Below are 56,889 nucleotides of genomic sequence, written 5' to 3' on the forward strand. Positions count from 1 at the left end.
TGTCAAACTGGGCCTTGGTAGCGCCGGCCTTGATCGCAACAGCTATGCCCTGGGTAATCTCGCCGGCATCCGGCCCTACCATATGCGCACCCAACACTCTGTCCGATTTGTCCTCCACCACCAGTTTCATCAGCGAGCGTTCGTCCCGACCGCTGAGAGTGTGCTTCATGGGTTTGAATTCGGAGCGGTAAATGCGCAGTTCATGGCCAGCTTCCCTTGCCTCGGCTTCGGTCAGCCCGACGGTGCCTATGTTGGGTTGGCAGAACACCGCGGTCGGGATACTGCTGTAATCCATCTCTCCCTTGCCATCCCCGAACAAACGTCTTGAGAGCACCATGCCCTGGGCCAATGCCACTGGTGTCAGTTGAGGTGTACCGATCACATCACCCAAAGCCGTGATAGATGGAACAGCAGTCTGGAAATGATCATCCACAACCACATGGCCAGAAGCGCTCAGTTGAACCCCAAGTTCCTCCAGGCCAAGCCCGTCCACCAGCGCCCGGCGGCCTGTCGCGGCCATGACCAACCCGGTATCCAGACGAGAGCCATCAGTCAGACTGACTGCGTAGTGGGCATTATCCGTTTCGATGGACTCAATATTGACGCCAAAACGCAGGTTGATGCCCTTCTTGCGCATTTCAGCTGCGGTAAATTCACGCACATCGTCATCGAACCCCCGCAGGAACAGGTCGCCCCTGTACAGCAACGTTGTTTCCACCCCGAGTCCCGCAAGAATGCCGGCAAATTCCACCGCAATGTAACCGCCACCCCAGACCACGGCCTGCTTTGGGAGTTGCGGAAGGTAAAACATCTCGTTTGAGGTAAGCACGCATTCCTTGCCGGGTACATCGGGCACAACGGGCCAGCTACCAGTCGCAATGGTAATGTGTTTGCTGGTAAAGGTCCGGTCGCCTACAACGACTGTATTGGCGTCTGCCAGGGAGGCAGTGCCGTCTATCACAGTCACACCGGCGTTCTCCAGCATGCGCCCGTAAATGCCGTTGAGCCGCTCTATCTCGGCATTCTTGTTAGCCACCAACCGGGTCCAGTCGAAAGTGACCTGGCCAGTTGGTACGTTCCAGCCGTAACCGGCGGCATCCTCGATGTCCTCGCCAGCGTGAGAGCCATAGACGAACAGTTTTTTGGGAACACAGCCCACATTCACGCAGGTCCCGCCGAGGTAACGCGACTCCACTACCGCTACGCGGGCGCCCCTGGCGGCTGACATCCGGGCCAGCCGAACCCCACCGGAACCGGCACCAATAATGATCAGATCAAAATCCTGTTTGTCAGACACAGCGTCTCCTGTAATACAAAAATGCGGTTCGCTTAGCCGGGGGCCATAGCGGCCTCTCCGGTGCGGACCTCGCGAAACAGTATGTGGTCTTCAAAATCACCCAGCCGTATGGTGCCAAGGCTGCGGAACCCTTCGGATTCGTAGAACGGCAGATAGCGGCTGTTACCGGTATCCAGCACAAGCCCACTGCCCCGGGGGTTTTCCGCGCACAGTTTTTCCACAGTAGACAGCAGCATCCGCCCATAGCCTTTGTTCTGGTATTTGGGATTGACCCCCATCAAAGGCAACTGATGGGCGAGTGGCTGAGGCAGCATTTCCTTGATTTTTTCGTGGTAATCGAGATAACGGCGAGTGCAGGCGAAGCCGGCGGTAAGCACCATGCGGATTCGCCAACTGATCTGCTCCGCCAGATTCAGCCGGAGTTCCGGTTCGCCAATAAACGCAACGGCTACCAGGGTATCGTTTGCCATCACGCCAATGGCGTCCTGATCCAGCTCGAAGTACAGGTCAATCAGTTCCCGCACGGTAGCCCTGACCCGCTGCTCGTACCCCGGGCGGCGGTGGTCAAACAGGTACTGAAACGTAGGTTCGTTCCGATAGGCGCTGACCAGTATCGAGATAGCCTCGTTACGGGCACTTACGTCGAGACGGACAATAGCCGGTTCCAAGCTGTTCTTGTTGTCTGTGCCGTCAGTCATCCTGTGTTCTCCAGCATTGGCCTCAGATTGTTAAAGTAAGACGTACGGATACCATGCCCGGATCATTCTGTCGATCCATCGAGGCCTGATCTATCTGCACACCATGCCCGGTATTCAGCTGCTCCAGCCAGCTTGCCACCTCGGTAAACGGCGCACCATCAAGCCAGACCCGTATCGCACTATCGCCGCTGGGCTCGAAGCGCTGCAGCGACAACCCCGCTTCGCCAGCACTGCGGGTAACCAGTGACATAAGCTCACGGCCGTCTTCCGGGGCATCCACAGGGGCGTTGCCCTGACCGGCACTGCCACCAGACAGTCTCTGAAGAGTATCGTTGTTGGCTTCCATCCATGCCATAAGCTCAGCCGACCGTTCACGCTCGCTGAGGGCCTCGTCGTGGAAACTCACCGCAGGTGTCCAGACCGCAAAATAGAGAATACCCAGTAACACCGCAACCGCGAGGACGCTCAAAGCCTGCTGGTCCCGTCGGGGTAGCTGGTCATACTGGGCAATCAGTTTGCCCACCGCTGGCTGTTCCCTGATTGAGTTCAACATGGCGCTATCCTCCTGAGACCGTCAATCGACCGCGGGCGCCGTCGGATTCGTTCACCACCGAGCCAATCTCGGCATTCAGCCCCTGATTGGTCAGGCCATTGCGCAAGGCACTCAGCTTGTTGTAGCTGTCGGCCCTGACATCCACCGCCAGTTCTCCCCGATTGCGGCTGTAATTGACAGAATTGAACACCACCGAACCTGAGTCCGGTATTTTTGAATACTGTTCGCCGGTATATTTCATAAGAGTGATAAACCCGGTAGCCGGGCCATTTGCCTGCATCTGGCGTAACTGCCCTTCAACCACCCTACGGACGTTTCGCGCATCCGTTCTTGCATCCGTCGGAAACGCGTCCCGATAAATAGCCATCGCCTGTTCCTGGAGCTGGTCGGCTTTTTGCTGGTGGTAAAAGCCCATGCCAACCTCGACACCGATCTGGATAACAAACCAGACACTGGCCACCGCGATCAGCGGCTTCCACGCCGTCAGCGCACTGGATTTGCGGGAACGGATGGCGTATTCACCCTGGCAGAGATTGATCGGCTGACAGAGATGGTGGTGATGAGCATGGGCCAGTAACTCCAGCGGCATCAGTTCCAGCCTTTTTTCCCTGACTGTCAGGCGCCCGGACGATTTGAGCTCGGCGAGGTCGGCCTGCTGATGCTCGAATTCCTGTTCGATCCCGTAAACCGTCACCGGCACTTCCGCGATGACTTCCTCGGAGGGCGGCAGTGCCAGAGTCTGGGCGAACATGGCAAGGTTACGTGCCTGAACACTGAGCCACTCTCCCCGATCACTCAGCAACATGGCCGTTTCACCATCCAGGCAAATTGACCAGCCCCCTTCAGTGACTGGAAGCAGGCCCGCATCCGGATAGAGCGCTTCAAGCTTCAGGCGTTCCCAGCTGCTGAACATTGCAACCCAGTCCGCCATGCGGCGGCGGTCGATCGCTGCTACCCGGAATCCGTTTTCGGTGCGGTTCCCGAGGGCGAGATGAACGCTCTCAATATCCTGGGCAATCTGTTCTTCCACTGCATAAGGCAGTGCCTGGTAGATAAAGCGGGTCTGCTTGGCAGGAATATCCGCCACGCAGAAGAGTGCCTCTTCACCGGGGAGCAGGCCCACCATCAACACGTTTTCAAGGTTGTTCTGAGCCAGCGTCTGTTCGATATCCTCTTTCGCGTCGGCGGTGCCGCGAGCCTGTGCATCCCCGCTGGCATCGAGCAGAACCCAATTGTATAACTGAGCTCCCGCCGAGACGTCGAGATTGGCGTCAGGGGCCGCAAAGGGTGGCAGGGGCCTGACATAAAGGCGGTATGACATTCTGAGCAATTTCCTTTTCAACCCTTCCGGGCGTTCATTGTTGGTACTGATGGTGTTCCAGGACTCAAACTATTCACCAGAGACGCTGAATGGCTCTTTAGTTATCCGGTTTTTCTGGCCGGTATTCCGGTGCACCGTCTGCATTTCGCCCTCCGGACTGCGGTAAACCGTGCTGACCAGGTTGGCAACCCGGTCATCGTAGGTAATCCGGGAGACCACTTCAAAAAAACGGGTTTGCACCCCAAGCCCTGTGGATTTCAGGCCCAGGCCAGCAAATTCCGGCAGTGCCAGGAAATCCTGAACGTTCTCGAAGCGCTCTTCCTGACGCTTCTCAAGAATAGCGTCTGCCTGCGCCTGTGTCAGTTCTTCATGCAGGGACCGCAAAACGGCCGCAGATGCGGTATTGACGTTAATACCCAGACCCGCAACTGGCAAGGCTGTTACATGGGGCCGCAAGGCCTGGTATGCCTCCTCGGTCATTCCATCGATCAGCCGCAGCTCCGACACCGTGATAAATGGCTGGTTCCCCGCCCGGTAGGCCGGCTCCTGCATCAGATACTGGCCGTCTTCGGCACCGTAGGCACTGACTGTCTGGTCGTCCGGGTCGATCCAGTCGATCAGGGCGTCGACATTCAGTCCGGTGATCTCCAGTACCTGAAACAGCCGCGTTACCCGGTCCCGCACCAGCGGATTAACCTGACCGTTACCACTCACCAGGTCATTGAGGTTGATCTTTCCGCCCTGCCCATCAATCTGCACTTCCGCCACACCATTATCATCCAGCGGCAGTATTGCAGCGTTCTGGGCCCAGAACTCGTCGTTGCTATCCACCATGGCGTTGTTATTCTTGTCCTCTTCAAAATCCCGGACAAGGATCTGCCGCGCAAAGGCTTCCGCCCCCAGGGCAACGCTATGGCCCTGCTGTTGAGCAAGGTAGTGGCTGGCACGAAATACCCGTACGCTTTGCTGTTGAGTCATGCCGCTGGCCAGCATGACCACCAACGCCATTGCCAGCAGGACCATGATCAGCGCTACCCCGCTCTGGCGACTGGCGGGTGAGCGAAGCGTAAGGGAATCACTCGCACGCATCACTGCCCCCCGGTCTGGGAACTATTCGGCAGTGCATCGTCGTCCTGCTGCTGGGTGTCAGTGTCGTCTTCGTCAGATTGCGCTTCATTCGCCGCGTTAACAACGCCCTGGGCCTGGCTGCTGTCGAAGTCAGGCAGGGCGAAGGTCCGCACCAGCTCACCAAAGCGCTCATGTTCCAGGGTAATTTCGATACCCAGCGGCAAGGGGATATTCGGGCGGGTTCCGGGATTCAGGTTGGCCATACTGGCTTCATCCGGCCAGCTGTCACGCCAGTTACGCTGGTCGTCCAGGAAGCGAACCTCGAAATCGGTCACATCCGCCAGCAGCAACATGTCCTGGCTGTTGTCCTCCTGGCCCTGATCGACGGAAATCCAGTATCGACGCCGCAGTTCATCACCGGTGTATTCCCAGGCAACCCGTTGCATTGTGCTACGGCGTGTACCCAGCGGATTACGCCACCCCTGGCGGGTAAGCACCACGGCGAAATCATCCTCGCGACTGGTCAGTGCCGGCCGGAAGTCGCCATAGATGTCGCGGCCCGGACGATTGACAATCTGGGTGATATCCCGTTCCAACAGCAGCATGGTGCGTTGAACCGAGTCAAACTGGTCAGCGACCTCGTTCACCCGGTCTCTGGACGCCACCACATTGCCCAGCACCTGCCAGACGCCAAGCCCAATGACCGCGGTAATGGTGACTGCAATCAGCATCTCCATCAGCGTGAAGCCGTTGCGTGCAACGGGCGGCCCAATCGGAAATGCCTTAAGCACGGAGACCGACATCAATTGTCACCCATAAAGGCAGACAGTGTGTGTATCGGTGGTGGGTCGGACTCATTACCGCGAAAGCGCCCCACGGTCACCTCTACCCGCAATATGGATGGGTCTTCTGTAGCGAGTACGGCGGTGGTGACTTGCCAGCGGTAGGGGCCGTAATCCAGATCGTCGGTATTCTCGGAAATTTCGGGAAGATTTTCCTGCAACCGGAGTTGATTAATCCGGTTGTCCGCAATCCAGCCCGCAAGGGTTTTATCCCGTATGCGCTCGTAGCTGGAAATATACTGGCTACCCACTTCCGCGGCAGCGGTTGCGATCAGGCCAAACACCAGCAGCGCCACCAGAACCTCGATCAGCGTAAAGCCGCGCTGGGTATTCATGCGTCGTCACTCGCTTCGCTTCCCGGGTGCCGCCACTCCATCGGTGAAAATCCGTCCGACGCGATAGTGTGCATTCTGGAATCGTCCCTGCCGAGAGTGAATTCCAGTTCAAACGGCGTTGTCTCACCACTGGAAAAAAACACGACGTCCGGGCGCAGGCGATCTTCTTCGGAAGCGAGCCTGGGTGTATCGTTCTCGATGTATTCGGTGACCGCTATCCATTCCGGAAACCCCCGTAGCCGGAACATCGGCTCCCCGGGTTCCTTCCACTCCCCGCTGCGTTCCTCCCAGGCAACAAAGCGATAGCCTTCATCATCGAGTATCAGGCCCAGTTCGGTGTTGTTGAGCACCGCCTGCTCTGACGCGGTCTGCATCAGAAGATACAGTTCCCGTACCTCGTTTTCCATCTCTCGATCCCGGGAACTGCCCCCCATGGTCATAACTGCCAGGGACGCCAGCAGACCTACCACAACCAGGACAACAAGAATCTCGATCAGTGTGAAGCCGGAATGTCGCGCCCTGGTATGCACAATCAGTCCCTGACTTTCCACACGCTGATGTCGGCGTCGTCGCCCTCGCCGCCTTCGCGGCCATCCGCACCATACGAAAAAAGGTCGTACGGCCCTTCGGTCCCGGGGCTGATGTATTGATACTCGTTGCCCCAGGGGTCTTCGGGAACACTGTTGAGGTAGCCCTCGGGGTTCCAGTTCCGTGGCTCTGGGCTGCCACTGGGTTTGGAAACCAGTGCTTCAAGGCCCTGCTGGGTGGAGGGATAGTGGCTGTTGTCGAGGCGGTAGAGGTCAAGGGCGTTGGCAATATTGCTCATTTGCGTCTCGGCAACCGTTACTCTGGCCTGGTCGCTTCGCCCCATGATGTTTGGCGCCACGATGGCGACCAGCAGGCCCAGGATAACCATCACCACCATGATCTCGATCAGGGTAAAACCCCTTTGTTCAGTCTGGTATTTCATTGTCTTGCTCTTCATCGTTCCATGTCTCTGGGTTTCGAAATGGTCCGGATCCAGTAGCCGCGATACGGGCTACCCAACCAGGTTACTCATGTTGAGAATCGGGAGCATGATGGCCAATACGATTATCAGCACCACCACACCCATTATCAGCAACATCATGGGCTCAAACAGCCCGACAATGGCCGCGATTTTTGATTGCAGGGTGTTTTCCTGCATGGACGCGGTCCGCTCCAGCATGTTGTCCAGTTCGCCGCTGGCCTCACCGCTGGCAATCATATGCAGCATCATCGGCGGAAAGTACCCGGTCTGGTCCAGCGACCGGTGCAGCGAACCACCCTCGCTCACTTTCCTTGCCGCATCCCTCAGCTCCTGGCGCAAATAATCGTTTGATAACACCTCGCCGGCAATTCGCATGGCATCCACCAGTGGAACACCACTGGTGGTCAGGATGCTGAGAGTGCTGGCATAACGGGCGGTGTTGACCCCCCGAACCATGCCGGAAAATAACGGCATATTCAGCAGGCTTTTGTGGAACCGCAGCCGGAACGCGGGCTTTCGCAAAGACAGGCGGAACGCCACGATACCGGCAATAATGAGGATCGCCAGATAGATACCGTAGCTCCCCAGAAAATCCGATACCGCCAGCATGGCCGATGTCAGTGCCGGTAGCTCCTGCCCCTGTTTCACAAATACTTCGATGATATCCGGAACCACATAGGTCAGCAGAAAAACCACGATGGCTATGGCAACCACGCTGAGAATAATCGGGTAAATCGCCGCAAGCTGGATTTTCTGGCGTGACTCCTGCCGGGCCTCGGTGTAGTCCGCCAGACGGTTGAGCACCAGATCCAGGTGCCCTGCGTGTTCACCGGCCGCGACGGTAGAGCGGTACAAACGCGGGAATGCCCGGGGAAACTCCCCAAGGCTGTCCGCCAGGCTGTAGCCTTCCATGACTTTCGCGCGGATGGCAATCAGCATACTGCGAATCCGCGGACTGGATGACTGCTGGGCTGCCGCAGACAGCGCCTGCTCGATGGGAATGCCGGACTGTATCAGGGTTGCCAGTTGCCGGGTAACCAGGGCAAGGTCGGCGGTTGCAAGGCCACCCCGGCTGCTCAGTGGATTGCTGCGGGTCTGCTTTTCGGTGGCCGGCTCAACCGCTAAAGGCGTCAGCCCCTTCTCGCGCAGTTGCTGACGTACCGCCCTGGGCGCATCTGCTTCAACCACTCCCTGTTTCTGTTTGCCACGGCTATCAAGAGCTTTGTATTCGAACGCTGGCATGTATCTATCTGCTCCGGTGGGTCACACGAAGGACCTCTTCAACCGTGGTCACGCCATCCAGGATCTTCTGCACGCCATCGGCATGGATACTCGGGCCATGGAGACGGGCTTCGTGCTCGAGATCCAGTTCCCCTGCCCGCTTGTGGATCAGTGAGCTGATCTCTTCGTTCACTTCAACCACTTCATAGATACCTATACGGCCGCGGTAGCCCAACTGGTTGCAGTGCTCGCATCCTTTGGCCCGATAGATTGTGGGTGGGCTGGAAGGATCCTGCTGCAGAAATTCGCAATGTTCCTCACTGGGCTCGTAGGGTTCGCGGCAGTCCTTGCAGAGCACGCGCACCAGCCTCTGGGCAACGATGCCCACCAGGCTGGACGAAATCAGGAACGGTTCGATGCCCATATCCATAAGACGAGTGATGGCGCCGACGGCCGTGTTGGTGTGCAGAGTGGACAGTACAAGGTGGCCCGTCAGGCTGGCCTGAACCGCAATTTCAGCGGTTTCAAGATCCCGGATCTCACCTATCATGACCACGTCAGGATCCTGGCGCAGAATCGCTCTAAGGCCCCGGGCAAAGGTCATGTCCACCTTGGTATTCACCTGGGTCTGGCCGATGCCGGGCAGGTTGTACTCAATGGGATCCTCAACCGTCAGGATGTTACGACTGCGGTCGTTTATTTCCTGCAGCGATGCGTAAAGGGTTGTCGACTTACCTGAGCCCGTCGGACCGGTTACCAGCAGGATACCGTAAGGACGGTAGATCAGCTTGCGCAGTATCTTCAGATCGTTGCCGGCCATGCCCAGGGATTCCAGGCGGATACTGCCGGCCTGCTTGTCCAGAAGACGCAGTACCACCCGCTCGCCACTGGAGGACGGCATGGTAGATACCCGGATATCCACTTCCCGGCCGGCGACACGAAGGGCGATACGGCCATCCTGTGGAACGCGCTTTTCCGCAATATCCAGTTTGGCCATAACCTTGATACGGGATACCAGCAAAGGTGCCAGAGCCCGTTTCGGCTGAACCACTTCCCGCAGCACACCATCTACCCGGAAGCGGACGACCAGGCGGGTTTCGTAGGTTTCAATATGCACATCCGAGGCACTGGTCTTGACTGCCTCTGTCAGGATGGCGTTGATCAGCCGGATAATCGGGGCGTCGTCTTCCTGCTCCAGCAGATCCTCAGTTTCCGGCACCGAATCTGCCAGCGAGGCCAGATCCATGTCGTCGCCAATACCTTCCACCATCTGCATGGCTTCGGCGGAATCGTTCTGATAGGCCGCGTTCAGGGCCGCATCAAACCTCGCCGGCTCAATGGTGGAGAATCTGGCCCGGCCGCCACTGATGCGGTTGGCTTCCGCCAATGCAGAATGGCCGGCACCGGGACGCACCAGGATAACGGGCTCGCCGTGATCGTCACGGGTCAGAATCACGCCGTTGCGCTTGGCGAACGTGAAGGGAAGACGGCCGAGCGGAGCATCCTGCGGCTGAAGTTCTGTTTCTGTGTCCACGATCGTCCTCGTTCTGTTACCGGGGCCGGAAGGCGAGAGTTCCAGAATCCCTTTTTATTCAATTAATTCAGAAAGGCTACCATAGGATATGGAACCGCTGAATAACTCTATACACTATACTGCCAATAAAACTTTTCAGTCTGATAACCTGTGAGCCTTTTGCCGGCTCTCACCAGCGCTTTTCGGGACAATCAATGCTTTTAACCAGCTCGAGGTTACCACTGTTACTCGCCACCGTCGCAGGCATTGCCATGATCACTGTGACAGCCTGGCAGGGATATCGTTTCTGGCAGAACGAAACCGATACCACCACGACCACCCCGGCCATGCCTACGCAGACCACGGGCAATGTCCCGCAGGAGCCGAACATCAATCTGGCCTCTCTTGACCTGTTTGGCAAACCCGGCGAGGTAGCGACTGAGGCCGAAGCAGACACCGAGAATCTGCCGGAAACCAATCTGCGGCTATTCCTCCGGGGTGTATTGGCCGCTTCCGGTGATTTTCCGGGCAGCGCGCTGATTGAGGACGACAACAGTAAAACCGAAGCCTACCTTGTTGGTGACGAGTTGCCCGGCAATGCCACGCTTCGTTCCGTGCGGGCCAACCGAGTCATTATTGAAAGGGGTGGGAAACTCGAGAACCTGTATTTTCCGGAAGATGAAGACAGGTCTGGCGTGTCCCTGGCATCCACTCAAACCTCGGGTGGCCAACAGGACCCTCAGGCGCCAACCCGCCCTGCCAGTACAGGCCAGTCTGCCTCCGACGCCGGTGATAACAGTGAACAACGCCGGGAAGAAATCCGCCGGCGACTGGAGCAACTTCGTGAACGCCTGAGAAACAACAACTAAGGACACCCATGGAGACGGCCACACTTACCCCCCGACGCCGTTGCTCCCTGATCTCCCTGATCTCGATCTTCATGATGGTAACCACACTGACGGTGGCCGCTTTTGAACTGGGCGAGAAGCTGATGGACTATGTCCGCTCCGAATTCGGTGATGAGGCCCACGGCCGCCTCAGAACCTGGCAGAATCTCCACAACATGGCGTCAAACGCTCCTGTTGGCCGGCAGCTCAGGCTGGTCAATTCCTTCTTCAACCGCGCCCGTTTCATGACGGATATGGAACACTGGGGCGAGGAAGACTACTGGGCAACACCGGTAGAATTGCTGACCACCAACGGGGGCGACTGTGAGGATTTCTCCATCGCCAAGTACCTGACCCTGAAATCCATGGGTGTGCCGGATGAACAGCTGCGCATCGTCTATGTCAAAGCCCTGGAGCTCAATCAGGCCCATATGGTGCTGGCGTGGTACCCGGAGCCCGATGCGGACCCACTGATACTTGACAACCTGATCAACGCCATAAAACCTGCGTCCCAGCGCCCTGACCTTGAGCCGGTCTACAGCTTCAATGGCGATGGCCTGTGGCTGAATCGCTCCGGTGGCGATAACCAGCGTATTGGTGAAGCGGAGAAACTCTCCCACTGGCAGGACCTTAATGCACGGCTGATTGACAGCCTCCGTTGACGCCATAAGACACAACACCTGTCGCCAAGTGACATAGCCACAGCATCAAATGCCGGTACAATCCAGACATATTCAAACCACTGTGGAAGGATAACCCTTATGCGACGTTGGAACGGCTGGGGCGACGATCAATTCAACCTCGAATTACCGGATGGCGGACGCCAGTTCCTTGAAGATCGCATCGGTACTGCCACCCCGCTCACCGACACTTCCCTTGAGGCTGCATGCGCACAGGTGCCGGCCAGCCGTTTGCCGGCGCATCCGGATGTGGTCACAACGCCGGAGGACCGGGTACGCCACGCCCGTGGCCAGAGCCTGGCTGACTGGCTGGCCATGCGCAGTGGTGGCTTCGGTGTTTTCCCGGATGGTGTGGCTTACCCGGAATCATCCCGGGCTGTGGCTGAACTGCTTCGCTACGCGGGAGAGCATGACCTTTCAGTCATCCCCTACGGCGGCGGGACCAGCGTTGTCGGGCATATCAACCCGGTAAAAGGCGAGAAACCGGTATTAACCGTGGATATGGGCCGCATGAACCGGCTGATCGACCTGGACCGCGAAAGCCAGGTTGCCACTTTTGGAGCCGGCACGCCCGGCCCGCTGGTGGAATCCCAGTTGCGGGCGCAAGGCTACACACTTGGTCACTTCCCCCAGTCGTTCGAGCTGTCCACCATCGGAGGTTGGGTGGCAAGTCGCTCAAGCGGCCAACAGTCGCTGCGCTATGGGCGTATCGAGCAGTTGTTCGCCGGAGGACGCATCGAGACGCTCAAGGGTACACTGGAGATCCCCACGTTCCCGGCCTCCAGTGCTGGCCCGGATATCCGCGAGTTGATTCTGGGTTCCGAAGGCCGAGTTGGCCTGATCACGGAGGTAAAGGTCAGGGTCACGCCCCTGCCCGCCCATGAGAGCTTTCATGTGGTGTTTTTCCCGTCCTGGGACAAGGCCCGAACGGCCTGCCGTAAGCTGGTTCAGAACCGCACCCAGCTTTCCATGCTACGCCTGAGTAACGCCACGGAAACCGAAACCCAACTGGCCCTCGCGGGGCATCCCGGGCTGATTACCATGCTCGAATCCTATCTTTCACTGCGTGGCGCAAAAGACGGCAAATGCATGATGACCTTCGGGATCACCGGCAGCAAACGACAGTGCAGCAATGCCCTGAAGGAGACCCGCGCAATCTGCGGTGACCACGACGGCATCTACACCGGCAGGAAACTGGGCGACAAATGGGCCGCCAAACGTTTCACCATGCCCTACCTGAGAGAGGCACTGTGGGAATTGGGCTATGCCGTCGACACCCTGGAAACCGCGACCGACTGGGACAACGTTGATCATCTCTTAAGACGGATTGAAGAAAACCTTCGTAACCAGCTGAATAAAAACAAAGAGTCAGTTCACGTCTTCACGCATCTTTCACATTTTTACCCCCAGGGCTGCAGCATCTATACAACCTATGTGTTCCGGGTTGCCGATAGCTATGACAAGACCCTTGCCCGCTGGAAGGTCCTTAAAGACAGCACGTCCGGCGTTATCGTCAACAATCGCGGAACCATCAGCCACCAGCACGGGGTCGGTAAAGACCATGCCCCCTTCCTTCCGGTGGAGAAAGGCGAGCTGGGCATGCTGGCGATTGGCACGCTGTGCCGGACCTTCGACCCGGCTGGCCTGCTGAATCCCGAAACACTGGTTGAATAACAATGCCAAAGACTCGCGCACAAAAACTGGAGCAGCTGCGGACCGGCCACCCGGAGTTCGACATCGTCGTGATCGGTGGCGGTATCACCGGGGCCGGTATTGCCCGGGAAGCGGCAGGCAGTGGCCTGCGAACATTGCTGGTGGAGCAGAGAGACTTCTCCTGGGGCACCTCCAGCCGCTCCTCCAAAATGGTTCACGGTGGCCTCCGCTATCTGGGCAGCGGCCAGTTCAACCTGACACGAGATGCTGTGCGGGAGCGGGAGCGCCTGATGGAAGAAGCTCCGGGGCTGATCGACCCCCTGCGCTTCATCATGCCCCATTATCGCAAGCAGTTTCCCGGACCCGGTCTGTTCCAGATCCTGTTGCGCGTTTACGACCGCATAGCCCGTAACCCGTCAAGGCAGCGACTGTCGCCCGCTGAAACCCTGCAATGGGTGCCCGGGCTGGCAACCGACAACCTGGTAGCAGCCAGTGGGTTTACCGACGCCGTCACTGACGATTCGCGACTGGTGCAGCGGGTGATTGAAGAAGCTGAGGCCGATGGTGCCATGTGCCTGAATTACCTTCAGGCCGATTCCATTCTTCGTGACGAAGACACCTCCGCTGCCACCGGCGTCCAGCTTCGGGACAACGTCGCCGGAGGGCCGGCATTCACCGTCAATACCCGCCTGGTGGCCAATGCCACCGGAGCATGGGCACAGTCCCTTCAAAAAACGGATAACGACAGTAGCCGCATTCGGCCACTTCGTGGCAGCCACCTGGTTTTGCCATTCAGCAGGCTCCCGGTTTCCTGTTCGGTTTCGCTGTTCCACCCACAGGACGGCCGCCCGGTCTTCGCTTTTCCCTGGCAAGGCACCACCGTGCTGGGCACCACAGACCTGGACCATGACGAAGAACTTTCCCGGGAACCGGCGGTTACCCGGGAAGAGATGAATTACCTTCTGCAAATCTCGGAAACCCTGTTTCCCGCCAGCGGCATCTCCGAAAACGACATCATCGCCACCTGGGCCGGTGTGCGGCCGGTAGTCACCGAACAGAGCTCAAGCGGAAAACCTGTAAAACCCTCAAAGGAAAACCGCGAGCACGTGATCTGGTACGAAAGCGGGCTGGCGAGTATTGCCGGTGGCAAGCTCACAACCTTCCGGTTGATAGCCCGGGAAGTGCTTGAAAAAGCGCAAGACCTGATGCCGGACTTCTCACTCAGGGATAACGCCGCCCGCGTATTTTCCCCGATTGCAGAACTGGATAGGCCTGAGAGCATCAGCCATCACAACTGGAAACGCCTTCAGGGCTTCTATGGGCCCGCGCTGGCCAGTGTCCTGAACGCTGGCGCCCATGACACTGTGCCCCATTCGGAAACCCTTTGGGCGGAACTCGCCTGGGCCGCTGCCAACACGGGCGTTGTTCACCTGGATGACCTGTTGCTACGCCGGACCCGGTTGGGGCTGACCCTGCCCTCCGGGGCGAGTGAGGTTTTGCCGGACATCCGCAAGGTATGCCAACCCATCCTTGGCTGGAATGACGACACCTGGGAGCGTGAGCAGAACCGCTACCTTGGCATATGGCAATCCAGCTATTCCCTGCCGTCTGTTGGCGGGGATGCTACATGAGTTCCAACGGCTCGCTGATCCTGGCCATCGACAACGGCACCCAGAGTGTTCGCACCCTGCTTTTTGATACCCGGGGAAATCTGGTGGGCAAGGGTAAACAGGACATAGAACCCTACTTCTCCGAGCAACCCGGCTGGGCCGAACAGCACCCGGAGTACTTCTGGGGAGCTCTCGGCAAAGCGTCTGAACGGCTGTGGCAGAACACGGCAGCTCATCCAGATCAGGTTGCAGGTGTGACGGTCACTACCCAGCGCGGAACGGTCATCAACCTCGATCAACATGGCGCGCCCCTGCGACCGGCCATCATCTGGCTCGATCAGCGCCATGCCAAGGTGGAAGGCCCGGTATCCGGCCCCTGGGGCTGGCTGTTCAAACTGCTGCGCCTGGAACCCACGGTTGACCGTTTCCGGGAGAAAACCCAGGCCAACTGGATTGCCCAGAACCAACCGGAGATCTGGGCTGAAACGCGGCATTTCCTGCTCCTTTCCGGTTACCTGAATTATCGCCTCACCGGCCAGTTCCGGGATTCGGTGGGCAGCCAGGTGGGCTACATTCCCTTTGACTACAAGCGCCATCGTTGGGCCGGCAAACGGGATTTCAAATGGCAGACCATGCCGGTCAAACCGGAGATGCTGCCGGAGCTGATCAAGCCAGGCGACCGCATAGGCGAACTGACGGCCGATGCCGCTAACCACCTTGGTCTCAAATCACCCCTGCCCGTTATTGCAGCAGCCTCGGACAAAGCCTGCGAAATTCTCGGTTCCGGTGGCCTCAGCCCGGATATCGGCTGCATGAGCTACGGCACCACGGCCACCATCAACACCACCAGTAAGCGCTACATTGAACCGGTGCGGATGATGCCACCCTATCCGTCCGCCCTGCCCGGCCACTTTTCCACCGAAGTGATGATCTATCGGGGCTTCTGGATGGTGAGCTGGTTCAAACGGGAATTCGGCCTGCGGGAACAGAAACTGGCGGAACGCGAAGGCATCGAGCCGGAAGCACTGTTTGACGAGCTGGTACGTGCCGTGCCACCAGGCTCCATGGGCCTGATGCTGCAACCCTATTGGTCGCCCGGCGTTCGGCAGCCTGGGCCGGAGGCGAAAGGGTCCATCATCGGCTTCGGTGATGTTCACACCCGCTCCCATATCTATCGTGCCATTCTGGAAGGGCTGGCGTACGCGTTACGGGAAGGCAAGGAGCGCATCGAGAAACGCAGCGGTGTTCCCATCCGCAAATTAAGGGTGGCGGGCGGTGGCTCACAGAGCGACGCAGCCATGCAACTGACCGCTGACGTTTTCGGATTACCCGCCGAACGCCCCCATACCTACGAGACGTCTGGCCTGGGTGCTGCTATCGATGCGGCCGTGGGCCTGGGCCTGCATCCGGACTTTGAAACCGCAGTAGAGGCCATGACCCGGGTGGGAGATGTTTTCCATCCCCGGGAAGAGGCTCGCCACTTGTACGAACGCCTCTACCGTGAGGTGTATCTAAAGATGTACCCTCAACTACAGCCGCTGTACCGGAAAATAAGAGATATTACCGACTACCCCCAATAGCACCCGTCTCCCAACAATCGCTTGAATTTAACCGTCAGTCCGGTAAAACTCTGAACCTGCCACAACAATAATTCCCTGGTTCCGCCACAGCGCATTAAGGCACACCCGATGTCCGTCGCAGACTACCTGATACCTTATGATTTCTCGCCCGTGACGATAGCGGGCTTTATGCTCGTGCTGGGGTTCTATGGCTATGGGCTGCTGAAAATGCCGGACGAAGAACGCCCGGGCAGTGGCCGCATACTGGTTTTCATGGTGGGTGTGATGATGTGTTATGCCGTCATGCAAACCCGCTTTGACTACTACTCCCAGTACATGTTCTTCGTTCACCGGGGCCAGCACCTGATTCTTCACCACCTGGGCCCTTTCCTGATTGCCTTGTCCAACCCCCTGCCGGTGATGCGTTTTCTCTATAGCCGCATTAAACCAGGTGTCAGGAGGGCACTGGTGCCGGTGGGATGGATATACCGGTTCCTGCAACACCCTGCCATCGCCTCGTTCCTGTTCGTGGGGCTGATCTATTTCTGGCTGTGGCCGCCCATTCATTTTGACGCCATGCTCAGCCGTGACCTTTACTGGATCATGAACTGGAGCATGTTGCTGGACGGCCTGTTGTTCTGGTGGCTGATTTTTGATCCCCGCTCACCGGTGAACAGCGATGCCCTGGGCTATGGCAAACGCATCCTGCTGCTGGCTCTGGTAGCCATACCCCAGATGGTGCTTGGCGCCACCATCGTTTTCTCGCGAGGCATGGTTTACGACGTTTACGAGGTGTGCGGTCGTGCCTGGCCAATGGCACCGGAAACCGATCAGCTCCTGGGTGGCCTGCTCACCTGGATTCCGCCGGCAATGATGAGCATTCTCGGCATATTGATCATCCTCCGCCGCGCGATGCGGGAAGACGGTAAAATAACCCCCTATTCCGACAAGCTGAAGGCAACCCATTCATGAGCAACAGATTCAGGCTCCCCCTGCCCAAATTATTGCCCGTTACCGCCCTGATCACTGTGGCAGTGCTAATGACTGGCTGCTTCAGCGATGACCAGCCATGGCGCAGCAAGGACATCAGTGGGCTGATGCCGGAACTGGCGTTTGAGCTGACAGACACCTCGGGCGAGACGATCACCGCCGATGAAACCGATGGCGAAATCCGGATGGTGTTCTTCGGCTTTACCCACTGCCCGGATGTGTGCCCCACGACGCTGCAGAAGCTGTCCCGTGCCGTTAAAGACATGCCCGCAGAATTACAGGAAGACACCCGGATCGTCTTCATCAGCGTGGACCCCGGCAGGGATACACCTGACCGGATCAGGAGCTACGTGGATTTCTTCAGTGAGAGGGCCATCGGCCTCACCGGTGAAGAGAAAGCGCTGCGGGAACTGAGCAAACGCTACCGCACCACCTTTGGCTACGACGATCCCGACGAGGAAGGCAACTACAATGTCTCCCACAGCGGAGCCGTGTACGTGTTCGACCGCGAGGGCGACGCTCGCCTGCTGTTCAGGCCGGAACTGAGTGTTGAAGACATCCGGGCTGATCTTGTCACCCTTGCCGAGGAAAGCAGAACCTGACATACAAGTCCTGCAATCCGCGCTAACTCCTTTTTACAGCTGTCCCTCCAGCAGAGGTAACTGAACTATCCAGCAGGAATTGCGTTAATTCTGGCGAGCACGCTCAAGAATTCTGTTTTTATCCCCACTGGCATCCTGCCTCTGCAGTGTTTCGGCGAGCGGTTCTACAAGGTCGGCATGGCGTCGGTGCAGGTAATGGTGAAGTGTGAACCGCGCAACTGGCTCGGAGAGAATATTGAAGGTGCTCCAATCCTCTTCATTCAGAGGCGAATACCCTTCAATCTCAGACACCAAAGCCATGTCAACGCGACCCCGTTCCAACAAAGAGTGCATCTGGGCATAACTATTGGCGACTACCGGCGTCATGCCGAGTTGCTTGGCAGTTTTCTCGGCAATAACAACTCCTCTGCGTACTGCCACCCGCCGGGGGCTGCCTTCCTGTTCAGTTATTTGACCGGAGCCCCGAGCCACTGCCAACAACCGGCCTTCCATCAGCGGATAAGGAACCTTGATAAGATTGGGGGCCCTGCTCCCCGGATCTTCAATCCGGAACAGGTCGCCATCCACCTTGCCATTGTTCGCTATTAACAGGGCACGGCGGGAAGGAACCACAACAGCGGTTACCTCTATACCAAGCTGGCCATAAGCCGCATCGAGAAGCTGGATGGCCAGATCCGTGCTGGGCACGTCACCAATAGCGGCAAGTCTGAGCACCTCACGCTCGGGGTCTGCGGCGAGATTGAACGGTGCAACAGTAATAAATAACAGAACAGACAGCATCGACCTCAGTTGCACGGTGCCTTCCCTCACAGTGAGCAAAAATCATAGACACAATGCTAGTCCAACTATCGGAAATTATCGCGACGACACAGCGCCCACCTTTTCTGAACCTTGCACCTGATTAAGCTTTCTTAATGGGCTCCCCGCTTTTCCTTCTCAAAAGCTACGGAAACTAACGCGCCGGCTGGTAAGCAGTCTCTATAACCCTGTCTGAATGTTAATCCCGCCCAAAGCACGGTGAATTCTCCAATAGCTATATTAACCTATGAGGTTCTCGAACGGTTGTGGGTCAGCGTATGGTTCTGTAAGAAGGGAGGAAGCCTCAATGGAACGGATCGCAGCCGCGCAGCAGACGAACCATCTTATTCGTCACCCGACTCTGACGCCGGCCAAACCCCAGCGCAATGACGGGGCTATTCCGCTTACCTCATTGGGTCCCATTCTCATTGCCTCGCCCCACCCAGATGATGAAACCCTAGGCTGCGGCGGGTTGATTGCACGCTGCGCCAAGCTGGCCTGTTCAATTACCGTGCTTGCAATGACCAACGGCGAAGCCTCCCATCCGGGCGACCGAGTCTGGCAGGAAAAACTCGGCAACATACGGAAGAACGAGCAATACAGCGCATTGAAGATGCTTGGCATCGCGGAGCCTGATGTTGTCTCGTTGGGGCTTCCGGACGGCGGGCTGGAATTGCTTGGCGAGGAACAGTGTGAGCTGATTGAGGCCCGGATTTTGGAGCTGATGCAGGCACGGGAGATCCGCACGGTTTTTGTACCCGCGGTCGACGACTGCCATTCCGACCACCGAGTGACAGCACGACTGCTGGCTGCGGTAGCCCTAAGTCACCCCGTCGAATATTTTTTCAGTTACCAGATCTGGCCTCCCGAAGAACGCTCCCCCTGGGTTGTGGCCAGTGAGTACGAATATCTCCTGGACATTACGGACCTGATCAGTCTTAAGCGTGAGGCGGTGTATCAGCATCGCTCGCAGTTGAATGCCATTGATCCGGTGCACAACGAGGGTTTCAGGATGCCCGAGGCATTGCTTGAAGCCAAGCTGAAGAACCAGGAATCGTTTGCGTGGATCCGGGATATCAGCGCATGGAGTCAGTAAATTCTCAGTACCAATAATACGAACCAATAAAGGGCAATCAGCCCCTCTCGAAGAAAGGAGTCTGACGAATGGGAATGCCCCAGAACGGCGTGATCATGCACATTGCGCTTCAGGGTTGCCTGAAGGCCGGCCCCATTTCCTACGGCCTGACCGCCGATACCGGGGGCCATATCCGGTATCTTCTGGAGCTCGTGGAAGCGCTCGCCCGGCGCCCTGAAGTCTCCCATCAAATTATTGTTACCCGCGCGTTCGACGCGCCCCACCTGGGAGACGAATACTGGCGCCTCGAAGAGCAGCTCAGCCCAGAGGTCACCCTTTGGCGGTGCCGGGGAGAATCATCGGATTATTTACCGAAGGAAGCCCTGTGGCGAGAGGTCCCGCAGATGGTGGATTCGCTGATGGAGCGAATGAAACAGCAATGCGTACGGCCCGCCCTCATACACGCCCATTATGCCGATGCCGGCGTCATGGCGATGCGTTTAAAGAGCGCTCTCGGAATCCCTTACGTCTTTACGGCACACTCTCTTGGAGCCACCAAAGCACAGCACATGCAAAACCTGGGGGGCGCCAACAAAGAGCTGAGACGCAGGCGGCGCCTGGAGGAGGTCGCACTGGAAGGGGCTGATAGCGTCATTGCCAGTTCGGAACACGAAGCCAGAATACAGTACGGCCTGTACCTCCACCATGACCTTGGTAAGACCCGGGTTAACCCACCAGGATGCGACCTGGACGCTTTCAGCACACCCGCTCCGGCAGAGGCCCGCAGGCAGGTCGATACCGAACTGCAACGCTTTCTGCGTCGTCCCCACCTGCCCTGCCTCCTCGCCATTGCGCGGCCGGTGGAAAAGAAAAACTTATGTGCGCTGGTCAAAGCGTATGGCGAAAACCCCAGGCTCCGCGAACAGGCCAACCTGGTGATCTATGCCGGCACCCGTAAAGACATCGACAGCGGGGAAACTGAAGCACGCCAGGTCTGGAACCAACTGCTCCGGTTGATTGATGAGTACGACCTGTATGGGGACGTCGCCTATCCCAAACACCATGACTTGTCGCAAGTTCCGGCAATATACCAGTGGGCCACCCAGCGCCACGGGGTCTTTGTGAATCCGGCCCTCAATGAGCCCTTTGGCCTGACCCTGCTGGAAGCGGCAGCAGCAGGGCTACCGGTGGTTGCAACCCGGGAGGGCGGGCCGGTCGACATCATTCGCCGGTGTCAGCACGGGCTGCTGGTGCCACCCACCGATACTCAGGCCATAGCCGATGCCTGCCACCACCTGCTTGAGGACGACCTGGCATGGAAGCGTCATAGTGCCCGTGGCCGCACAAACGTCAACTTCTACAGCTGGACGCGCCACGCCCGCCAGTACGTGGAGGATACCGGATTTTCTCCCCCCCGGGCTGCGTCAAACGTTCGGAGAACGACAAGTTTCAGCCAATTGCTTGCTACCGATATGGACGGCACTTTACTGGGCCACCATCACGGGCTGGCGCAGTTGAAACGCTGGCTCAACCGCAATCGCCAGTGCCTGTTCGTTATCGCCACAGGCCGGTCGGTACACGATGCGCTCTGTGAACTGGACAGCTGGGGCGCCCCGCGGCCCGATGTCCTCATCGCGGATGTGGGGTCCTCGGTGTACGAGTTTGACCGTCATGGCGCGCCCAGGCCGGTGGAAGACTGGCACCTGATCCTTCAGGAAAGCTGGCAAAGGGCACAATGCCAGCGGTTGCTTGGCGCGCACTGGGCGCTGGTACCCCAAGGATGCCTGGCCCAGTCAACGTACAAGCTGAGTTACTTCATCAGCGAACGCCTCCTAGCAAAATCAGGGCTGGATACCCGGTCTCTGGTCACAGAACTTGAGCAGGCCCTCGCAGCGGCGGGCCTTTCAGCTCGGTTGGTTTGCTCCCACGGCAACCTGCTTGATGTGCTTCCCGTTAAAGGGGGTAAAGCCCGGGCAGTGAACTTCGTTCGCAGGAAGTACGGCATCAAACCTTCCCGTGTCGTTAGCGCAGGAGACTCAGGTAACGATCTTGACCTCTTGCGCAATGCCGCCTTCGGCATTGCCGTTGCAAACCACACGACGGAACTGGCCACCCTGCATGATCACAGCAATATTTACTGGGCCAGGGCTGAGAGCGCTGCGGGCATCCTGGAAGGCCTGCATTACCGTAACCGTATTCTCGAGTCCCAGTCCGAAGCGGCGCCGGCGGAATCCGTCCGGGGCCAGCCTCTTCATGTTCACACCCCATATCCTCCGTCCGGCGCTTCGTTGAAGGACGGGCCAACAGAAATAGAAGCAGGAGCCTGACATGTCTTCACTGCAAACTCTGGCGAACGACACCGAGCTCTCAAGGCGACCGGTCGGATACTTCGTGCATCACCACGGACATGGCCATGCCAAACGCTGTCTGGCAATTGCACAGGAGATGCACCCTCGCCCGGTTACCATTTTCTGCGCCAAACCGGAAATATTCCCCGAGCTCCCTGATAACGCCGAGGTGGTGCAGATACCGGACTTCCATGGCAAGCAGGCGCGGTCTGAACAGCTGCATAAGGAGCCGGCCTGCCTGGCCCTGGATTGCGCGCCGGTGGGGGTATCGGCAATCCGTGGCAGCGGCGGCATCATCGCTTCCTGGCTGGCGCGAGAAGACCCGGTGCTTTTCATCGTCGATGTGTCGGCAGAGCTGGCGTTGCTCGGCCGTATCTGCAGCGTACCTGTGGTGAAGGTCCGTATGCATGGGGATCGTGAAGACGCTGCCCATCAGGCTGCCTACTCCGCCTGCGCAGCCATGTTGGCGCCGTATAGCGAGGTACTGGAACAACAGGACTGGCCAGAACACTTCCGCAAGCGCACCTTCTATACCGGTGGTCTGATCGATACGCGCAAACCGGTCCCTGATAAGGCCGCCGCCCGAAAGCAACTGGGGCTGCCGGAGGATCAGCAGATTTTCGTAGCGGTAGCCGGCAACGGAGGCGTTGGCGTTCCCATAGCCCCCGTTACCCTCGCCGCTCGAGCTTATCCGGATGCGCTCTGGCTGACGGTGGGTAAAACGGTTCGGTACGGCCACGAAACAGACTTTGCAAATCTGGTCGACATTGGTTGGATCACTAACGTCACTGACTACCTCGCCGCTGCGGATGTGGTTATTGCCACACCCGGCGATACGCTGACCCATGAAATTGCCCGGGTTGGGCGCCCCCTCGTCTGCATCCCCGAATGGTGTTATTACGACGAACAGGCGTGCAAGGCCGAGGCACTAGCCGCTCATAATCTGGCCGTCTACTCCCCCAGGTGGCCGGCCAGCTTCGCTCAATGGCGCGCCCTGGTGGACAAGGCCTATCAGTGCGATGTCGTAGCCCAGCGCGAGTTGGTCGATAACCAGGCCGCCAAACGCGCGGCCGGGTGCCTCGAGGGGCTGATCCAGGACCTGTGGCAGAAAAGTGCGCCGGACGAACTGATCGGGGAACGGTACACCGGAAAATATCAGGCCGTACCCGCCTCAGTGGCGATTCCTGATGCTGACTGACCGCTCTCCCAAAGGCCGGGACCATTCAGAGCCCACCGCAAGCGTACTGACCCTGGTGCGTGGTCGCCAGGCACATCTTGATGCTCTTGTGGAAGGACTGACCCACCAGACCCGACGGGACTTCGAACTGGTCGTCGCCAGCATGCAACCGGAGCCACCTCGGGTTTCGGAGCGTGTGCCTTTTTCAGTGAGCGTGGTAGAGGTGCCCGGGGCCCGACTGCCGCTGGCCGCCGCACGAAATGCCGCTGCCGCAAACGCCCGGACAGAGCGACTTATTTTTCTCGATGTGGACTGCATCCCGTCGCCTACCCTTGTGGAAAATTTTGTCGAGCAACTGGACGCCTCCGGGCGCTGCCTCCTCGGCGAAGTACGGTACCTGCCCGGCACTCTCCCGCAAGGCTACATAGCCAGTGCCACGTTCAGCGAGTTGGCGATGCATGCCAGACAGCACCCTGCGCGCCCGAATGTGCCGGGAGAAGGCTGGATAGATGAGCCAGAGCCCCGTGCCCTGTGGGGATTGTCATTTGCTCTGACGCGCCGGCAATACCAGACCGCCGGCGGCATGGATGAAACCTACCTTGGCTATGGCGGCGAAGAAACCGATTTCGCCGAACAGCTTGCAGCCGCAGGCATCCGTCTGGGGTGGTGCGGAAATGCCCTCGCCCTTCACCAGCACCATACCGTGCACACGCCACCGCTGGACAAATTCGATGACATTCTCGGCAATGCCATTCGCTTTTACCGTAAATGGGGGAGCTGGTGTATGGAGTACTGGCTGGAGTATTTCGTCGCCCATGGCCTGATTAAATGGTCCCCGACCACAACCGATATCCAGATACTTCGCCGGCCCACGAACGACGAGATACAGGCCTGTCGTCAGCCTCCGGAGGTGGCTTTTGCATGAGCTCCGATAAGCGTCAACACCACCCCGACACCTCGCCAGCGTTTTTTGAACGTCTCTATCAGAGTTCTGAAGACCCCTGGAACTTCCGTCACTCAACCTACGAACGGCAACGTTACGCTGCTATCTGTAATAGCCTCGCCGACAGGGAATACCGGTCCGCATTCGAGCCCGGATGCGCCATTGGTGAGCTTACCGCGATGCTGGCCCCGCTTTGTCGTTCTCTGGAGGCTATCGATTTCTCCGCCACAGCCGTGGAAACGGCGAGGCATCGATGCCGGGGCTACCCCAACGTCAGTATCCACAAGGGGGCGCTGCCAGAAGACCTACCAGAAGGCCCTGTCGACCTCATTGTCTTCTCAGAAATTGGCTATTATTTCACGCCAGAAGCGCTCGAATCCCTGCTAATCCAACTCTGGTCCATACTGGAACCAGGCGGGCGCCTGATCGCCTGCCACTGGCTCGGGCACTCTGACGACCACCAGCTTCATGGTACGGAGGTTCATAACATTCTGGGCCGTGTTCTCGGCGCCCCTGAGGGCCCGACAACCGTTAACGATGGGTACACCCTGCAACGCTGGAGCAAGTGAGAACCATGAGCATGGACAACCAAACGCTCGCGGAATGCCTGACTGACCTGCCGGAAAGCCCTACAGCTAGCGATTACCGGGATGCTGCCAGGGCCCTCCTGCCGTACATGGAGACTAACGTGCCACCCATGGGCGAAGGCCAAAGCCTTGACCGGCTGCGCCTTCTGAGCGGCGTAGCGCACCGTGATCTGGGGCTGGCCCGCCTCATCGAGGGCCACCTGGATGCCACGCAGATTCTGAGGGAAGCCGGGTGCACGGCCGAAAGCGACAAGCTGTACGGCATCTGGGCCTCCGGCGGGCCCGCTGACACAACCGATATAACGGGGTGCGCAGGCGGCGATCAGGGAAGCGCCCGCCTGACGGGCGCTAAACCCTTCTGCAGTGGCTCCGATATCGTCGACCGGGCGTTACTCTACGTTTACCCGGCCGAACAACTGCTTGATGTGGATATGCGGGGAGCCGGTTCGCGGGAGTGCCTGAGTTTCGAGGCCGGCCAATGGCGATCAGCCGCGTTTGTGGAAACCCATACCTGGTCCGTCAGGTTCGAGGACTTCCCGCTGACAGAGGAAAACCGTGTAGGAGGCCCTCAATGGTATTTCCATCGCCCCGGTTTTTGCCTCGGGGCGCTCGCGCCCGCAGCGTGCTGGGCAGGCGGCGCCACGGGGCTGGTGGACTCCCTACGTCAGCGAAAGCTGAACGACGGCCATGCCCGGGCACACCTCGGCGCTATGGTCTCCTCGGTATGCAGTATGAACGCGATGCTACGATGGGGAGCGGACCAGATGGATGCGGACCCCAATAATACGTCAGGAACCCTGTTTCCCTCGGCGCTGCTGGTCCGCCACCATATAGAACGTGCCTGCACGGAGGTTCTGGATCGTTTCGGCCGCACACTTGGACCGCGCCCCTTCGCGTTTGAAGAGAGCAATGCCCGGCGCATCGCCGAACTCACGCTGTATATCCGCCAATGCCATGCCGAGCGCGACCTGGAGGAATTGGGGGGGTATCTGGAGAAACATCCGCAATTCTGCTCGAGTTCTCTGATGCTCAGTTTCCCATTTTACCGGGCAGATACGTGACGATTTCGGGGAAAATGGTGATCAGGAACACTCCGGCCAGCAATAGCAGGAAATAAGGCAACGCGGCCAGCGCAATCCGGATAATGTTGTCACCGGTAAGCCCCTGGATCACAAACAGGTTGAACCCCACCGGAGGCGTTATCTGGCTCATTTCCACCACGATCACCAGATAGATTCCAAACCACATCAGGTCAATCCCGGCGGCTTGTACCATCGGCAGGATCACCGAAGTCGTCAGCACCACAACGGAAATACCATCGAGAAAGCAACCCAGAAGAATGAAAAAGGCCGTCAGTGCCAGGAGCAGCATGTAGGGCGACAGGGCCAGCGTATTGATCCAGGTTGCCAGTTCCCGTGGAATGCCGGTAAAACCCATGGATACGGTCAGAAAGTGGGCGCCCACAAGAATGAAAGCGATCATGGTGGAGGTTTTCACCGTGCCCATCAGGGCTTCCATACAGGTCGCCCTGCTCAGGGAACCGCCACGCCAGGACAGCAGGTGCGCCAGGGCAACACCCACCGCGGCCGATTCCGTTGGTGATGCCAGTCCGGCATAGATAGAGCCGATGATACCGACAATCAGCAACACCACCGGGATCAGCGGCTTGCTGCGGCGAAACTTCTCTGCCAGCGGCAAGGATTCTTCTTCATCAGCGGGCACGCCGGAGGGATTCACCCCTGACCAGATACCGACATAGCCCGCGAACATCACCATGAGTAGCAACCCCGGCAGGATGCCCGCCACAAATAGCCTGGCAATGGATTGCTCAGTGGCAACGCCGTACACGATGAGAATTATCGACGGGGGAATCAGCAGGCCGAGGGTGGCTGACCCGGCAAGCGTTCCCAGGACCTGCTTGCGATCATAGCCTCGCCCGGTGAGCTCCGGTATCGACATTTTTCCGATGGTTGCCGCGGTCGCCGCCGACGAACCGGAAATTGCAGCGAAGATTCCACAGCCAATAATGTTGGTATGAAGTAGTCGGCCCGGAATACGACCCACCCAGGGGGCGATACCGTTGAACATTTCCTCCGACAGCCGCGAACGGAAAAGCACCTCCCCCATCCAGATGAACATGGGTAGCGCAGCCAGCTCCCAGGAAGCGCTGGCCCCGTAAAACGAAGTCGACAAGCTCTGACCTACCGGAATATTGCTGAGGAAATGCAGTGCGGCCAGGCCGGTTGCCGTCAGAGCAAAAGCTACCCAAAGTCCCGCGCCGAGCAGAATCAGTAGCCCGATCAGAAGCGCCAGGCTCATCCAGATCATGTCCATGGCGTTACTCCATCGGGGCCTGGTCTTTGATATGGGCAATGCGGCCAGTGATCAGCCCGACCAACACATCGAGCAAGGCAACCAGTAGCCAGAGGAGCCCGACCACCATCACTGCTTGCGGAATCCAGAGTGGAACCGGAACCATGCCAATGGAAAGATCCCCAAAGTCATAGCTGTCATAGGCCAGCAGGATGCTGTACCTGATGGCGAACCCGGTGATCGCCAAAGCGCTGACTGTCACCAGAACGTCCAGGGCTTTCTGAATACTCGCCGGAAGCACCCTGTGCAGAAGGTCAACCCGGATATGCCCGCCAACCATCAGCGTGTAGGCCAGCCCGGTGAAGGTGGCGCCAAGTAACAGAAAACCCGCAAGTTCCGCCAGGCCCGGTATCTGCAGGCCCAGAGATTTCATTCCCAGGGCCTGCAGGCCTTCGTCGAGAACCCGCCCGGAAACCTGGAGCACCACCATAGCCATGATAGCTGCCAGCTGAAGTGCCGAGAGGTACCCACCAAATCGATACAGAGAGTCCAGAAACCTGCGCATGGATATGCTCCGGGTTGTTTTTTCTGACTATCCGACGACTAGCGGGCGCGATAGGCTTTCAGCAGCTCCTTACCGTCGTCACCGGCACGCTCCAGCCATTCCTGCTCCATTGTCTCACCAACTTCCTTCAGGCGCTCAACCAGTGCATCGCTGGGCTCGGTCACGACAATGCCGTTTTCTTCCATGATTTTGATCTTGGCATCTGTTTCGGCTTTGCTGGCTTCCCATCCCCGCTTCTCGGCTTCATTAGCGGCCGTTTCAATTGCTTCTTGAGCGGATTCAGGAAGCGCGTCGAAGCTCTTGGCATTAACGATAACCATGTTTTTCGGCAACCACAGCTGAGCATGGTTGAAGTGGCTCAGATAATCCCAGGCCCGTGTATTGGCGCCGGTAGACGGGGATGTGATCATGGCGTCGACGCGACCGGTGCCAAACGCCACCGGAATATCCGGCACTTCCACCTGAGTCGGGACGGCACCGAAGAGCTCGGCCAGGCGTTCGCTCGATTTGTTGTAGGCGCGCATCTTCACACCCTCGAGCTCATCGCCGGTTTCCACCAGGAACTCCGTATAAATGCCCTGTGGCGGCCAGGGCACGGCAAACAAAAGTTTCAGACGCTGGCGTTCAAGGCGCTCTGCCAGCATATCCCGGGATGCCTGCCAGAGCTCCCAGGCTTCGTCGTAGTCGCTGGCCAGATAGGGAACTGAATCCGCCTCGAACAACGGATCCTCATTGGCCAGCCGCGACATGATCAACTCGCCGATGGGTACAAGGCCACGGCGAACAGAGTTCTTGATTTCAGCATGCTTGATCAGGGAACCACTGCTGTGAACCGTTATATTGAGCTCACCATTGGTTGCCTCTTTCACATCTTCAGCAAATTCGCGGATGTTGACGGTGTGGAAGTTGGAGTCACCGTAAGGTGTTGGCATATCCCAATTCGTCTCGGCCTGGGCGTTTCCGATCACCACACAGAGAATAAATGCAGCCAGGTGCTTCGTGTTCATCTTCATGTCGCCTCCTTGTGGCGCCGGAAAATACCGATCCGGGCCGCTCGTTCATGGTTGTTGTTGTAGACATACCGAGCAACGTCAGCTGTACAATATTAGGCTTAGCCGCTGTGCGTTAAATGATCAACCTAGTGGCCAGAAAATCGGGTGTCAAAGTTCAGAAGGGATTTGCCATGAAACTGAAAGATTCCGTCGCCATAGTCACCGGCTCCTCCTCCGGTATCGGCGCCGCTATAGCCCGCCTGTTTGCCGAACACGGCTGCCACGTGGCGATCAACTACAGTAACAATGAGGAAGGCGCCCGGGCGGTAGCCGCCGACTGCGAGAAACACGGTGTGAAAACGCTGGTAATGCGCGCCGACGTAGCGGAAGACGCCGACTGCCGCGCACTGGTAGACGCAACCCTGGAGCAGTTGGGCCGCGTTGATATCCTGGTAAACAACGCCGGTACCACCAAATTCTGTGATCAAGCCAACCTCGAAGGCCTCGACAAACAGGACTTCCTCGACCTGTACGCCGTCAATACCGTGGGCCCCTACCAGATGACCCGTGCCGCCGAGAAAGCCCTGCGGGCCAACGGTTCCGGGCACATCATCAACATGGCTTCCATTGCCGGCCTCGCTGGCATTGGCAGCTCCATTGCCTATGCCGCCTCAAAGGGCGCCCTGATAACCATGACCCGCTCCCTGGCCCGGATCATGGGTCCGGAAGTCCGGGTCAATGCCGTCTGCCCCGGTTTCGTACAGGGTGAATGGCTGAAAAAGGGCCTGGGCGAAGACAAGTACGAGGCGTTACTGGCGAAGACCAAGGGTGCCTCACCCCTGCATGATACCGCCTCACCGGAAACCGTAGCCGACGTTTGCCTCGGATTGATCATCGGAGGCGACCTGACCACCGGGGAAACGATCCTCATCGACGGCGGTGCTCACCTGGGTATGGCGCCGGTCCGCCGCTAGCAGAGGTAACCTGGTGAATTTCGATTGAGGATGCAGAATTGGAGGTTAATCCGATGACCAAACTCGCCCTGGTCACCGGTGCCAGTGCCGGCATTGGCCATGAAACTTGCGCCCTTTTTGCCCGGAAAGGCTACAGGGTGATCTCCCTGTCCCGACAGCCAACCGGCGTCGACTCCGTAGCTCTGGAGCTAGCGCTAGATCTTGAATCCTTTGAGCAGATTGAAGGGCTTGCGGGCGCTCTGGACACGGAAATTGCGGCCGCCAACCGAGTTATTTTGGTTAATAACTCGGGTTACGGGCAATTCGGTGCACTTCGTGACCTGTCCGAATCCATGTGGCAAAAGCAATTCAGCACCCACGTATTCGGCCCCATCAAGCTGGCCGCTGTCTGCCTGAGGCTCTGCGAACAATACGGTATACCCTTGCGGGTCATCGCGGTTAGCTCTGTTCTCTCCATCGCGCCCCAGAAAATGAAAGGCGCTTACTGTGCCGCCAAAGCCGCGATGAACACTGCCCATGAAAGCTTCTGGTTTGATGAACAGGGCAGCAAAAGCCTGGAAAGTGTCTCGCTTGTGCTCCCTGGCCCCGTGGTGACCCGGTTCAGAGAACATGCCCTGGCCGCTTTGCAGCCTGTGCTTGGCCGGGCAAGCGCCGTGCACCGGGAAAAGTACAAAGCAATGGAAGCAGCGCTCTCGCCAGGCGCCAGAATCAAGCCCTTTACAGCCAGTGCGTCGGACGTCGCGAAAAAGATTGTCAGGGCTGCAGAAGCGGGGCGTCCCAAGCCTCGATATCTGGTTACACCCCAGACCTACGCTGCCGAATTTGTCACCCGGTTTATTCCCCGGTCGATCCAGCGCATGCTCTTCAGCTAGTGTTACCACATACTCAAAGCCAATCCTGTTCAAGGAGACCCACCATGGAAGATCGCAAAGTACGCTGGGGTATCATTGGTACCGCCGAAATTGCCACCAAGGTGGTGGCGGGAATGCACGACGCGAAAAATGCTGAGATTGTCGCCGTCGCGAGCCGCTCTCTCGACCGGGCCCAAGCCTGGGCAGACGAGCACCATGTACCGCAGGCTTTCGGCTCCTACGATGAGCTTCTGGCGGATGACAATATCGACGCCGTTTACATCCCGGTCCCCACTGCCCTTCGCAACGAATGGATCAAGAAGGCCGCCCGCGCAGGGAAGCACGTATACGCCGAGAAACCGCTTGCCGACGGCATTGAAGAGGCCATCGACGTCTGCAAAGAAAACGGCGTCCAGTTCATGGATGGAACCATGTGGCTGCACAGCACACGAACCCAAGACATTGAGAAGCGAATTGCCAACGGTGATATTGGCGATGTGCGGCGAGTGACCAGTGCCTTCACCTTCAAAGCCCCTTCCGGGGAATGGTACGAAGGCGGCAATGGCCGAACCGACAAGTCTCGCGAACCCATAGGCTGCTTTGGTGACCAGGGTTGGTATCCGATCAGTGCTATTCTGTGGAGCTTTGGGTACGAGCTGCCCGAAAGAGTCCAGATGAACTTCGTCTCAAAAAACTCGATCGATACCATCGTCGCCTGTGGTGGCACTCTGTGGTTCGCCAACGGTCGGATGGCAACCTTTGATGCGGGCTGCGAACTGGCGCACCGATCGCAATTAGAAACAGTTGGCGACGCCGGCCTCATCCGGATTGACGATCTGGTCGGCGGACAAGGCAGAAGCGGCAATTTCGCAGCCTATGGAGAGCGATTCACGGGTAGCTCGAGGTACATCCTGGGTGATGTCGATGGCAGAGACATCGAGCAACAAGTGGAGCCGTGTGACCACGTTGTGAAGCTCGTCGAGAAGTTCTCGGATATTATTCTGACAGGTGAGCTAGAGGACGAGTGGCCGAAGCGTAGCCTGACCTGTTACAGAGTGATGTCGGCGCTTTTTGAGTCGGCGGAGTCAAACGGTTCCATTGTCTCATTGTGAAAATTTCTCAGGGCCCAGCGCTCTGGCGAAGGGGGCTAAGAGTTTTACTTCCGTACAAGAGCAATGCGCTCAATCATGGGGCGTTAATCCCTCGAATTAAGTCTGAAAATCACGCTCATTGGACTGCTTCCTTCATGGCTCTGATACTCAACGGGACCAAAATAAGTGAAGGGTGCCGCTTTACCATTACGCAGCTTATTCTCGCGGACAAATAAGTGTACTGAAAGTCCAAGCTTTTTGTGTTCGATCAGTTCCCGACCGCGCTTGCTCTGAGGCGTAGCTGAGTTCTGGCTCTGCCAATGAAATGTTTGCTCATCAATCCAATGATCAACGTAGCGGTGCTGGACGCCTTTACCCTGCTTGTTTAACGTCACTAACAAAATATGCGCATTGGCATCTTTCAGAAAGACGTGACCACTTTGCCAATTGCCAGGATTAAAAGTCGCCCCGAATAACTCCGGAATCGCCTCCCTCGGGATTTCCTGTCCGACAGCCATTTCCAATGGATCTATAATCTCGCAAAAGCGGGCGAATGTTCGAAACTGTTCGAGAAGCTCTGGAGTGACAATAATGTCCTCATACTCTGGATTAGCAGCTTCGAGGCGGTATTCACCTACGGGGGATTTACGAACCGTCCGAAGGAGGTATTGTGTGTCACCTGCCTCATCCATCCGTTCAATCGCGAGCGTTTTCCCAGTGATCGATCCAGCTTGGTTGGGGTTGATCTGCTCAAGCAACAGATAATCACCATCTTGAATCGGCTGCTTGCCGCCGTTCATGGAATTTCCCGATGCTCTGGCAATGAAATGACGATTTGGCTCTATTCGCCCGTGTCCCAATCCGAAGGATCGGTACTCCGGCTCCTCAGCGTGACTGCTTCTAAAGTGGCCACACGCGATCTTCAAGGACGGGAAATAAGGCAACTCCGTTCCAGAAGGAGTGATCGGGACGACATTTTCATTAGATGGCTGGTCTTGCTGGGAAGACTGTCGTGCTTCGTAGGAAGCCAGACGATAATCAATTAACTCCTGCACCATCTTCTCGAAAGACGGTATCTGATCACCTTCCAGCCCAATAACTGGCTTAAATTGATCGTTCTCAATCTCAAAAACAGCTGGAGCCTTATTGGTCCAATGATCGACAGGGTTTTTCTTCCAGTATTGCTGCCAGTGCGCCGAGGAACCATCGACGTCCTTTACTGAAGTAGCAATTTCTTGATACAGCCTCGGGCGGCGTTTCAGTGTCTCCCAAGATGCTTGGGCCAGTTTCGAGAGCCTTGGTGGACTACGCCATCCACCTAACTGCTGGAACGCGTCCAGCAATATCATTTTGAATGATTTGCTCATGGCCGTCGTTTCAACTTCCAGCAAAAACGTTTCGTAGCGGGACAAGAGCTCTGTCTCAATCTCGGTGAGATCGTCTATGTCCCGAATCAATCCAAACCAGCTTCCGTGCAACTTGCGAGTTTTAGCGATACTGGCACCGAAATGATAGTACTCGGTGAGCGTTGGACGACGACCCAAGGTATCTTTCAATACCTGATAGTCCTTTTCAGCGCCTTGATGATCAAGACCCTTCAGGAAGTTGATCACCTCCAGATCGTAATTGATAAAGCATCCGTCTGGCAGGTCCAACTGATTCATTTCAGCTTTCCTGGCAAACTCTGCTAACTGTCGGTGATTCATCGCCTGGCCAATGAGCGCCTGAGGTTTATGCATGAAACTCTGGTGGTTACCCACAAAATCCAGAATCACAAGCTTGTCTTTCCCAGTGGACACGCTTTTCCGTAGGCCCCGGCCAATTTGTTGAAGAAACAGGATCTTGGACTCCGTCGGGCGCAACAGAAGCACCGTATCAATGGCGGGCAGATCGACACCCTCGTTGAACAGGTCGACAGAAAAAATCACATCGAGCTGACCGTTTTCCAACTTCTCCAACGCTTCGCCTCGAGACATCTCAGATTCACCGTGAACGGCTGCCGCCCTGATTCCTTTTTTTACAAACTGGCTCGCCATAAAATCGGCATGGACCCGTGAAACGCAAAAGGCCAGGGTCCGGCTTTGCTTCTCTTCACTCCATACCTTGAGAACGTGTTTGGCACGTCCATAAGTAGCCAGCTTATTGGCAAGCAGATTGGGATCGAACTTCCCGTTGCGCCAGGGGATCTCCGTATAGTCGACCGTCTCGTCGTAGATGCCGTAGTAATGAAACGGCACCAGGAATTGGCCCTTGACGCCCTCAAACAAGGGGTATTCGAAAACCAAGTTGTCGTCACACAACGACAGGATATCCGAGCGGTCTGTCCGGTCCGGGGTTGCCGTTAATCCCAGGAGAAATTGCGGCGCAAAATGACTCAAGAGCCGATGATAGACAGGCGCTGCCGCATGGTGGAATTCATCGACGACGATATAATCAAAATGCCGGGGGTCAAATCGATCGAGATGCGTTTCTTTACCGAGCGTTTGCACCGATGCACAAAGGATGTCCACTGTTCGATCGCGCTGCTTACCCATGTAAAAGCCAACGCGGCTGTTTGGCTTGATCCGTAGATAGGTCTCGGCCGCTTGATAAAGAATTTCTTCGCGGTGGGCGACAAAAAGAATCCGACGGGCGCCCATTTGAACGGCATCAAAGGCTGACAGCCAGGTTTTACCTAACCCCGTTGCTAACACGACCAAACCCCGTCGGTAGCCTTCTACGCGGGTCAGATCCAGTGCCTCTAGCGCTTCCTGTTGCACTTCATTAGGTGTTGGAACCTCCTGCTTCTCATCACTGCCCGGTTCTAGTGACTGTTCTGGTGGTTTCCTCCTTTTCTCGTACTCATCAATCCAGTTGTCTGTGAGCGGCACAACATTGGGGTGCTGAAACAGTTCATCGAATCTGCTGGCAGCCTCGAGGTATCCAGAGTCGGGCGGGAAATCCACTTGATAATTCCATTCCAACCCGTCCTGCAGCGCTTGTCGGCTGATATTGCTAGAGCCGATGAACGCCCTGCCCCACATTTGCTGATTCTCAACATGGCCAGCGAACAGGTAAGCTTTCAAATGAAAGCTACTCCCTTTGCTCTGATAGACACGCACCTGAGCGCCGTGGTCATGCAACAGAACAAGCTTTCGAAGAGCCTCTGTGTCGGTAATGTCCAAATAATCACTGGTGAGAATGCGGATGCGAGTCGGATCAGGAGTTCGCTGCAGCGCGCTCACCAAATCCGGGAACAAGAGATTTAAACCGGTGGTTTTAACAAAAGCTACCGCCATATCTACCTGATCAGCAGCTTTAATTGCCTGGCAAAGCTTGGGTAGGAAATGATGTTGTTTCCCGCCGGTCGTCAGCTTTTTGTGGGAAGCCGGCGCCTTGGTCAGAAGAATGTTCAACCACTGCTCAGACCTATCAGGACGCTGATCATCAGTGCGCCACATCTGGCAAGCTTCAAAGTCTGTAAGGTCCTGAATCCACTGCTCCGCAATCGACTCGTCAGCATCAGTAAAGTGCCGGCCACTTTGGTCACGTTCCCCCTGGCCAATCTTGAAACTCATGTAGAAAACGCCATCCGGTTTCAGGGCATTCCACAACCGGCCGATGGCTTCGGGTACCTTGGCAAGTGGCAAGTGCAGGAGGCTTGCACAGGCCCATATCCCGTTGTAAGTATTGGATTCGTGGATATCAGAGAAATAGCGATGCTGAACCGATAAACCGGTCTTTTCGCGGGCTAGGGAAACAATGGCGGCTGAACCATCAAAGGCGGAAACACGGTAACCTTTGCGATCGAAAAACAACGCATCCCGACCCGAGCCACAGCCAGCGTCCAGAATGTGGCCACCCTCAGGGACTTGCGGCAAGAACTCCTGGTAAAGCTCTTCCATGCTGACTTGAAACGTTGATTCCACAAATGCATCGGCATTGTTGTTGTAATAGGCCAGCGTGTCCTTCATTAAATGGTTCTCTTGCGACTAATTAGCCTGAAATATATCTGGACCAGGCTACCAGGCCGACAAGACGCGGCCAACAGACTTTTGGATGCTATCTACACCAAGCAGGCTATTAGGCCGGGTTCAATCTACACGCAGCATACTTGAACTCCGGAATTTTCCCGAACGGGTCCAGGGCCGGATTAGTCAGCACGTTGGCGGCTGCCTCCACAAAGGCGAAGGGTATGAACACCATGCCCTCGGGCATGGACTGATCGACCCGTGCCGTCAAGGTGATGCTTCCGCGCCGGGTGACAATGTCGATAGCATCACCCGCTTCGACACCCAGGCGCGCCAACTCCGCCGGTGCCAGGTAGGCCGCAGCTTCGGGCTCGCGCTCGTCCAGTACACGGCTGCGACGGGTCATGGCGCCGGTGTGCCAGTGCTCAAGTAAGCGACCGGTTGTTAGCACGATGGGATAGGCCTCATCCACCGGCTCATCCGGCGGCAACGGCCAGGTGGGAGAGAATCTGGCCCGGCCCCCGGCGCGTGGAAAGGCATCCGAGAAGACAACGTCCTGTCCTGGCTCGTCGTCAGCAGCGCACGGGTAGGTTACGGAACCTTCGCGTTCCAGGCGGGACCAGGAGATATGATCGAGTGAATGCATGCCCTGCTTCATTTCTTCAAACACTTGCTCGGGGCCGGCATAATTCCAACCCAGCCCGAAACGCCGGGCAATTTCCTGAATCACCCACCAGTCGGGCTTTGCCTCGCCCGGCGGCGGCAGTGCGGCACGGCCCATTTGCACCTGCCGGTTGGTGTTGGTGACGGTGCCTGTTTTTTCCGACCAGGCGGCGGCAGGCAGGATAACGTCGGCAAACTGGGCGGTCTCGGTGACGAACAGGTCCTGCACCACCAGGTGCTCCAGGGCACCGAGCGCGGCCCGGGCGTGGGTCAGATCCGGGTCTGACATTGCGGGGTTCTCGCCGAGGATGTACATGCCCTGGATCGTGCCTGCCGTGATGGCATCCATAATCTCCACCACGGTGAGTCCGGGCTCCGGGTCCAGTTCGGTGTCCCAGAGTTCTTCGAAAGCGGCGCGCAGCTGGGCATCCCCCACCGGTTGATAGTCAGGCAATACCATGGGAATCAGGCCAGCATCGGATGCGCCCTGCACGTTGTTTTGCCCGCGCAGAGGATGCAGGCCGGTGCCGGGCCGGCCAGTGTGGCCGCATGTCAGGGCCAGGGAGATCAGACAGCGGGCGTTGTCGGTGCCGTGTACGTGCTGCGAGATGCCCATGCCCCAGAAGATCATCGCTCTTTCGGCCTTCGCGTATGCGCGGGCCACTTCGCGAATGACCTCTGGTTCAACGCCGCAGATCGGGCTCATCACCTCCGGTGTCATATACGCAACGCTGGCTGCCAGTGCCTCGAAGCCATCGGTGTGGGCATCAATGTAGGCCTGATTAAAGAGTCCTTCACTGATAATCACATTGAGCATGGCGTTAAACAGTGACACGTCGCCACCCGGCGAAAACCGCAGGCTGCGCCATGCATAGGCATCCAGCGCCTGGCCCCGGGGATCGATGATGATTAGCTTGGTGCCGTTTCGTGCCGCCTGCTTGAAGTAGGTCGCGGCCACCGGGTGGTTCACCGCAGGGTTGCAGCCGGTGAGGATCACCACGTCGGCCTCGAGCGCCTGCATGAAGGAGGCGGTGACTGCGCCAGAGCCCAGGCATTCCATCAGCGCGGCCACGGAGCTGGCGTGGCAAAGCCGCGTGCAGTGGTCAACATGGTTGGAGCCGAAACCGGTGCGCACCAGCTTCTGGAACAGCCAGGCTTCTTCGTTAGAGCACTTGGCGCTGCCAAAGCCGGCGAGCGCATCCGGCCCGTGTTGCGCTTTTAGTTGGGTTAATCCGTTTGCCGCAAGATCCAGGGCCTCTTCCCAGCTGGCCTCTCGAAAGTGGGTTAACGGATTGGCGGGATCAAACTCAGGGTCGAGCCCCTTGGGCACGCCCTCCCGGCGAATCAGCGGCCGGGTCAGCCGTGCCGGGTGCGCAGGATAATCAAAGCCGAAACGCCCTTTTACACACAGCCGGCCCTGGTTCGATGGGCCATCCCTGCCTTCAACAAAAAGGATGCGCCCTTGTTGCCGGTTTTCCACGGACGGCTGGTCTTTCACATGATAGGTCAACTGGCAGCCCACCCCGCAATAGGGACACACGGAATCCACCGTGCGATCAGCCACCGTGGAGTCTCCACGGCCTTCCTCATCAATCAGGGTGGCAGGCATCAGCGCCCCGGTCGGGCAGGCTTGCACGCATTCACCACAGGCAACGCAGGTGCTATCGCCCATGGGGTCATCGAAATCGAACACTACCTTGGACGCCGCACCACGGTGCGCCAGGCAGATCACGTCGTTGCCCTGCACTTCGCGGCAGGCACGCTCGCACAAGCCGCAGGTGATGCAGGCATCCAGGTTGACGCTCATGGCTGAATGGGTGGCATCATGACCCCGAGCGTGTGGAAGCGAGTCCGACCGCGCCTCCACATGGTGAACCGTGGGCTCTTCGCGCTCTGAATGGGGCGGAAGACGCTGGCGCACGGCACTGGCATCGATGGCCAACTGATCCGCCGTATGCCACAAGTGGCTGGACCTGTCCGGGTTGTGTTCGCGGTCAGGCTGGTCGGCCAGCAACAATGCCATTACGCTTCTTCGGGCCTCCTGGGCACGGGCGGAGGCTGCGCTTCGCACGACCATGCCGGGCGCCGCCTCGCGGATACAGCTTGCGGCAAGTACCCGCTCCCCTTCCAATTCCACCATGCAGGCGCGGCAGTTACCATCTGCGCGGTAACCCGGGGTGTCTCTGAAGCAAAGGTGCGGGATAGTCTCGCCGGCGCGCTTGGCGACCTGCCACAGGGTTTCGCCGGGGTAAGCCTGAACTTCAACGTCGTCCAGCGTGAGGGTAAAGCTTGTGTCGGGATTGCTCATGGCTGTTTTTCGATGGCTCATGGCTGCCTCCCCTACCCTTTGGCGATCAGGTTCTGGCTGGCGAGTTCACTACGGAAATCCCGCAGCAGGCTCAGCACCGGATTGGGAGCGGCCTGCCCCAGGCCGCAGATGGACGCATCCGCCATCACCCTGGCCAGTTGCTGCAGCGTGTCTTCATCCCAGGTGTTGCGCTCCAGCAACGTGAGCATTTTCTCGGTACCTACCCGGCAGGGCGTGCACTGGCCGCAGGACTCGTCCGCGAAGAAGCCCAAAAGGTTGGAGGCCACAGCTTGCAAATCGTCCTGATCGGACAGAACGATCACGGCGGCGGAACCGATAAAACAGCCGTACTCCTGCAGGGTATCGAAGTCCAGGGGAATATCGGCTTTGCTGGCAGGCAGTATTCCTCCGGAGGCTCCGCCGGGCAGGTAGGCCAGCAGGCGATGCCCTTCGGCCATACCGCCACAGTATTCCTCCACCAATTCATTGAGAGTGATCCCCGCAGGCGCGACATGCACTCCGGGCCGGGCGACCCTTCCAGACACTGAAAAGCTGCGAAGGCCGCGGCGACCATGCCGCCCCTCGCTGGCGAACCAGTTGGCGCCCTGGGCGTGGATACGCGGAATCCAGTAAACGGTCTCGACGTTGTTGACCAGAGTGGGTTGGCCGAAGAGCCCTTTCTGGGCAACGAACGGAGGGCGATGGCGTGGCTTTCCGGGCTTGCCCTCCAGGGACTCGATCAGGGCGGATTCCTCGCCACAGATGTAGGCGCCAGCGCCACGGCGCAGAATAACGTAGCCCGGCTCGACGATTTCGGCGGTCTCCAGCTCCGCAATGGCTTCCGTGAGAACTCGGTGCAGACCGGGGTATTCGTCACGCAGATAAATATAGAGAGCCTGTGCCTCGACTGCCCATGCGCTAACCAACGCACCTTCCAGGAATCCATGGGGCTCACTCTCCAGATAGACGCGATCCTTGAAGGTGCCCGGCTCGCCTTCGTCGGCGTTGATCACGGCATAGCGTGGCCCCGGCTCAGCACGTACTGCCTGCCATTTCCGGAAGGTGGGAAATCCGGCGCCGCCAAGACCACGCAGGCCGGCGTCTTCAAGTTCCTTCGCCAGCGAGTCGAGGCTCACCCGGCCTTCGCGGCAATCTTCCAGCAACCCATAACCACCCGTCGAGCGGTAAGCCGCAAGACCTTGCCAACGGGTTTCTTCTGGCTGAACCTGCCCATGTTCTACGGCATCCCCCACATTGAACGCGTTGGCATGGCAAACGTGATGACGCCCAACGGCCACTACCGGGGCTACTTCACAGCGTCCCATGCAGGGCGCGCGCAGCACCCTCACCCGGGTGGGATTAGCCCCTTCAACCAAATCCTGATGCAGCGCCTCAGCTCCGGCCAGTTGGCACGAAAGCGAATCACATACACGCAGGGTTATGGCCGGTGGGGGCGTTTGTTCATCGTGAATAACATCGAAATGGGCGTAGAAGGTGGCCGTTTCATAAATGGCCGCCATGGGCAGATTCATGAAAGAGGCCAGAGCCCGGAGCCGGGGCATGGAAAGGTAACCGTGAGTGTCCTGCAGTGTATGCAGGTGTTCAATCAGGCGATCTCGGCTGCGCAATGACGAATTGCTACGCTCGTCACCGATCAGGTCCCGCAGCTCTGACAGCAGAGTCGGTTCGAGTTGCCGGCCCCGAAGTGCAGAGCGCCGCCGTTTGACCACTTTTTCGTCTGTGCTCATTGTTTTTGTCAAGGCCTCAAGGTACCACAGGCAGCCTGGCTGGCTGGCCTGACCACTTAGAGTTCATTGAAGCATATCCGGCCGGATTGCCGCCAGCAGCCTGTCGGACTTGCATCGGGCTACGTCGTTTTTAGTTGGCCTGTTCATTTGGCTCCCGGCATCCCCGGGTTTTCCTAAGGGCGAAATGGAGCGGGTCAGGAAGGAGTTTGGGGTGGCAGAGGTGGCACTGAGACGCGGATCTTCACTGATCGGGTGAAGGTCTTCAGTTCTTCGGGGTCGAATAAATCAGCTACTCTTACCCCATTGAACACTGCGATCAGACAGCCCGAGTACCAGATCCCTTAACCTTTGCAGGAGAAAAACGTGTCAGACAACAACATCGAACTTACTTCCACCATTACCGAAGACAACAAACTGGAAGTCGCCCTGCGCGAGACCCAAATCCCGCAGCCGGGCGACAACCAGGTAGTCATCCGCGTCGAAGCCGCCCCGATCAACCCGTCTGACCTGGGAGTGATGTTCAGCGCGGCTGATATGACGACTGCCAGCCAATCCGGTAGTGCTGATCGCCCGGTCATCAGTGCCGATTTCCCGGCCAAGTTCATGGGTGCCGTGAAAAAGCGGGTTGGCAAGCCTATACCCGTGGGCAATGAAGGCGCAGGTACCGTCGTCGCTGCAGGCTCATCCGCCGCGGCGCAAAGCCTGATGGGCAAAACCGTTGCGTTCATTGGCGGCGGTAGCTACCGCAAATACCTCTGTGCCAATGTGCAAAGCTGTCTGGAACTGGAGCCGGGCACGACTGCAGTCGAAGGTGCTTCCAGCTTTGTTAATCCGCTGACTGCATTAGCCATGGTGGAAACCATGCGCGCTGAAGGTCACAAGGCTATCGTTCACGCTGCCGCCGCCTCTAACCTCGGGCAAATGCTTAACCGCATCTGCATCGCCGACGGTATCGACCTGGTCAATATCGTCCGCAAGCCGGAACAGGAAGCATTGCTGCGCGACATGGGTGCCAAGTACGTGGTCAACTCCAGTCGCGACAGCTTTATGGCAGACCTCACCCAAGCCCTGATCGACACCGGCGCTACCATCGCTTTCGACCCAATCGGTGGCGGTCACCTGGCTAGCGATATTCTTACCTGCATGGAAGCCGCTGTCTCTCGCAACATGACTGAATACAGCGTGTATGGATCTGACATCTACAAACAGGTTTATATCTATGGCGGCCTTGATCGCGGCCCCATCACACTGAACCGCAGCTTTGGTTTTGCCTGGGGTGTAAACGGCTTTTTGTTGTTCAATGTATTAGGAAAGCTCGGCAATGAAATCACCGCCGCCATGCGCAAACGCATTGCCGCCGAGATCAAAACTACCTTCGCCAGTCACTACACCCACGAAGTATCCCTGGCCGGCGCGTTACAGCGGGATGCTATCTCGGTTTACGGTAAGCAAGCTACCGGAGAGAAGTTCCTGATTAAACCACAGAGCTAGCCTTTAGCATCTGGCCGCAAGGCCTGCCTGGGGCGCAACGTCAGGAGCGTCCCTTGACTGCGCTTGTTAAAACCATCCCTCGACTCGGCCGGTGGTAGGCAACGGGATGACCCTAACCTTGATTCCGGACCCCTCCGAGGCTTAACTGAAAGTGTCCCGGCTTTTTTCTGCGCGGTGGAGAACCTGGTTTCCGGACTGTCGAACGCGGGCTACAGGGGCTTTGAAAAGGAGTGTAGCAGTAGGTGTTACTTGAATCCGGGAAAGGAGGAAAGTTATGGACATGCCTACGTTCGATGAACTCAAGGACCTGGCTCGGCGTGACCCGGAAGGCTTTGAGAGATTACGCGCGGAATTGATTGAAGACTGCATTCGCCGCTGTTCGGAGTGCAACCAACGTCGGCTGCGGGGTCTTCAGTTTGTGATCGAGGCCCGGCGCCGAGTAGCCAGGAGTCCGATGAAGGCATTATTGGATATTCAGGGAATGATGTACGACTCGCTTATCGGTCTACAACAAGCCCTGCTGGCCCAGAAGCCCAGCTGTGCTTCACCGTTGCCCAAAAACGCGAAAGTGCTGCACTTTCGACCGCCTGCATCATCTGTGGATAAATGAGATCTGATCAATCACTCCTCTAAAGGAAGCGCGACAAGGCGTATAATATTTTGGATTTAATTTGGGTATTTTCGGGTGAGAAACTTGACCAGATTGGGGCGACGTAGTCTATTGATATTAAAGGATAAAAATGGAGGCGCGGGTCGGAATCGAACCGGCGTACACGGAGTTGCAGTCCGCTGCATAACCACTCTGCCACCGCGCCGGTAAAAGTTCGAAGGGGATTCGACACTTTTATGCTCTCAGGTGGGCATTGAGAGACTGTGTTGATTGGAGCGGGAAACGAGATTCGAACTCGCGACCCCAACCTTGGCAAGGTTGTGCTCTACCAACTGAGCTATTCCCGCTTGGTCAACGAGGGCGTATTCTACGGATTCGGTCGTTTGCGTCAACCTCTTTTTTCAACTTTCTGTTTTGCTTCAGGTTCTTGATTATTTTTCACACAAGGAAGAGGCAGCCCGATGGTAGAATTTCAGCTAGTATCAGGAGCACACAAAGAAATTTCCTGAACACAGGCACAGGAACCCCGGATGCCCTCACCCGGCAAATTAGACTATCAGGCAGATCGCATTGTCATCACCGGTGACTGGACGCTGCCCAACTATGCCAGACTGAGGCAGGAGGTAACTTCCGCCCTCGCCTCACATAAGACGGCGGCACACTCCCCCGACCTGACTTCGATTGACGCCCTTGATACGGCTGGAGCGTCGTTGCTGGCCGATCTTCTTGGCGCCCGGAAACTGCTAGAGCTGACAGACAAAAATTCAGGCCTTCCCCCAGAGCGGCGGGACCTTTTACGCCTGGTGGGTGAGGCGCTTGCCGCGCCGGATGAGGAATTGCCTCATCAGGGATCAGCCATTATCGCTTTCATTGCCCGGGTGGGTCGGCAGGTAGAGGATTACTGGAACCAGCAACGGCTGTTGATGGGGTTTACGGGGCAGATACTGGCAACAATGGCTACGATTCTGCCCACGCCCTGGCGGTGGCGAATGACGTCACTGGTTTTTCATGTCCAGCAGACCGGGCTCAATGCCCTGCCCATCGTTGCCCTTCTTACTTTTCTGGTGGGGGCAGTGGTCGCGTTTCTGGGTGCCACGGTGCTTGATCAGTTCGGCGCCACCATCTATACGGTCAATCTGGTTGCGTTCTCCTTCCTGCGGGAGTTTGGCGTGCTGTTGGCGGCGATTCTCCTGGCGGGCCGCACCGCAAGTGCCTTTACGGCGCAGCTCGGCTCCATGAAGGCGAATGAAGAGATAGACGCGCTGCGAACCTTCGGACTCAATCCGATCGAGCTTCTGGTTATTCCCCGGGTTCTGGCGATGGTCATTTCCCTGCCGATACTCACCTTTGTGGGCATGCTCAGCGGGATTATCGGCGGGTCACTGGTCTGCGTCATGGTACTGGACATTTCAGTCCCCCAGATCCTCAACATCCTGGAAACCAAGGTCAGAGCCATTCACTTTTTTGTCGGCCTTGGTAAGGCCCCGGTTTTTGCCTTTGTCATTGCCGTCATTGGCTGCCTCGAAGGTTTCAAGGCCAGTGGCAGTGCGGAATCCGTCGGTGAGCACACCACCTCTGCCGTGGTACAGTCGATCTTTATGGTCATCCTGCTGGACTCCATCGCGGCAATTTTCTTCATGGAGATGGGTTGGTGAGCAATAAAACCTCGCATCGGGATGTGGTGATCAGCGTCCGGGACCTTTGCAACCGGTTTGGCAACAACGAGGTCCACAAGAATCTCAACCTCGACCTCAGCCGCCGGGAAATACTGGGCGTTGTTGGCGGCTCGGGGACCGGTAAGTCAGTGCTGTTACGCAGTATCGTGGGGCTCCACCAGCCAGATTCGGGTGAAATCGAGGTCTTCGGTCAGGAATTGCAGACACTGTCTCCGGATCAACGTTCACGGGTGGAGCGGCGTTTTGGCGTGCTCTTCCAGAGCGGCGCTCTCTTTACGTCCCTCACCCTGGAAGAAAACGTAGCCCTGCCGCTGATCGAGCACGCCAGGCTCGCCAGAGAAGATGCCGAACATCTGGCCAGGGTGAAACTGGCACTGGTAGGCCTGCCCGCGAAGGCATGCACCATGGTTCCGGCACAGCTCTCCGGTGGCATGGTAAAGCGGGCCTCACTCGCTCGCGCAATAGCGCTGGACCCCGAAGTTCTTTTTCTCGACGAACCTACAGCAGGGCTTGACCCTATCGGGGCAGCAGCGTTCGACCGCCTCATCGTTACCCTCAGGGATGCCCTCGGCTTCAGTGTGTTTCTGGTCACTCATGACCTGGATACGCTATACAGTACCTGTGACCGGGTGGCGGTTCTGTCAGATAAACGGGTGCTGGTGGAAGGTCCACTGGAAGAAATCGAGAACACCGACGACCCCTGGATCCGCGATTATTTTCACGGGCCACGGGGCCGGGCTGCCCAAACATCGCGATCAGCAGTCGGCAGAGAACTTGGATGAATCAGGAGGATCGCTGAGATGGAACCCAGAGCACATCATGTCCTGATCGGGCTGTTCACACTGGTTTTTCTGGCCAGCGCGCTTCTTTTTGCGCTGTGGCTGGGCAAAGCCAGTACCGACCGGGAGTATGCCTGGTACCAGGTTATTTTTAATCGCGGGGTGAGCGGCCTGTCCGAAGGCAGCCCGGTCAAATACAGCGGGATAGAAGTAGGCGATGTCTACGAACTCAGCCTCGACCCCGACGACCCACGCAATGTGAGGGCGATTATCCGGGTATACGGTGACGTGCCAATCAAGGAAGACACCCGGGCCGGGCTCGCCCTGACCAATATCACCGGAAGCATGAGCATTGAGCTCAACGGCGGCACACCGGATAGCCCGATTCTCGAGGGTGATCGCAAGTCTCCGCCCGCCATTCACGCCGAACCGTCAGCCTTGAGCACCCTCATGCAGACCAGCGAGGAACTCTTTGCCAAGCTTGACCAGGTTCTGACAAATGCCAATGCCATGGTCTCGCCCGACAATGCCCGCAACCTCACCCGAAGCCTGGATAATATAGAAACCCTGTCTTCGGGCCTCCTCGCACAGCGCGACGAGCTCAGCAGACTCGTTACCAGCTTCGATCAGCTCAGTGGCCAGACCGAAGCCACACTGGAAACCTTCCGCCGCTTTGGGGCCACCGCAAATTCCATGCTGGATAACGAGGGCCGGCAGTTGTTCACCACTGCGCAAAGTGCCATGAACTCTCTGGAGGCGTCCACGAGGCGACTGGAAGAACTGACGGCCAGAAACGAGGGCGCTCTGGACCAGGGCATGCAGGGAGCCGCCGAACTGGCCCCTGCCATGAGAGAATTGCGCAACACCCTGCGAAACCTCAACAGTGTGATCTACCGACTCGAAGATGACCCAGCCGGCCTGCTGCTGGGCCGCGAGCCAATCCGGGAGTTTAATCCGTGACAGCTTCATTGATGCGTTTACTGGTGGCGACGGCTGCGGTCCTGTCGCTCGCCTCCTGCACCGTGTTTCCAGAGCAACCGGCACATCAGATTTTTCAACTGCCCGACTCTACCGTGCCCGAAAATACCGCTGGGGTGGTCGATACAACCTTGCGGATATCTGCACCACTGGCAGTAACGCCCATCGACAGCAACCGCATTCTGGTAAAACCGGATGCCCATGAAGTTCGTGCCTACCAGGGCGCCCGCTGGAGCAACCGCGCTCCGGTGATGCTGGGTAGTTACCTGCTGGAATCCTTTCGCAGGGACGGACGCGTTGCAACGGTAGTGAGTGACACAAGCCCTGCGCGAAGCAACCTGACACTGACTGGCGACCTCACCCGCTTCCAGGCTGAATACCACAACGGCACCCCCGTTATCCAAGTGCAGCTGAACCTGCAGCTCATCGACGAACGCACAAGGGAAACCGTTTCAAACAAAAGCTTCGAGGTCAGCCATGCGGCCACCGGACCGAACGTCAACACCGTGGTAGACGCTTTTGGAAAAGCCAGCGATGAGCTGGCCAGGCAAGTCATTGATTGGGCGGTAGAGCAGCTCTGAGCCTTCTCAGCCTACGTTTTTCTCCGGAAACAGGTCTGGCCAGGCAGCCTTGAGATAGAGAATCATTGACCAGAACGTCAGCACGGCCGCGACGTACAGCAGTACCATTCCGACCTGGTTCCAGAACACGCCTGAGGGAAACGCCAGCAGCATGACAATGGCCACCATCTGGGCCGTTGTTTTGACTTTGCCGATGAACGATACCGCCACACTGCCCCGGCTTCCGATTTCCGCCATCCACTCCCGCAACGCTGAGATCACGATCTCGCGACCAATAATCACGGTCGCGGGGATGGTGAGAATGAAACTGGCATGGGACTCAATCAGCACCGTTAGCGCAACTGCTACCATCAGCTTGTCTGCGACCGGGTCAAGAAAGGCTCCGAATGGGGTGCTCTGATCCAGCTTTCTCGCCAGATATCCGTCCAGCCAGTCAGTAGCCGCGGCCAGGCCGAAAATACCGGCGCTGACGAAGTAGCTCCAGTGGGCCGGCAGATAATAGATGACCACGAAAACCGGAATCATCAGGATGCGGGAGAGAGTGAGGATGTTGGGTAGATTCATGCTGTCCCTATTCGTCATGCAGTACTGCGTAGATAGTTTCGGCCAGGTTCCTGCTTATTCCCTGAACCTTGGACATTTCGTCAACACTGGCCTTGCGAAGCTCCTGAATGCCCCCAAAGTAACGGATCAGGTCGCGGCGACGCTTGGGCCCGACGCCCTCGATACCTTCAAGCGTAGACTGCCGACGCTTCTTGTCACGCCGCGCCCGATGCCCGGTAATTGCGAAGCGGTGTGACTCATCCCGGATGTGCTGGATGAGGTGCAGCGCGGGAGAATCTGCCGGCACCCTGTAAAGGTCTCCCGTCATGGCGTCGATCAACTGTTCCATGCCCGCACGCCGGGTCACACCCTTTGCCACGCCGATCAGTGGAATATCCGTAACACCAAGCTCATCAAACACTTCCCGGGCAATGTTCAACTGCCCCTTACCCCCGTCAATGAAAACCAGGTCGGGGCGTTTACCTTCACCGGCCACCATGCGCTTGTACCGGCGTGTCAGCACCTGGCGCATCGCGCCATAGTCATCCCCGGCGGTAACGCCCTCAATGTTGTAGAGGCGGTAGTCGCTTTTCAGCGGCCCATTCTCGTCGAAAACCACGCAGGATGCGACTGTGTTTTCACCATGGCTATGGCTGATATCAAAGCACTCCATGCGTGCAGGCGTTTCCGCGAGCTCAAGCAGGTCCCGCAGGGCAAGCAACCGGCGATACACGGTCTCTTTGCTGGCCAGATGGGATAGCAGCGTCTGGCGGGCATTGGTCATGGCCAGTTCGAGCCAGCGCCGGCGTTCGCCCCGGACATTCTTGCGAACGCGGGTGTCACGGCCCGCGGATTCCGTGAGGGCCTGTGACAACAGCTCCTGCCCTTCCACGTCCACTGGCACCAGGATATCGGGTGGAATTTCCCGTCGGGTGCTGCCACCGAAGTAATACTGCCCCAGAAAAGCGCTTAACAGTTCGCCTTCCGACTGCTCGATGCTGTATCGCGGGAAATAATCCTTGGTGCCCAACACACGACCGCCGCGCACGATAATCACCACAACACACACCACACCGGCGTCCTGGGCGATGGCAACCACATCGGCGTCACCGCCCTCACCGTCGACACTCTGTTGTTCCTGAACGTGGCGCAGGTGATTGATCTGGTCCCGGTAGGCAGCGGCTTTCTCGAATTCCAGGTTTTTCGAGGCCGTCTCCATTGCCGTCATCAGATCCTGGAGGATAGCGGGGTTCTTCCCTTCCAGGAACATGGTGGCATGACGTACATCTTCCCGGTAGTCCTCCGGCGAAATGTATTCTACGCATGGTGCGGTACACCGATTGATCTGGTATTGCAGACAGGGGCGGGTTCTGTTTCTGAAATAGCTTTCACTACAGGATCTTATGCGAAATATCTTCTGTAGAATGTTAAGACTTTCCTTGACGGCCCCGGAGCTCGGGAATGGCCCGTACCAGGTGCCACCACCCTTTTTTGTGCGCCCACGACGGAATGTCAGTGACGGGTAATCGTCGTGTGACGACAGGTAGATGTAGGGATAGGACTTATCATCCCGCAGCAAGATGTTGTACGGCGGCCGCAGGGACTTGATGAGGTTCTGTTCAAGCAGCAGCGCTTCGGTTTCGCTGCCGGTGATGGTGACCTCGATAGAATTGATCCGGGACACCAGTGCCTCGGTTTTCGGGGCGAGGCCTGACTTGCGAAAGTAACTGGTAACGCGTTTTTTGAGGTTTCGGGCTTTGCCCACATACAGAACATTGCCACTGGCGTCGTACATGCGGTATACGCCGGGCCTTTCCGTCAGTTGTTTCAGGAAGCTTCTGGTGTCGAACTCCCTGTCGTACTCTGCCGCGGCAGTATCCGCTGGAGAGTCAGACCTTGTCGGCATCGAGCAACCCGAGCCTGACCGCCATCAGCGCCAACTCAACGTCACTGGAGATTTCCAGTTTCTCGAAAATCCGATAGCGGTAACTGTTTACGGTTTTGGGGCTGAGGCAAAGCTTGTCGGAAATGTCCTGCACCTTCTGGCAGTCGACCACCATCAGCGCGATCTGCATTTCCCGCTCGGACAGCCGGTCAAACAGCGTTAACTCGCCGTCCTCGTCCCGTGCATCACCGCCCCCGAGCTGTTTGAGCGCCATTTTCTGGGCGATTTCGGGGCTGATGTAACGCTGCCCGGAATGGGCCATGCGGATGGCTCGCACCATTTCCCTGATGTCGGCCCCTTTGGTGATGTACGCAGAGGCGCCCGCCTGCATGACCCGAGTGGGATAAGGATCGTCTGCACAGGCGGTTACAACAATCACACGAACCGCATCATCAATACGCAGGATGCGGCGTGTCGCTTCGAGGCCGCCAATACCCGGCATGCGGATGTCCATCAGCACGATGTCGGGGCTGTCTTTACGCACAAAATCAATGGCTTCCTCGCCTGAGGAAGACTCGCCGATGACGTCAATATCGGGGCTGTCCGCCAGCATCCGGGTAATACCGGACCTGACCAGTTCATGGTCGTCTACAACCAACACCCTGATCAAAACTCACCTCGCACGCGGCTTCTATTGGAATTCACGAATTGTACCGGTTAAGGGTGCCCGGCGGTAGGTGCATCCATCAATACCGGCACCCTGTCACACCCTTTATTCCGGAATACCCAGGCTCGCAGCGTTCTCAACCGGGTCAAACCAGACCACCAGATCACCGCGCCGGACCGCAGATTTCACACGTTCCCGCTCCGCCATTGGATTCTCAGTATCATTGAGCCCGTGGTACCGGGTGCAGTACTCATCCACAAGCCCGTCAAGCTGGTCCTCCGAAAGCAGTCCCGCGTCTACCACGAACATCTCTTCCCGGGGATCCGGCTGGGGCTGCTGGCCCGTTTCGTCGGTCATTGTCCGCTCCGCCTCAAACCCACAATGGTAATGGGTTTGCCAGGGATGTAGAAGGCCCGGCTTCTCAATATCCATGGGATTCTCTATCATGCCCTGCTTCCATATAGTCGGGGCAATTATGAACCAGTCCGTCTTTCGTTTAACACTGCCTATTCTGTTCGGCTACCTGCCCCTGGGCATGGCCTTTGGCGTACTGTTTACCACGCAACTGGATTACCCCTGGTGGGCCGCACCTGCCATGGGCATCCTGATTTATGCGGGCGCCGGCCAGATACTCGCAGTCAGCCTGCTGGCAGCTCAGGCGGGACTTCTGGAAGTATTCATCGCCATGTTCGTGCTGAATGCCCGCCACCTCTTTTATGGGCTGTCACTACTGGGCCAGTTTCAGGGCGCCGGATGGCGCAAGGCATATCTGATTTTTGGCTTGACTGACGAAACCTATTCCCTGCTGACAAGCCGCGCCCGATCAGCAGACAGGCCCCATGAGCAGGCGGTGGATTTCCGAATTACGCTCTTCAACCAGTGCTATTGGGTAGTCGGCTGCGCCCTTGGCGCACTTCTGGGGGCCAATGTGGCTTTCAACAGCACTGGCATCGAATTCGCTCTGGTGGCCCTGTTCATCGTACTGACAATCGAGCAGTACAAATCTCTAGGCGATGCATTTCCGGTGGTTGTCGGGGCTGCTGCCGCTGCGCTGGCAATCTTTGTTTTACCGCCGACGCACCAACTGATCGGAGCGATTGTCGTGGTCAGCGTGGTGTTGCTGGTGCAATACCGTCGGCTCCAACACAGCCCGAATACGGAGGGTGCCGGCCATGGATGATCACTGGTATCTGGCGGGCTTTATCATGGTGGCCACAGTGGCCACCTTTGCCACCCGTGTCATTCCGTTCGTGTTTTTCCAGAAACACACGGAACACCCGCTGGTCCGGCATCTCGGACGTTACTTGCCTGCAGCGGTCATGGCACTGCTGGCGAGTGTCTTCCTGCAACGCTCGGCTACTTGGAACAATACGCTTCCGGGGGCTGATGCACTGCTACCGGCTATCCTGGTAGTAGCGATCCACCTGTGGAGGCGCAACGCGCTTCTGTCCATTGCCTCCGGCACGATAGCCTATATGGCTATACTGCAACTGAACCTGCTATAGGGGTAAATGATGGCTCACGACAAGCCCTTCTCCCAGGCCTGCGAAAACAACAAGCAACCCATACTTGAACGTATCAGGAGTATCTTTACCAGCCCGGGCACAATACTGGAAATAGGCACCGGTACGGGCCAGCACGCTGTGCATTTTGCATCAGCATTGCCCCATCTTGTCTGGCAACCCAGCGACCGCCCCGGTGCCAGCCACCACTGTCTTGGCTGGATCAAGGATGCCGCCCTGACGAACCTTCTCCCGCCCGTTACACTGGACGTTGCCTCTGAGCGCTGGCCATTAGACCACCTGGATGGTGCCTACTCAGCGAATACCGCGCATATCATGGCCTGGGAGGAAGTCGAAGCGATGTTCAGCGGCCTGGCGGAGCGAATGACCACAGGCATGCCCTTTTGTCTTTATGGCCCGTTCAGTTACGGTGGGCGGCACACCAGCGACAGCAATCGCCAGTTTGACCACCACCTCCGCAGCCAGGCACCACACATGGGCGTCCGCGATATGGATGACCTGCTAGACTTGGCAGAACGAGCGAGCTTCCGGCTGGAAAGCGATTATGAAATGCCCGCCAACAATCGATTGCTGGTGTGGCGTAAACCATAGACAGCCATCGAAGAAAGGGAGGATGCGTATGGGTCATCAGAGGCTGACAATGCTTATAAGCGGTAAAGTGCAGGGCGTTTACTATCGCGCCTCGGCTGCCAAAAAAGCCACTGAACTTGACATAACCGGCTACGCGCGAAACCTGCCTGACGGACGCGTAGAAATCATAGCCGAGGGCTCCCAGGCCGCGCTTGTCTCGTTCAGACAATGGTGCAATGACGGTCCACCGGCTGCAGACGTGGACACGATCCATGCCGAAGAGAGCTCGGCCACTGGTGAATTCACCAGCTTCGAGGCGCGGTAACCAGTTACAGGATGGCGCTCCTCGCGACGTTTTTACACACACTTGAAATCACCCTGCCGGTCTTCGCTATGGTGTTTATCGGCCTTGGCCTCAGGCGCCTGGGCTGGATAGACGCCACCTTTATCAACACCGCATCAGCGCTGGTATTCCGCGCCACCCTGCCCACTCTGGTATTTCTCAGCATTGTAAGGGCGGATCTTGATACAACACTCAACCCAGCTCTGCTGAGCTTTTTCGTTATCGCCACGGTGGCCAGCTTCCTTTTTTGCTGGCTCTGGTCCCTACGGGCCGTGCCGCTGGCAGACCGGGGTGTGTACGTTCAGGGCGCGTTCCGGGGCAACTGCGGCATCGTCGGCCTCGCCCTGGCCGCCAGCCTCTACGGCGACTACGGGCTATCCGCCGGCGGCCTCCTTCTCGGTGTAGTGATCATTTCCTACAACGCGCTTTCGGTGGTTGTGCTGACCACTTACCAACCGGGGCAAGCGGCCAGTTGGGGACGCATCCTTGGAGACATTACCCGCAACCCGCTGATACTCGCAGTGGTGATTGCCGTTCCTTTCGCCTGGTCCGGCCTGAGCTTACCCGACTGGGTGATGACCAGCGGTGACTATTTTGCCTCCCTCACCCTGCCCCTGGCATTGATGTGTATCGGCGGCACACTGTCACTGAGCGCCATGCGCAATGACCGCAAACTGGCAATCAGTGCCAGTGTCATGAAGATGATCACGCTCCCTGTCCTTTGCACACTGGCCGCCTGGCTGTCGGGATTCGAGGGGCGAGAGTTAGGGCTGATGTTCCTCTTCTTCGCCAGCCCGACAGCGGCAGCCAGTTTTGTGATGGTCAAGGCATTGGGAGGAAACGACCGCCTGGCCGCCAACATTGTGGCATTGACCACGCTGATGGCCAGTCTGACGGTGACTCTTGGGGTCTTTGTGCTTCGCACCGCGGGGATTGCATGGTAAGCGTCCGGTAATCCCATCTTGAGCCAGGCGCTGCCGCCGTCAGGATAGTGTCCACTTATTTTCTAGTGGACATATATGGACGCCTCCCCGTAGTCAAGGGGTAGCTGGTGATGAAGCGGTGGTTCGCGGACATATATCCGGCGTCTTGATGGCGGCTTCAGCCGCCGCGCCTCGATGAGTTCCGTGCCTTGCCGCCTATACACTTAAGCGGTTTGGGTCAACGCTTGTCCACTTTCAGGTTCTGGCAAGGACGGATAACCGGTTGCTTCATCGGGTACTGCAAACTCACAGGGTGAGCACTGCCTTTCAGGGTGTTGCAAACGCCTTTCTCATATCGAATGCCTCTCCTTTGGATACGACCGCCCAAGCCAGTCTGGCCAGTTTGTTTGCCAGTGCCACGACGGCCTTATTGAAGCCGCGCCGCTCCCGTAGCTGGTTGACCCAGCGTGCCAATGGGTGATCCCAGCCCCAACGGCTGCAACCGGTAGTGATCGCTCGGGCTCCGTGGATAAGCTGGGTGCGGAGGTAGCGGTCGCCATTCTTGGTGATTCCCAAGAGCTGCTGGTGCCCACCGCTACTACGCTGTCGCGGTACCAAGCCAATCCAGGCCGCGCACTGGCGCCCGGTGCGGAACTGGTGTCCATTGCCGATGCGCCCAATCAAGGCCGAGGCGACCAGCGGACCCACGCCTGGGATCGCCTGTAGCGCTAGCCAGGCCGGCTGTTGTCTTGCCAGGACATTGAGCTCACGGGTCACTTGACGAATGAGATGATCCCAATGCTTGAGTTCGTCATAGAGCCTGGCGAGGCACTGGCGCGCGACAGGTGATAATCCATTCTCGGCATCTTCCAGAACGCCGGGCAAGGCGGAACGCAGAGTGCTCAGACCAATAGGAAAAATGACACCATACTCACTGGCCAGCCCACGGATCTGGTTACCGATGGCGGTGCGTTGCTGGACATAGCGCTGGCGCTCCGCATGCAGCAGCATCAGATCCTGCTGTGCCAGGGGCTTCACAGGCACAAAATGGATCCCGGGACGGGTCGCCGCTTCACAGATCGCCAGCGCATCGCCGGCGTCGTTCTTGTTCACCCGGGCGAAGGGCTTCACGTGCTGCGGCGGGATCAGCCTGACCTGATGCCCCATGGCCTGGAACAGCCGCCCCCAGTAGTGAGCACCGCCACAGACTTCCATCGCGATGAGGGTCGGCGGCAATTGCCGCATCTCATCGAGCAGCCGAGGTCGCTTCACCGCCCGGTTGAACAGCACCTTGCCATGCGGGCTAAGCGCGCAGAGCTGAAAGACATTCTTTGCCAGATCGATCCCAAGAATCTTAATATCCATGGTGGACGCCTCCTTTATCCTTCGACTTGGACTTCATACACTCAAGTCTGGCGCAATTGACGCCGATTCGGGAGGGGAGGCGTCCATCTCATCACTTAACATGAACGACTTAAGCGTAACCAAGCCCTACCAACGCCGTCGCCGGTTTTCCCGTGAATTTAAAGCCCAGATTGTTGCCCAATGCTTGGAACCCGGTGCATCGGTTTCCCGGATCTCACTGGATAACGGTCTCAATGCCAACATGGTCCGGCGCTGGATGAGTGAGGCGCAGCGAGCGGATAGAACACCAGCAACACCGGGATTTGTTCCGGTTAATCTGCCTGCGGCAACCTCTACACCGAGCCACCAATCGGTCTCGGATAAGAGTAGCACCATCCGCATTGAGATCCCCCGCACCGGCGGTGCAGTTGTGGTGGAGTGGCCTGCGGAGCAGGCGCATCAATGTGCTGCCCTGTTGCGGGACCTGCTGGGATGATCCGCATTGACGAGATCTGGCTGGCTACCGAACCGCTGGACATGCGAGCCGGGCCCGACAAGGCCCTGGCACGGGTGGTTCAGGTCTTCGGTTCTGCCAAGCCCCATTGCGCCTACCTGTTTGCCAACAAAAGGGGCAACCGGATGAAGGTCTTGATCCACGATGGCCTGGGCATCTGGTTGTGTGCCCGCCGGCTGAACCGGGGCAAGTTCCACTGGGGCGAATCCTGGCGCGGTGACCAGTTGCGCCTGACCGAAGAGCAGTTGTCCGCCCTGGTTCAGGGCCTGCCCTGGCAGCGTCTTGGGGCCGACGGCGTCATCTCCATCCTGTAACCACAAGCTGAGTGATGTCGCCATAGCCAAAACTGCGAATCGCTTGCAGCACAAGGGCTTGGCATACTAAGGGGCATGACTCAGCGCCCCGATATCAACCACCTCTCTGCCGATCAGCTCCGTGCCCTGGCGACGGAACTGATGGACTCTCTGGACGCCAAGGATCAAGTCTTGGGCCGGAAGGAGCGGGAGTTGGTGCGCAGCAACGCCATCATTGAGAAGCTGACCCACGAAGTAGCCATCCTCAAGCGTCACAAGTACGCCCGTCGCAGTGAGCAACTCGACGCTGTTCAAGGGAAACTGCTGGACGAACTGATCGACAGCGATCTGGCGGCGATCGAAGCCGAGCTGGACCAGGCAATGACCGAGGAGCAGAAAGCGGCTCGCCCCAAGCAAACGCCCAAGCGTACACCGCTGCCACCGGAACTGCCCCGCACCCTGATCCACCACGAACCGGACAATACCGAGTGCCAGTGCGGCTGCCAGCTTAAGCGTATTGGCGAAGACGTCAGTGAGAAGCTGGATTACGTCCCGGGCGAGTTCACCGTGGAGCGCCACATCCGGGGCAAGTGGGCCTGCGACAAGTGCGAGACTCTGATCCAGGCACCGGTACCACCGCAGGTGATCGACAAGGGTATCCCCACCGCCGGCCTGCTGGCTCAAGTGCTGGTGGCCAAATACGCGGACCATCTGCCACTGTACCGCCAGGAACGCATCTTCGGTCGCGCCGGCCTCGAAATCCCACGTTCCACTCTGGCTGAATGGGTAGGTGCCTGTGGTGTGCAGTTGCAACCTCTGGCGGATGCGCTGAGAAGCGCCTTGCTGAAACACGGCGTTCTTCACGCCGATGAAACCCCCGTCAGCATGCTGGCCCCGGGCAAGAAGAAAACCCACAAGGCTTACGTCTGGGCCTACTGCACCACACCGTTCTCGGATCTGAAAGCCACCGTTTACGACTTCGCGCCGAGCCGAGCGGGTGAACACGCCCGCATCTTCCTGGGTGACTGGCAGGGCAAGCTGGTGTGTGACGACTACGCCGGTTACAAGGCTGGGTTCGGTAACGGCATCACCGAGATCGGTTGCATGGCCCATTATCCCGAGTCGGTTTTTATCCGGAGTAAAACTCCAGATCGTAGTGCCTGTAGGCGATGCTCAACATTAATTGTCGGGATAAAATACCAATTAGAATTCCGCAATCCAGGCGTCAGATGCAGCTCCGATTTGAGACGCCCCTCTCGGGCGAAGCCTATGTGGTGGCTCAAGGGTGGCGAATGGCGAGATTACCAACCTGCCCATTGCACCCGCAGGGCGGTTGTTCGTTCTCGCGACACGGTACCTATTCCCGTGTAACGCCCGCTGGTACGCGGATACCTCGCTGGTATTGCCCGGAGGGTCATTGCACTTTCAGCTTGTTACCAGACTTTCTGGCCTCTCATCTGTCGGGAACACTTGCATCCTTGGAGCAAGTCGTCCTGCACGTCGAACACGTCGGCAGTGTGGAAGCTGCTGCAAATGCGTTAAGACCTGACAATATTTCCTTACCCAGCGCAGTGCGATGGACCCGCTGCCGGATCAGACTCGTACGAGAGTCATTGGCTGGGGTATTGGATACGGCACCGGCGATGTTTCCCGACTGCCATCCCAGCATCACGTCCTTCCAGAACCGGCTGCGTCGACCCAGAGTTTTGGCGTGCCTGCGTTCCCGGCTCGCATCTTATCTGCCAAGACTGCCTGCACCCTTGGGATATGACCGGCGCGGCTCCCATTTACAATACATCCAACACAACTCTGGGGCAGACCCACCCACGTATCAGCATTAACGTTGTCACTATGGCATTGACGCCATAAGCGGAGATGAACAGTGCACAGCGAGAAGACGCCATCCGATTTTGAGACGCGATTAGCCAAGGTACAGACTGTATGGCGG

At 57.8% G+C, this 56,889-nt stretch carries 53 protein-coding genes, 2 tRNA genes and 1 pseudogene (2 of these 56 running past the window's edge); 31 read left to right on the forward strand and 25 right to left on the reverse strand.

The annotated features are described in order from the left end of the window. The 11 genes from gorA to gspE all read right to left on the reverse strand — a co-directional run. Positions 1 to 1,297 carry the 5' portion of a glutathione-disulfide reductase gene (gene gorA / locus ABJM11_RS11515; protein WP_348293401.1) on the reverse strand. Its footprint begins 65 nt before the window's first position, so 1,297 of the gene's 1,362 nt are visible here — the first part of the coding sequence; its start codon is at positions 1,295 to 1,297; the stop codon falls past the left edge of the window. Between the two features lie 32 nt (positions 1,298 to 1,329). After that, positions 1,330 to 1,995 carry a GNAT family N-acetyltransferase gene (locus ABJM11_RS11520; protein ID WP_348293402.1) on the reverse strand — a complete coding sequence of 222 codons (666 nt, stop codon included), beginning with the start codon at positions 1,993 to 1,995 and terminating at the stop codon, positions 1,330 to 1,332. A 22-nt stretch (positions 1,996 to 2,017) separates the two neighbouring features. Further along, entirely contained in the window at positions 2,018 to 2,548 is a 531-nt protein-coding gene (locus ABJM11_RS11525) for a type II secretion system protein M (RefSeq protein WP_348293404.1), read from the reverse strand. A gap of 4 nt (positions 2,549 to 2,552) precedes the next feature. Continuing rightward, entirely contained in the window at positions 2,553 to 3,869 is a 1,317-nt protein-coding gene (gene gspL, locus ABJM11_RS11530; protein WP_348293405.1) for a type II secretion system protein GspL, read from the reverse strand. 69 nt (positions 3,870 to 3,938) lie between these two features. Beyond that, the gene (gene gspK, locus ABJM11_RS11535) at positions 3,939 to 4,958 is read right to left on the reverse strand and encodes a type II secretion system minor pseudopilin GspK (protein ID WP_348293406.1); all 1,020 of its coding nucleotides are present in this window, start codon (positions 4,956 to 4,958) and stop codon (positions 3,939 to 3,941) included. Further along, positions 4,958 to 5,740, reverse strand: coding sequence for a type II secretion system minor pseudopilin GspJ (gene gspJ, locus ABJM11_RS11540; protein ID WP_348293407.1), 783 nt, complete (start codon positions 5,738 to 5,740; stop codon positions 4,958 to 4,960). Before gspJ ends, gspK begins: the two co-directional genes overlap by 1 nt. Further along, positions 5,740 to 6,114 carry a type II secretion system minor pseudopilin GspI gene (gene gspI / locus ABJM11_RS11545; protein ID WP_348293408.1) on the reverse strand — a complete coding sequence of 125 codons (375 nt, stop codon included), beginning with the start codon at positions 6,112 to 6,114 and terminating at the stop codon, positions 5,740 to 5,742. The genes gspJ and gspI overlap by 1 nt, the downstream gene beginning before the upstream one ends. Continuing rightward, positions 6,111 to 6,665: a type II secretion system minor pseudopilin GspH gene (gene gspH / locus ABJM11_RS11550; RefSeq protein ID WP_348461497.1), complete on the reverse strand. Its 555-nt coding sequence runs from the start codon at positions 6,663 to 6,665 to the stop codon at positions 6,111 to 6,113. The genes gspI and gspH overlap by 4 nt, the downstream gene beginning before the upstream one ends. Beyond that, positions 6,647 to 7,099 (reverse strand): type II secretion system major pseudopilin GspG, encoded by a 453-nt coding sequence (gspG, locus tag ABJM11_RS11555; protein ID WP_348293410.1) that lies wholly within the window; start codon positions 7,097 to 7,099, stop codon positions 6,647 to 6,649. The genes gspH and gspG overlap by 19 nt, the downstream gene beginning before the upstream one ends. Before the next feature lie 54 nt (positions 7,100 to 7,153). After that, positions 7,154 to 8,365, reverse strand: a complete 1,212-nt coding sequence (gene gspF / locus ABJM11_RS11560; RefSeq protein WP_348293411.1) for a type II secretion system inner membrane protein GspF — start codon at positions 8,363 to 8,365, stop codon at positions 7,154 to 7,156. 4 nt (positions 8,366 to 8,369) lie between these two features. Then, on the reverse strand, positions 8,370 to 9,878 hold the full coding sequence (gene gspE, locus ABJM11_RS11565; RefSeq protein ID WP_348293413.1) for a type II secretion system ATPase GspE: 1,509 nt from the start codon (positions 9,876 to 9,878) through the stop codon (positions 8,370 to 8,372). A 194-nt stretch (positions 9,879 to 10,072) separates the two neighbouring features. Here gspE and ABJM11_RS11570 point away from each other — a divergent pair, with 194 nt between their 5' ends. The 7 genes from ABJM11_RS11570 (at position 10,073) to ABJM11_RS11600 (ending at position 17,838) form a co-directional block, all read left to right on the forward strand. Beyond that, positions 10,073 to 10,726 (forward strand): type II secretion system protein N, encoded by a 654-nt coding sequence (locus tag ABJM11_RS11570; RefSeq protein WP_348293415.1) that lies wholly within the window; start codon positions 10,073 to 10,075, stop codon positions 10,724 to 10,726. A gap of 8 nt (positions 10,727 to 10,734) precedes the next feature. Continuing rightward, entirely contained in the window at positions 10,735 to 11,406 is a 672-nt protein-coding gene (locus ABJM11_RS11575; RefSeq protein WP_348293416.1) for a transglutaminase-like cysteine peptidase, read from the forward strand. 99 nt (positions 11,407 to 11,505) lie between these two features. Then, the gene (locus ABJM11_RS11580; RefSeq protein ID WP_348293418.1) at positions 11,506 to 13,098 is read left to right on the forward strand and encodes an FAD-binding oxidoreductase; all 1,593 of its coding nucleotides are present in this window, start codon (positions 11,506 to 11,508) and stop codon (positions 13,096 to 13,098) included. Between the two features lie 2 nt (positions 13,099 to 13,100). Beyond that, positions 13,101 to 14,708: a glycerol-3-phosphate dehydrogenase/oxidase gene (locus ABJM11_RS11585; protein ID WP_348293419.1), complete on the forward strand. Its 1,608-nt coding sequence runs from the start codon at positions 13,101 to 13,103 to the stop codon at positions 14,706 to 14,708. After that, positions 14,705 to 16,267 (forward strand): FGGY-family carbohydrate kinase, encoded by a 1,563-nt coding sequence (locus ABJM11_RS11590; protein ID WP_348293421.1) that lies wholly within the window; start codon positions 14,705 to 14,707, stop codon positions 16,265 to 16,267. The genes ABJM11_RS11585 and ABJM11_RS11590 overlap by 4 nt, the downstream gene beginning before the upstream one ends. A gap of 108 nt (positions 16,268 to 16,375) precedes the next feature. Beyond that, a complete protein-coding gene (locus ABJM11_RS11595) occupies positions 16,376 to 17,218 on the forward strand; it encodes a cytochrome c oxidase assembly protein (protein WP_348293423.1) in 843 nt (280 codons plus the stop codon). Further along, complete coding sequence (locus ABJM11_RS11600; protein ID WP_348293424.1) at positions 17,215 to 17,838, forward strand: SCO family protein; 624 nt, start codon at positions 17,215 to 17,217, stop codon at positions 17,836 to 17,838. The genes ABJM11_RS11595 and ABJM11_RS11600 overlap by 4 nt, the downstream gene beginning before the upstream one ends. Positions 17,839 to 17,922: 84 nt before the next feature. Here ABJM11_RS11600 and ABJM11_RS11605 read toward each other — a convergent pair whose 3' ends face one another. Further along, on the reverse strand, positions 17,923 to 18,633 hold the full coding sequence (locus ABJM11_RS11605; protein ID WP_348293425.1) for a transporter substrate-binding domain-containing protein: 711 nt from the start codon (positions 18,631 to 18,633) through the stop codon (positions 17,923 to 17,925). Positions 18,634 to 18,943: 310 nt separating this feature from the next. On the opposite strand from ABJM11_RS11605, the gene ABJM11_RS11610 reads away from it, so the two are divergent. The 6 genes from ABJM11_RS11610 to ABJM11_RS11635 all read left to right on the forward strand — a co-directional run bounded on the left by ABJM11_RS11610 (position 18,944) and on the right by ABJM11_RS11635 (position 25,827). Continuing rightward, positions 18,944 to 19,732, forward strand: coding sequence for a PIG-L deacetylase family protein (locus ABJM11_RS11610; protein ID WP_348293426.1), 789 nt, complete (start codon positions 18,944 to 18,946; stop codon positions 19,730 to 19,732). A gap of 68 nt (positions 19,733 to 19,800) precedes the next feature. Then, positions 19,801 to 22,038, forward strand: a complete 2,238-nt coding sequence (locus ABJM11_RS11615; protein WP_348293428.1) for an HAD-IIB family hydrolase — start codon at positions 19,801 to 19,803, stop codon at positions 22,036 to 22,038. A 1-nt stretch (position 22,039) separates the two neighbouring features. Continuing rightward, positions 22,040 to 23,257: a hypothetical protein gene (locus ABJM11_RS11620; RefSeq protein ID WP_348293429.1), complete on the forward strand. Its 1,218-nt coding sequence runs from the start codon at positions 22,040 to 22,042 to the stop codon at positions 23,255 to 23,257. Beyond that, positions 23,247 to 24,161 carry a glycosyltransferase gene (locus ABJM11_RS11625; protein WP_348293431.1) on the forward strand — a complete coding sequence of 305 codons (915 nt, stop codon included), beginning with the start codon at positions 23,247 to 23,249 and terminating at the stop codon, positions 24,159 to 24,161. The genes ABJM11_RS11620 and ABJM11_RS11625 overlap by 11 nt, the downstream gene beginning before the upstream one ends. Continuing rightward, positions 24,158 to 24,748, forward strand: coding sequence for an SAM-dependent methyltransferase (locus ABJM11_RS11630; protein WP_348293432.1), 591 nt, complete (start codon positions 24,158 to 24,160; stop codon positions 24,746 to 24,748). Before ABJM11_RS11625 ends, ABJM11_RS11630 begins: the two co-directional genes overlap by 4 nt. Positions 24,749 to 24,753: 5 nt before the next feature. Then, on the forward strand, positions 24,754 to 25,827 hold the full coding sequence (locus ABJM11_RS11635; protein ID WP_348293433.1) for a hypothetical protein: 1,074 nt from the start codon (positions 24,754 to 24,756) through the stop codon (positions 25,825 to 25,827). On the opposite strand, the gene ABJM11_RS11640 is transcribed toward ABJM11_RS11635, so the two are convergent. The 3 genes from ABJM11_RS11640 to ABJM11_RS11650 are packed head-to-tail and all read right to left on the reverse strand — an operon-like array spanning position 25,796 to position 28,657. Continuing rightward, the gene (locus ABJM11_RS11640) at positions 25,796 to 27,100 is read right to left on the reverse strand and encodes a TRAP transporter large permease subunit (RefSeq protein ID WP_348293434.1); all 1,305 of its coding nucleotides are present in this window, start codon (positions 27,098 to 27,100) and stop codon (positions 25,796 to 25,798) included. The two genes, ABJM11_RS11635 and ABJM11_RS11640, sit on opposite strands and share 32 nt — an antisense overlap. Before the next feature lie 4 nt (positions 27,101 to 27,104). Continuing rightward, positions 27,105 to 27,644 carry a TRAP transporter small permease subunit gene (locus ABJM11_RS11645; RefSeq protein WP_348293436.1) on the reverse strand — a complete coding sequence of 180 codons (540 nt, stop codon included), beginning with the start codon at positions 27,642 to 27,644 and terminating at the stop codon, positions 27,105 to 27,107. 38 nt (positions 27,645 to 27,682) lie between these two features. Then, a complete protein-coding gene (locus tag ABJM11_RS11650) occupies positions 27,683 to 28,657 on the reverse strand; it encodes a TRAP transporter substrate-binding protein (protein ID WP_348293438.1) in 975 nt (324 codons plus the stop codon). A gap of 170 nt (positions 28,658 to 28,827) precedes the next feature. Here ABJM11_RS11650 and ABJM11_RS11655 point away from each other — a divergent pair, with 170 nt between their 5' ends. Genes ABJM11_RS11655 through ABJM11_RS11665 form a run of 3 tightly spaced genes read left to right on the forward strand, consistent with a single transcriptional unit; the run spans position 28,828 to position 31,573 of the window. Beyond that, entirely contained in the window at positions 28,828 to 29,610 is a 783-nt protein-coding gene (locus tag ABJM11_RS11655) for an SDR family oxidoreductase (protein ID WP_348293439.1), read from the forward strand. Between the two features lie 53 nt (positions 29,611 to 29,663). Next, entirely contained in the window at positions 29,664 to 30,482 is an 819-nt protein-coding gene (locus tag ABJM11_RS11660; RefSeq protein ID WP_348293441.1) for an SDR family NAD(P)-dependent oxidoreductase, read from the forward strand. A 44-nt stretch (positions 30,483 to 30,526) separates the two neighbouring features. After that, positions 30,527 to 31,573: a Gfo/Idh/MocA family oxidoreductase gene (locus ABJM11_RS11665; RefSeq protein ID WP_348293443.1), complete on the forward strand. Its 1,047-nt coding sequence runs from the start codon at positions 30,527 to 30,529 to the stop codon at positions 31,571 to 31,573. A gap of 83 nt (positions 31,574 to 31,656) precedes the next feature. Here the strand turns inward: ABJM11_RS11665 and ABJM11_RS11670 are convergent, their stop codons facing one another. The 3 genes from ABJM11_RS11670 to ABJM11_RS11680 form a co-directional block, all read right to left on the reverse strand. Continuing rightward, positions 31,657 to 35,505: a DUF3427 domain-containing protein gene (locus ABJM11_RS11670; RefSeq protein WP_348293445.1), complete on the reverse strand. Its 3,849-nt coding sequence runs from the start codon at positions 35,503 to 35,505 to the stop codon at positions 31,657 to 31,659. Positions 35,506 to 35,614: 109 nt separating this feature from the next. Further along, the gene (gene fdhF / locus ABJM11_RS11675; protein ID WP_348293446.1) at positions 35,615 to 38,494 is read right to left on the reverse strand and encodes a formate dehydrogenase subunit alpha; all 2,880 of its coding nucleotides are present in this window, start codon (positions 38,492 to 38,494) and stop codon (positions 35,615 to 35,617) included. An 11-nt stretch (positions 38,495 to 38,505) separates the two neighbouring features. After that, entirely contained in the window at positions 38,506 to 40,221 is a 1,716-nt protein-coding gene (locus tag ABJM11_RS11680; RefSeq protein WP_348293447.1) for an NADH-ubiquinone oxidoreductase-F iron-sulfur binding region domain-containing protein, read from the reverse strand. 363 nt (positions 40,222 to 40,584) lie between these two features. On the opposite strand from ABJM11_RS11680, the gene ABJM11_RS11685 reads away from it, so the two are divergent. Both ABJM11_RS11685 and ABJM11_RS11690 read left to right on the forward strand, forming a co-directional pair. Further along, positions 40,585 to 41,712, forward strand: a complete 1,128-nt coding sequence (locus tag ABJM11_RS11685) for a zinc-binding dehydrogenase (RefSeq protein WP_348293449.1) — start codon at positions 40,585 to 40,587, stop codon at positions 41,710 to 41,712. Positions 41,713 to 41,986: 274 nt separating this feature from the next. Beyond that, positions 41,987 to 42,322, forward strand: coding sequence for a DUF3135 domain-containing protein (locus ABJM11_RS11690; protein ID WP_348293450.1), 336 nt, complete (start codon positions 41,987 to 41,989; stop codon positions 42,320 to 42,322). Positions 42,323 to 42,453: 131 nt separating this feature from the next. On the opposite strand, the gene ABJM11_RS11695 is transcribed toward ABJM11_RS11690, so the two are convergent. Next, positions 42,454 to 42,527, reverse strand: a tRNA-Cys gene (locus ABJM11_RS11695). A 66-nt stretch (positions 42,528 to 42,593) separates the two neighbouring features. After that, positions 42,594 to 42,669 (reverse strand) — tRNA-Gly (locus tag ABJM11_RS11700). 183 nt (positions 42,670 to 42,852) lie between these two features. Here ABJM11_RS11700 and ABJM11_RS11705 point away from each other — a divergent pair. Genes ABJM11_RS11705 through ABJM11_RS11720 form a run of 4 tightly spaced genes read left to right on the forward strand, consistent with a single transcriptional unit; the run spans position 42,853 to position 46,336 of the window. Continuing rightward, positions 42,853 to 43,977 carry an ABC transporter permease gene (locus tag ABJM11_RS11705; protein WP_348293452.1) on the forward strand — a complete coding sequence of 375 codons (1,125 nt, stop codon included), beginning with the start codon at positions 42,853 to 42,855 and terminating at the stop codon, positions 43,975 to 43,977. After that, positions 43,974 to 44,780 carry an ABC transporter ATP-binding protein gene (locus tag ABJM11_RS11710; protein WP_348293454.1) on the forward strand — a complete coding sequence of 269 codons (807 nt, stop codon included), beginning with the start codon at positions 43,974 to 43,976 and terminating at the stop codon, positions 44,778 to 44,780. Before ABJM11_RS11705 ends, ABJM11_RS11710 begins: the two co-directional genes overlap by 4 nt. A gap of 18 nt (positions 44,781 to 44,798) precedes the next feature. Continuing rightward, positions 44,799 to 45,737, forward strand: coding sequence for an MlaD family protein (locus tag ABJM11_RS11715; protein WP_348293456.1), 939 nt, complete (start codon positions 44,799 to 44,801; stop codon positions 45,735 to 45,737). Next, on the forward strand, positions 45,734 to 46,336 hold the full coding sequence (locus tag ABJM11_RS11720; RefSeq protein ID WP_348293458.1) for an ABC-type transport auxiliary lipoprotein family protein: 603 nt from the start codon (positions 45,734 to 45,736) through the stop codon (positions 46,334 to 46,336). Before ABJM11_RS11715 ends, ABJM11_RS11720 begins: the two co-directional genes overlap by 4 nt. 6 nt (positions 46,337 to 46,342) lie before the next feature. Here the strand turns inward: ABJM11_RS11720 and pgsA are convergent, their stop codons facing one another. The 4 genes from pgsA to ABJM11_RS11740 form a co-directional block, all read right to left on the reverse strand. Then, complete coding sequence (gene pgsA, locus ABJM11_RS11725; protein ID WP_348293459.1) at positions 46,343 to 46,900, reverse strand: CDP-diacylglycerol--glycerol-3-phosphate 3-phosphatidyltransferase; 558 nt, start codon at positions 46,898 to 46,900, stop codon at positions 46,343 to 46,345. Between the two features lie 7 nt (positions 46,901 to 46,907). Next, entirely contained in the window at positions 46,908 to 48,785 is a 1,878-nt protein-coding gene (uvrC, locus tag ABJM11_RS11730) for an excinuclease ABC subunit UvrC (protein ID WP_348293460.1), read from the reverse strand. Then, positions 48,769 to 49,434: a UvrY/SirA/GacA family response regulator transcription factor gene (gene uvrY / locus ABJM11_RS11735; RefSeq protein ID WP_348293461.1), complete on the reverse strand. Its 666-nt coding sequence runs from the start codon at positions 49,432 to 49,434 to the stop codon at positions 48,769 to 48,771. Before uvrY ends, uvrC begins: the two co-directional genes overlap by 17 nt. Positions 49,435 to 49,536: 102 nt before the next feature. Next, positions 49,537 to 49,788, reverse strand: coding sequence for a hypothetical protein (locus tag ABJM11_RS11740; protein WP_348293463.1), 252 nt, complete (start codon positions 49,786 to 49,788; stop codon positions 49,537 to 49,539). Between the two features lie 118 nt (positions 49,789 to 49,906). On the opposite strand from ABJM11_RS11740, the gene ABJM11_RS11745 reads away from it, so the two are divergent. The 5 genes from ABJM11_RS11745 to ABJM11_RS11765 are packed head-to-tail and all read left to right on the forward strand — an operon-like array spanning position 49,907 to position 52,811. Continuing rightward, positions 49,907 to 50,611 carry an AzlC family ABC transporter permease gene (locus ABJM11_RS11745; protein WP_348293464.1) on the forward strand — a complete coding sequence of 235 codons (705 nt, stop codon included), beginning with the start codon at positions 49,907 to 49,909 and terminating at the stop codon, positions 50,609 to 50,611. After that, on the forward strand, positions 50,604 to 50,936 hold the full coding sequence (locus ABJM11_RS11750; RefSeq protein ID WP_348293466.1) for an AzlD domain-containing protein: 333 nt from the start codon (positions 50,604 to 50,606) through the stop codon (positions 50,934 to 50,936). The genes ABJM11_RS11745 and ABJM11_RS11750 overlap by 8 nt, the downstream gene beginning before the upstream one ends. A gap of 9 nt (positions 50,937 to 50,945) precedes the next feature. Further along, a complete protein-coding gene (locus tag ABJM11_RS11755) occupies positions 50,946 to 51,545 on the forward strand; it encodes a DUF938 domain-containing protein (protein WP_348293468.1) in 600 nt (199 codons plus the stop codon). 28 nt (positions 51,546 to 51,573) lie between these two features. After that, on the forward strand, positions 51,574 to 51,849 hold the full coding sequence (locus ABJM11_RS11760; protein WP_348293470.1) for an acylphosphatase: 276 nt from the start codon (positions 51,574 to 51,576) through the stop codon (positions 51,847 to 51,849). Positions 51,850 to 51,860: 11 nt separating this feature from the next. Next, complete coding sequence (locus tag ABJM11_RS11765) at positions 51,861 to 52,811, forward strand: AEC family transporter (RefSeq protein WP_348293471.1); 951 nt, start codon at positions 51,861 to 51,863, stop codon at positions 52,809 to 52,811. A 306-nt stretch (positions 52,812 to 53,117) separates the two neighbouring features. Here the strand turns inward: ABJM11_RS11765 and ABJM11_RS11770 are convergent, their stop codons facing one another. After that, on the reverse strand, positions 53,118 to 54,155 hold the full coding sequence (locus ABJM11_RS11770; RefSeq protein WP_348293473.1) for an IS110 family transposase: 1,038 nt from the start codon (positions 54,153 to 54,155) through the stop codon (positions 53,118 to 53,120). A gap of 100 nt (positions 54,156 to 54,255) precedes the next feature. On the opposite strand from ABJM11_RS11770, the gene tnpA reads away from it, so the two are divergent. The 4 genes and pseudogenes from tnpA to ABJM11_RS11790 form a co-directional block, all read left to right on the forward strand. Further along, positions 54,256 to 54,630, forward strand: a complete 375-nt coding sequence (gene tnpA, locus ABJM11_RS11775; protein ID WP_348293475.1) for an IS66-like element accessory protein TnpA — start codon at positions 54,256 to 54,258, stop codon at positions 54,628 to 54,630. Then, on the forward strand, positions 54,627 to 54,962 hold the full coding sequence (gene tnpB / locus ABJM11_RS11780; protein ID WP_348293476.1) for an IS66 family insertion sequence element accessory protein TnpB: 336 nt from the start codon (positions 54,627 to 54,629) through the stop codon (positions 54,960 to 54,962). Before tnpA ends, tnpB begins: the two co-directional genes overlap by 4 nt. Before the next feature lie 75 nt (positions 54,963 to 55,037). Beyond that, positions 55,038 to 56,072, forward strand: a pseudogene (gene tnpC / locus ABJM11_RS11785) (IS66 family transposase); the annotation flags it as partial. Positions 56,073 to 56,823: 751 nt separating this feature from the next. Continuing rightward, a protein-coding gene (locus ABJM11_RS11790; protein WP_348293477.1) for a site-specific integrase crosses the window boundary here: on the forward strand, positions 56,824 to 56,889 show its start. The gene runs 1,164 nt beyond the window's last position; the window shows 66 of its 1,230 coding nt (coding positions 1-66); the start codon lies at positions 56,824 to 56,826; the stop codon falls past the right edge of the window.

Origin of the sequence: Marinobacter sp., assembly GCF_039977835.1 — a bacterium.
Classification (GTDB): Bacteria; Pseudomonadota; Gammaproteobacteria; order Pseudomonadales; family Oleiphilaceae; genus Marinobacter.

Excerpts from the sequence above, each read along its gene's own strand:
- ABJM11_RS11520 (WP_348293402.1), bottom strand. The coding sequence starts at position 1,995 with ATGACTGACGGCACAGACAACAAGAACAGCTTGGAACCGGCTATTGTC.
- ABJM11_RS11525 (WP_348293404.1), bottom strand. The coding sequence starts at position 2,548 with ATGTTGAACTCAATCAGGGAACAGCCAGCGGTGGGCAAACTGATTGCC.
- gspL (WP_348293405.1), bottom strand. The coding sequence starts at position 3,869 with ATGTCATACCGCCTTTATGTCAGGCCCCTGCCACCCTTTGCGGCCCCT.
- gspK (WP_348293406.1), bottom strand. The coding sequence starts at position 4,958 with ATGCGTGCGAGTGATTCCCTTACGCTTCGCTCACCCGCCAGTCGCCAG.
- gspJ (WP_348293407.1), bottom strand. The coding sequence starts at position 5,740 with ATGTCGGTCTCCGTGCTTAAGGCATTTCCGATTGGGCCGCCCGTTGCA.
- gspI (WP_348293408.1), bottom strand. The coding sequence starts at position 6,114 with ATGAATACCCAGCGCGGCTTTACGCTGATCGAGGTTCTGGTGGCGCTG.
- gspG (WP_348293410.1), bottom strand. The coding sequence starts at position 7,099 with ATGAAGAGCAAGACAATGAAATACCAGACTGAACAAAGGGGTTTTACC.
- gspF (WP_348293411.1), bottom strand. The coding sequence starts at position 8,365 with ATGCCAGCGTTCGAATACAAAGCTCTTGATAGCCGTGGCAAACAGAAA.
- ABJM11_RS11570 (WP_348293415.1), top strand. The coding sequence starts at position 10,073 with ATGCTTTTAACCAGCTCGAGGTTACCACTGTTACTCGCCACCGTCGCA.
- ABJM11_RS11575 (WP_348293416.1), top strand. The coding sequence starts at position 10,735 with ATGGAGACGGCCACACTTACCCCCCGACGCCGTTGCTCCCTGATCTCC.
- ABJM11_RS11580 (WP_348293418.1), top strand. The coding sequence starts at position 11,506 with ATGCGACGTTGGAACGGCTGGGGCGACGATCAATTCAACCTCGAATTA.
- ABJM11_RS11585 (WP_348293419.1), top strand. The coding sequence starts at position 13,101 with ATGCCAAAGACTCGCGCACAAAAACTGGAGCAGCTGCGGACCGGCCAC.
- ABJM11_RS11590 (WP_348293421.1), top strand. The coding sequence starts at position 14,705 with ATGAGTTCCAACGGCTCGCTGATCCTGGCCATCGACAACGGCACCCAG.
- ABJM11_RS11595 (WP_348293423.1), top strand. The coding sequence starts at position 16,376 with ATGTCCGTCGCAGACTACCTGATACCTTATGATTTCTCGCCCGTGACG.
- ABJM11_RS11600 (WP_348293424.1), top strand. The coding sequence starts at position 17,215 with ATGAGCAACAGATTCAGGCTCCCCCTGCCCAAATTATTGCCCGTTACC.
- ABJM11_RS11610 (WP_348293426.1), top strand. The coding sequence starts at position 18,944 with ATGGAACGGATCGCAGCCGCGCAGCAGACGAACCATCTTATTCGTCAC.
- ABJM11_RS11615 (WP_348293428.1), top strand. The coding sequence starts at position 19,801 with ATGGGAATGCCCCAGAACGGCGTGATCATGCACATTGCGCTTCAGGGT.
- ABJM11_RS11620 (WP_348293429.1), top strand. The coding sequence starts at position 22,040 with ATGTCTTCACTGCAAACTCTGGCGAACGACACCGAGCTCTCAAGGCGA.
- ABJM11_RS11625 (WP_348293431.1), top strand. The coding sequence starts at position 23,247 with ATGCTGACTGACCGCTCTCCCAAAGGCCGGGACCATTCAGAGCCCACC.
- ABJM11_RS11630 (WP_348293432.1), top strand. The coding sequence starts at position 24,158 with ATGAGCTCCGATAAGCGTCAACACCACCCCGACACCTCGCCAGCGTTT.
- ABJM11_RS11635 (WP_348293433.1), top strand. The coding sequence starts at position 24,754 with ATGAGCATGGACAACCAAACGCTCGCGGAATGCCTGACTGACCTGCCG.
- ABJM11_RS11640 (WP_348293434.1), bottom strand. The coding sequence starts at position 27,100 with ATGGACATGATCTGGATGAGCCTGGCGCTTCTGATCGGGCTACTGATT.
- ABJM11_RS11645 (WP_348293436.1), bottom strand. The coding sequence starts at position 27,644 with ATGCGCAGGTTTCTGGACTCTCTGTATCGATTTGGTGGGTACCTCTCG.
- ABJM11_RS11650 (WP_348293438.1), bottom strand. The coding sequence starts at position 28,657 with ATGAAGATGAACACGAAGCACCTGGCTGCATTTATTCTCTGTGTGGTG.
- ABJM11_RS11655 (WP_348293439.1), top strand. The coding sequence starts at position 28,828 with ATGAAACTGAAAGATTCCGTCGCCATAGTCACCGGCTCCTCCTCCGGT.
- ABJM11_RS11660 (WP_348293441.1), top strand. The coding sequence starts at position 29,664 with ATGACCAAACTCGCCCTGGTCACCGGTGCCAGTGCCGGCATTGGCCAT.
- ABJM11_RS11665 (WP_348293443.1), top strand. The coding sequence starts at position 30,527 with ATGGAAGATCGCAAAGTACGCTGGGGTATCATTGGTACCGCCGAAATT.
- ABJM11_RS11670 (WP_348293445.1), bottom strand. The coding sequence starts at position 35,505 with ATGAAGGACACGCTGGCCTATTACAACAACAATGCCGATGCATTTGTG.
- fdhF (WP_348293446.1), bottom strand. The coding sequence starts at position 38,494 with ATGAGCCATCGAAAAACAGCCATGAGCAATCCCGACACAAGCTTTACC.
- ABJM11_RS11680 (WP_348293447.1), bottom strand. The coding sequence starts at position 40,221 with ATGAGCACAGACGAAAAAGTGGTCAAACGGCGGCGCTCTGCACTTCGG.
- ABJM11_RS11690 (WP_348293450.1), top strand. The coding sequence starts at position 41,987 with ATGGACATGCCTACGTTCGATGAACTCAAGGACCTGGCTCGGCGTGAC.
- ABJM11_RS11705 (WP_348293452.1), top strand. The coding sequence starts at position 42,853 with ATGCCCTCACCCGGCAAATTAGACTATCAGGCAGATCGCATTGTCATC.
- ABJM11_RS11715 (WP_348293456.1), top strand. The coding sequence starts at position 44,799 with ATGGAACCCAGAGCACATCATGTCCTGATCGGGCTGTTCACACTGGTT.
- pgsA (WP_348293459.1), bottom strand. The coding sequence starts at position 46,900 with ATGAATCTACCCAACATCCTCACTCTCTCCCGCATCCTGATGATTCCG.
- uvrC (WP_348293460.1), bottom strand. The coding sequence starts at position 48,785 with ATGCCGACAAGGTCTGACTCTCCAGCGGATACTGCCGCGGCAGAGTAC.
- ABJM11_RS11740 (WP_348293463.1), bottom strand. The coding sequence starts at position 49,788 with ATGACCGACGAAACGGGCCAGCAGCCCCAGCCGGATCCCCGGGAAGAG.
- ABJM11_RS11745 (WP_348293464.1), top strand. The coding sequence starts at position 49,907 with ATGAACCAGTCCGTCTTTCGTTTAACACTGCCTATTCTGTTCGGCTAC.
- ABJM11_RS11750 (WP_348293466.1), top strand. The coding sequence starts at position 50,604 with ATGGATGATCACTGGTATCTGGCGGGCTTTATCATGGTGGCCACAGTG.
- ABJM11_RS11755 (WP_348293468.1), top strand. The coding sequence starts at position 50,946 with ATGGCTCACGACAAGCCCTTCTCCCAGGCCTGCGAAAACAACAAGCAA.
- ABJM11_RS11760 (WP_348293470.1), top strand. The coding sequence starts at position 51,574 with ATGGGTCATCAGAGGCTGACAATGCTTATAAGCGGTAAAGTGCAGGGC.
- ABJM11_RS11765 (WP_348293471.1), top strand. The coding sequence starts at position 51,861 with ATGGCGCTCCTCGCGACGTTTTTACACACACTTGAAATCACCCTGCCG.
- ABJM11_RS11770 (WP_348293473.1), bottom strand. The coding sequence starts at position 54,155 with ATGGATATTAAGATTCTTGGGATCGATCTGGCAAAGAATGTCTTTCAG.
- tnpA (WP_348293475.1), top strand. The coding sequence starts at position 54,256 with ATGAACGACTTAAGCGTAACCAAGCCCTACCAACGCCGTCGCCGGTTT.
- tnpB (WP_348293476.1), top strand. The coding sequence starts at position 54,627 with ATGATCCGCATTGACGAGATCTGGCTGGCTACCGAACCGCTGGACATG.